General features: G+C 48.8%; 44 protein-coding genes (1 of these 44 running past the window's edge). 35 read left to right on the top strand and 9 right to left on the bottom strand.

Annotated features, from left to right (window positions below; all coding sequences use genetic code 11):
- A protein-coding gene (locus MMG03_RS04585; protein ID WP_249505740.1) for a pilus assembly PilX N-terminal domain-containing protein crosses the window boundary here: on the top strand, window positions 1-6,199 show its 3' portion. It extends 1,901 nt beyond the left edge of the window; only the last 6,199 of its 8,100 coding nucleotides appear in the window; its start codon lies off the left edge, out of view; its stop codon occupies window positions 6,197-6,199.
- Window positions 6,200-6,316: 117 nt separating this feature from the next.
- On the opposite strand, the gene MMG03_RS04580 is transcribed toward MMG03_RS04585, so the two are convergent.
- A complete protein-coding gene (locus tag MMG03_RS04580; protein ID WP_249505739.1) occupies window positions 6,317-6,670 on the bottom strand; it encodes a hypothetical protein in 354 nt (117 codons plus the stop codon).
- Between MMG03_RS04580 and MMG03_RS04575 the strand changes: the two genes are divergently transcribed.
- The 11 genes from MMG03_RS04575 to MMG03_RS04530 all read left to right on the top strand — a co-directional run bounded on the left by MMG03_RS04575 (window position 6,650) and on the right by MMG03_RS04530 (window position 20,653).
- Window positions 6,650-7,105 (top strand): hypothetical protein, encoded by a 456-nt coding sequence (locus MMG03_RS04575; RefSeq protein WP_249505738.1) that lies wholly within the window; start codon window positions 6,650-6,652, stop codon window positions 7,103-7,105. The two genes, MMG03_RS04580 and MMG03_RS04575, sit on opposite strands and share 21 nt — an antisense overlap.
- Before the next feature lie 95 nt (window positions 7,106-7,200).
- Entirely contained in the window at window positions 7,201-7,254 is a 54-nt protein-coding gene (locus tag MMG03_RS16275) for a prepilin-type N-terminal cleavage/methylation domain-containing protein (protein ID WP_073157404.1), read from the top strand.
- Between the two features lie 211 nt (window positions 7,255-7,465).
- Complete coding sequence (locus MMG03_RS04570; protein ID WP_073235649.1) at window positions 7,466-9,265, top strand: ATP-dependent endonuclease; 1,800 nt, start codon at window positions 7,466-7,468, stop codon at window positions 9,263-9,265.
- A gap of 22 nt (window positions 9,266-9,287) precedes the next feature.
- On the top strand, window positions 9,288-10,994 hold the full coding sequence (locus MMG03_RS04565; RefSeq protein ID WP_249505737.1) for a LamG domain-containing protein: 1,707 nt from the start codon (window positions 9,288-9,290) through the stop codon (window positions 10,992-10,994).
- 209 nt (window positions 10,995-11,203) lie between these two features.
- Window positions 11,204-13,957, top strand: a complete 2,754-nt coding sequence (locus tag MMG03_RS04560) for an outer membrane protein assembly factor (RefSeq protein ID WP_249269292.1) — start codon at window positions 11,204-11,206, stop codon at window positions 13,955-13,957.
- 9 nt (window positions 13,958-13,966) lie between these two features.
- Complete coding sequence (locus MMG03_RS04555; protein ID WP_249505736.1) at window positions 13,967-14,488, top strand: OmpH family outer membrane protein; 522 nt, start codon at window positions 13,967-13,969, stop codon at window positions 14,486-14,488.
- A gap of 96 nt (window positions 14,489-14,584) precedes the next feature.
- Complete coding sequence (locus tag MMG03_RS04550) at window positions 14,585-15,178, top strand: hypothetical protein (protein WP_141100329.1); 594 nt, start codon at window positions 14,585-14,587, stop codon at window positions 15,176-15,178.
- 95 nt (window positions 15,179-15,273) lie between these two features.
- A complete protein-coding gene (gene ettA, locus MMG03_RS04545) occupies window positions 15,274-16,962 on the top strand; it encodes an energy-dependent translational throttle protein EttA (RefSeq protein ID WP_073157073.1) in 1,689 nt (562 codons plus the stop codon).
- Between the two features lie 169 nt (window positions 16,963-17,131).
- A complete protein-coding gene (locus MMG03_RS04540) occupies window positions 17,132-17,710 on the top strand; it encodes a hypothetical protein (RefSeq protein WP_146196227.1) in 579 nt (192 codons plus the stop codon).
- A gap of 13 nt (window positions 17,711-17,723) precedes the next feature.
- Window positions 17,724-18,374 carry an ABC transporter permease gene (locus MMG03_RS04535; RefSeq protein WP_249505735.1) on the top strand — a complete coding sequence of 217 codons (651 nt, stop codon included), beginning with the start codon at window positions 17,724-17,726 and terminating at the stop codon, window positions 18,372-18,374.
- 20 nt (window positions 18,375-18,394) lie between these two features.
- Window positions 18,395-20,653, top strand: a complete 2,259-nt coding sequence (locus MMG03_RS04530) for a hypothetical protein (RefSeq protein ID WP_249505734.1) — start codon at window positions 18,395-18,397, stop codon at window positions 20,651-20,653.
- Between the two features lie 25 nt (window positions 20,654-20,678).
- On the opposite strand, the gene MMG03_RS04525 is transcribed toward MMG03_RS04530, so the two are convergent.
- Both MMG03_RS04525 and fliB read right to left on the bottom strand, forming a co-directional pair.
- Entirely contained in the window at window positions 20,679-21,659 is a 981-nt protein-coding gene (locus MMG03_RS04525) for a DUF1848 domain-containing protein (RefSeq protein ID WP_073283802.1), read from the bottom strand.
- Window positions 21,656-22,864 (bottom strand): flagellin lysine-N-methylase, encoded by a 1,209-nt coding sequence (gene fliB, locus MMG03_RS04520; protein ID WP_249505733.1) that lies wholly within the window; start codon window positions 22,862-22,864, stop codon window positions 21,656-21,658. Before fliB ends, MMG03_RS04525 begins: the two co-directional genes overlap by 4 nt.
- A gap of 313 nt (window positions 22,865-23,177) precedes the next feature.
- Here fliB and MMG03_RS04515 point away from each other — a divergent pair, with 313 nt between their 5' ends.
- From MMG03_RS04515 to purT, 14 genes are all read left to right on the top strand, one after another.
- Window positions 23,178-23,657 (top strand): division/cell wall cluster transcriptional repressor MraZ, encoded by a 480-nt coding sequence (locus MMG03_RS04515; protein ID WP_073157061.1) that lies wholly within the window; start codon window positions 23,178-23,180, stop codon window positions 23,655-23,657.
- A complete protein-coding gene (gene rsmH, locus MMG03_RS04510; RefSeq protein ID WP_088665371.1) occupies window positions 23,644-24,690 on the top strand; it encodes a 16S rRNA (cytosine(1402)-N(4))-methyltransferase RsmH in 1,047 nt (348 codons plus the stop codon). Before MMG03_RS04515 ends, rsmH begins: the two co-directional genes overlap by 14 nt.
- The gene (locus tag MMG03_RS04505; protein WP_073157055.1) at window positions 24,687-24,998 is read left to right on the top strand and encodes a hypothetical protein; all 312 of its coding nucleotides are present in this window, start codon (window positions 24,687-24,689) and stop codon (window positions 24,996-24,998) included. Before rsmH ends, MMG03_RS04505 begins: the two co-directional genes overlap by 4 nt.
- A complete protein-coding gene (locus MMG03_RS04500) occupies window positions 24,995-26,911 on the top strand; it encodes a penicillin-binding protein (RefSeq protein WP_249505732.1) in 1,917 nt (638 codons plus the stop codon). The genes MMG03_RS04505 and MMG03_RS04500 overlap by 4 nt, the downstream gene beginning before the upstream one ends.
- Window positions 26,911-28,347: a UDP-N-acetylmuramoyl-L-alanyl-D-glutamate--2,6-diaminopimelate ligase gene (locus MMG03_RS04495; protein ID WP_112131820.1), complete on the top strand. Its 1,437-nt coding sequence runs from the start codon at window positions 26,911-26,913 to the stop codon at window positions 28,345-28,347. The genes MMG03_RS04500 and MMG03_RS04495 overlap by 1 nt, the downstream gene beginning before the upstream one ends.
- A complete protein-coding gene (gene murF / locus MMG03_RS04490; RefSeq protein ID WP_073157050.1) occupies window positions 28,340-29,722 on the top strand; it encodes a UDP-N-acetylmuramoyl-tripeptide--D-alanyl-D-alanine ligase in 1,383 nt (460 codons plus the stop codon). Before MMG03_RS04495 ends, murF begins: the two co-directional genes overlap by 8 nt.
- 15 nt (window positions 29,723-29,737) lie before the next feature.
- Window positions 29,738-30,916 (top strand): FtsW/RodA/SpoVE family cell cycle protein, encoded by a 1,179-nt coding sequence (locus MMG03_RS04485; protein WP_073235676.1) that lies wholly within the window; start codon window positions 29,738-29,740, stop codon window positions 30,914-30,916.
- On the top strand, window positions 30,913-31,983 hold the full coding sequence (murG, locus tag MMG03_RS04480) for an undecaprenyldiphospho-muramoylpentapeptide beta-N-acetylglucosaminyltransferase (protein WP_073235679.1): 1,071 nt from the start codon (window positions 30,913-30,915) through the stop codon (window positions 31,981-31,983). The genes MMG03_RS04485 and murG overlap by 4 nt, the downstream gene beginning before the upstream one ends.
- Window positions 31,983-33,365, top strand: a complete 1,383-nt coding sequence (murC, locus tag MMG03_RS04475; RefSeq protein ID WP_073157041.1) for a UDP-N-acetylmuramate--L-alanine ligase — start codon at window positions 31,983-31,985, stop codon at window positions 33,363-33,365. Before murG ends, murC begins: the two co-directional genes overlap by 1 nt.
- Window positions 33,366-33,374: 9 nt before the next feature.
- The gene (locus MMG03_RS04470; RefSeq protein WP_073157038.1) at window positions 33,375-34,217 is read left to right on the top strand and encodes a cell division protein FtsQ/DivIB; all 843 of its coding nucleotides are present in this window, start codon (window positions 33,375-33,377) and stop codon (window positions 34,215-34,217) included.
- Window positions 34,210-35,454: a cell division protein FtsA gene (gene ftsA / locus MMG03_RS04465; protein ID WP_073157035.1), complete on the top strand. Its 1,245-nt coding sequence runs from the start codon at window positions 34,210-34,212 to the stop codon at window positions 35,452-35,454. The genes MMG03_RS04470 and ftsA overlap by 8 nt, the downstream gene beginning before the upstream one ends.
- Before the next feature lie 39 nt (window positions 35,455-35,493).
- Window positions 35,494-37,197, top strand: coding sequence for a cell division protein FtsZ (gene ftsZ, locus MMG03_RS04460; RefSeq protein ID WP_249505731.1), 1,704 nt, complete (start codon window positions 35,494-35,496; stop codon window positions 37,195-37,197).
- A gap of 206 nt (window positions 37,198-37,403) precedes the next feature.
- On the top strand, window positions 37,404-38,975 hold the full coding sequence (locus MMG03_RS04455) for a hypothetical protein (protein ID WP_249505730.1): 1,572 nt from the start codon (window positions 37,404-37,406) through the stop codon (window positions 38,973-38,975).
- Window positions 38,976-39,119: 144 nt separating this feature from the next.
- On the top strand, window positions 39,120-40,304 hold the full coding sequence (gene purT, locus MMG03_RS04450; protein ID WP_073283796.1) for a formate-dependent phosphoribosylglycinamide formyltransferase: 1,185 nt from the start codon (window positions 39,120-39,122) through the stop codon (window positions 40,302-40,304).
- 75 nt (window positions 40,305-40,379) lie between these two features.
- On the opposite strand, the gene MMG03_RS04445 is transcribed toward purT, so the two are convergent.
- Complete coding sequence (locus MMG03_RS04445; RefSeq protein ID WP_249505729.1) at window positions 40,380-42,074, bottom strand: HD domain-containing phosphohydrolase; 1,695 nt, start codon at window positions 42,072-42,074, stop codon at window positions 40,380-40,382.
- A 70-nt stretch (window positions 42,075-42,144) separates the two neighbouring features.
- Window positions 42,145-42,855: a 16S rRNA (uracil(1498)-N(3))-methyltransferase gene (locus MMG03_RS04440; protein WP_073157391.1), complete on the bottom strand. Its 711-nt coding sequence runs from the start codon at window positions 42,853-42,855 to the stop codon at window positions 42,145-42,147.
- A gap of 68 nt (window positions 42,856-42,923) precedes the next feature.
- Between MMG03_RS04440 and MMG03_RS04435 the strand changes: the two genes are divergently transcribed.
- From MMG03_RS04435 to MMG03_RS04420, 4 genes are read left to right on the top strand one after another with little or no spacing between them, the layout of a single operon-like run.
- The gene (locus MMG03_RS04435; RefSeq protein ID WP_073157023.1) at window positions 42,924-43,721 is read left to right on the top strand and encodes an HAD-IIA family hydrolase; all 798 of its coding nucleotides are present in this window, start codon (window positions 42,924-42,926) and stop codon (window positions 43,719-43,721) included.
- On the top strand, window positions 43,721-44,602 hold the full coding sequence (locus MMG03_RS04430) for a metal ABC transporter solute-binding protein, Zn/Mn family (RefSeq protein ID WP_249505728.1): 882 nt from the start codon (window positions 43,721-43,723) through the stop codon (window positions 44,600-44,602). Before MMG03_RS04435 ends, MMG03_RS04430 begins: the two co-directional genes overlap by 1 nt.
- Before the next feature lie 17 nt (window positions 44,603-44,619).
- A complete protein-coding gene (locus MMG03_RS04425) occupies window positions 44,620-45,426 on the top strand; it encodes a metal ABC transporter ATP-binding protein (protein WP_249505727.1) in 807 nt (268 codons plus the stop codon).
- Window positions 45,427-45,462: 36 nt separating this feature from the next.
- Window positions 45,463-46,446 carry a hypothetical protein gene (locus tag MMG03_RS04420; protein ID WP_249505726.1) on the top strand — a complete coding sequence of 328 codons (984 nt, stop codon included), beginning with the start codon at window positions 45,463-45,465 and terminating at the stop codon, window positions 46,444-46,446.
- A gap of 111 nt (window positions 46,447-46,557) precedes the next feature.
- Here the strand turns inward: MMG03_RS04420 and MMG03_RS04415 are convergent, their stop codons facing one another.
- Together MMG03_RS04415 and MMG03_RS04410 are read right to left on the bottom strand one after the other, a co-directional pair.
- On the bottom strand, window positions 46,558-47,256 hold the full coding sequence (locus tag MMG03_RS04415) for an FISUMP domain-containing protein (RefSeq protein WP_073157012.1): 699 nt from the start codon (window positions 47,254-47,256) through the stop codon (window positions 46,558-46,560).
- 116 nt (window positions 47,257-47,372) lie between these two features.
- Window positions 47,373-48,203 (bottom strand): phosphatase PAP2 family protein, encoded by an 831-nt coding sequence (locus MMG03_RS04410; protein ID WP_249505725.1) that lies wholly within the window; start codon window positions 48,201-48,203, stop codon window positions 47,373-47,375.
- Between the two features lie 360 nt (window positions 48,204-48,563).
- Between MMG03_RS04410 and MMG03_RS04405 the strand changes: the two genes are divergently transcribed.
- Both MMG03_RS04405 and MMG03_RS04400 read left to right on the top strand, forming a co-directional pair.
- Complete coding sequence (locus tag MMG03_RS04405; RefSeq protein ID WP_249505724.1) at window positions 48,564-51,341, top strand: hypothetical protein; 2,778 nt, start codon at window positions 48,564-48,566, stop codon at window positions 51,339-51,341.
- Between the two features lie 13 nt (window positions 51,342-51,354).
- The gene (locus MMG03_RS04400; RefSeq protein ID WP_249505723.1) at window positions 51,355-52,347 is read left to right on the top strand and encodes a GSCFA domain-containing protein; all 993 of its coding nucleotides are present in this window, start codon (window positions 51,355-51,357) and stop codon (window positions 52,345-52,347) included.
- An 82-nt stretch (window positions 52,348-52,429) separates the two neighbouring features.
- Here MMG03_RS04400 and MMG03_RS04395 read toward each other — a convergent pair whose 3' ends face one another.
- Window positions 52,430-52,633: a hypothetical protein gene (locus tag MMG03_RS04395; RefSeq protein ID WP_073157004.1), complete on the bottom strand. Its 204-nt coding sequence runs from the start codon at window positions 52,631-52,633 to the stop codon at window positions 52,430-52,432.
- A gap of 196 nt (window positions 52,634-52,829) precedes the next feature.
- Here MMG03_RS04395 and MMG03_RS04390 point away from each other — a divergent pair, with 196 nt between their 5' ends.
- Window positions 52,830-54,221, top strand: coding sequence for a lipopolysaccharide assembly protein LapB (locus tag MMG03_RS04390; RefSeq protein WP_249505722.1), 1,392 nt, complete (start codon window positions 52,830-52,832; stop codon window positions 54,219-54,221).
- Between the two features lie 149 nt (window positions 54,222-54,370).
- The gene (locus MMG03_RS04385; protein ID WP_249505721.1) at window positions 54,371-55,828 is read left to right on the top strand and encodes a family 16 glycosylhydrolase; all 1,458 of its coding nucleotides are present in this window, start codon (window positions 54,371-54,373) and stop codon (window positions 55,826-55,828) included.
- A gap of 51 nt (window positions 55,829-55,879) precedes the next feature.
- On the opposite strand, the gene MMG03_RS04380 is transcribed toward MMG03_RS04385, so the two are convergent.
- Window positions 55,880-57,073, bottom strand: a complete 1,194-nt coding sequence (locus MMG03_RS04380) for a class I SAM-dependent rRNA methyltransferase (protein ID WP_073156995.1) — start codon at window positions 57,071-57,073, stop codon at window positions 55,880-55,882.
- 110 nt (window positions 57,074-57,183) lie between these two features.
- On the opposite strand from MMG03_RS04380, the gene MMG03_RS04375 reads away from it, so the two are divergent.
- The gene (locus MMG03_RS04375; protein ID WP_249505720.1) at window positions 57,184-57,468 is read left to right on the top strand and encodes a hypothetical protein; all 285 of its coding nucleotides are present in this window, start codon (window positions 57,184-57,186) and stop codon (window positions 57,466-57,468) included.
- The last annotated feature ends 203 nt before the right edge of the window (window positions 57,469-57,671 follow it).

Raw genomic sequence — 57,671 nt, 5'->3', positions numbered from 1 at the left:
GTACTGGATGAAGGGCGGCACCATGATGTTGTTGTCTAATGCTCCTTATAGAAATTATTTCATCTACAGCGCTGGAGATATTGAGTATAATGGCGGTGCTGGCAAGCCGATTACTGGTTCTATTTACATGGCTGACTGCCATAAGATTCGTGCGGTTAACACTATCGTGGCTGAATTTAACCAGACGGTTGTTTCTGAATTGTCTACTGCTGCGGCCCTGTGTGCTTATGATGGTACCAAGAAATGCGTGAAAAAATCCAGCGCAGGAGAAGGTAGCGGAACGGGTTCCTATGATGCCTTTACGGATGCTGATTATGACCCTTACATTATTGCTGTGTCTCCTCAGTTGTTGCTCACGACGAAGTCGGAATATAAGGCAAATGAACGAGATTTGGGCACGTTGCAAGGAACTCCGGAACCTTCTATCCTTGTGATGCCTAGAATTTTGTATCTGTCTAGAAAACCGTCCGGAAAGTTGTCCGATTACATTGAAGTGCTGAATCTCAATGGCGCTACGGAAGTCAAGAATACGAGTAATGTTACCTGTAATCCCGCGGGCCTTCCCACAACGGAACGATTCTCTTCCTATGCAGACTCCCTGGATAAGGGAGTTTATACCTGTAACTACATGAGTTCCACTTATGGTGACGCTCTGTTCTATGTAATGGTGGATGGAAGCGTTGAAGATTTAAAAGTCAATTTCGAAAAGGATTTTGTTGAGGTCGCTTCTGGGGCTCCTGGCGAAGTGTATGTTGAAATTCCGAAAAGCGAATCAAACGGTAAGAATATAACAATGGATATATATATGTCCCCCTTACCTCAGGGATGGACTGTTACTGGTTTGACTCCAACTGCTACAAATAGCGATGGATCCGCTGTATATACGTTGACGGCTACTCCTTTGTCAACGGAGCAGAAAGTTCTTGCGTTTACAGTGGATATGCCGGAGAATGGTGTTCCGAGTTCCTTGATTTTCCAGTTCATTCCTCCTTATTCCGGAGCTAAGCCGGGACCTCGCAGTCTTGTTCGCGTAGGTACTGCCGGTACGGTTACTGTAGAACGTCATGAAGTTCGAGAATATTGTGGTAACCATTTTGATATTTGTAATGAAAATGGAGTGTCTAACAAGTATTACGCTGCATCAAATGCTCCTGATTGTAATAACTTCTTGAAAAAGAACGACAACTCTACGGATATTTGGGTTTATGCAAGGGGTTCTGGCTGTGTTGCTAACGCTACGGATCCCAACAAGTACTGGCAGTGCAGTATGCATGAATCCATTACTCTGAGACCTCAGAGTGGGGTTAATGCAAATGTGCAGAAATACTGTGATGTGGTTATCCCTGATGTAGACAATAAGTTTGACCCTCAGTCTGATAATGAAGTTGGTATTTTGTACGGCTCTCTTGTTCGTAAATCCAAAACATTGACAGTGACTGTTTCAGAAACAAATAGTCCTGAAACCAAGATTTTGATTAAGCAAAATTCTGACTCGGAGCAAAATGATCCTGATCCTTCTGCAGAAGTCTATGAATGTAAGGGCGGCCAGGTTTGCCAAATTCTCGTATTCCCGGGATATAAGTACTTCTTGATTCCTGAAGAAAAGGGCTCTGATAAGTTCTCGTATTTCAGTTGTGAAGGTGTTGACTGCGTTGAAGCATCCATTAGTACAGACAAACTTCCGATTCTTGTTTCTGCAAACAATTCTGTTTTCGCTACATTCAATGAAAAGGATAGTCACTGCTTCTATGAAGATTTCTCTCCTGCAGATGATAAGGAAAATTTTGTTTCCTTCTGCGGAAACGGGAAGACGAGATGTATTGATACTTGTGCGGTGACACAGGCGTCTGGACAATCTTGCGAAGTGACCAAGGGTGCTCAGACAGAAATGCAAAATGAAACTCCGGACTGGGTTATGGTTTATAATAACCGTGAAGCTGGGTGTAATCGTTGGAAACTTTCCGATATTTGCGATGAATACTACGCTGGCGGCAATATTTGTAAAACTCATAGACGTCTTTGTACTGATTCCTACAAGAAATCAGGAACGAGTCAGCTCGCTCCAAAAATATCCAACAATTACTTGCATGCCAATAATTCTAGTGATGCTGATGCCATGACGGCAAACTCTGTGCAGGCTGTGGTCCTTAATACAAGAGATGCTGGCTACAATGGCTCAATGACATCCTATTTCAAGACAAATGCTGATCCGATTCACAATTCTGGATTTATCTTCCGTTCCAATGATGATGCTTCTGAGTATTATGAGTTGAATATCTACGGAAATGCGTCATTCCTTGGATCCTTGGTTGGAGCTTCCAATAGAATATATGCAGAACTTTGTCTTTTGCATGGTCAGGGTAATGGCGACAATTCTAAGGATATTTGCGTAGAAAAACAACTTGCTACAAGTTCCTACGCTTTGGGTAGTAGTCTCACCATTTCAGAAAATACGACGCTGACGCTGGTGCTTAACATTAGCGGCCCCAAGGTAGATGTTTCTATTGGTCTTGACCGAGTATTCCTGAAGGATGGTGAAAAGGGCATTTCCTTTGACTTGATGACTGAATTTAACGGCCAGGTACTTGCAGATAACAAGCATAACCGAGTTGGCTTGAAGCTATCCAATAGTAACTTTAGAGTGTATGATATTTCTTGGACTAGCGAAACCTTCTCCAAGTCCTGCTATGCACCTCCTAAGCTGTTGTGCTCCTTTAAGGCGAACTACTTGGGCGGTAATATCCCTGTTAATTCGGATGTAACTCCGTGGGTGGCTTATTCCTCTTGGAGCGATAATAACAAGTATAATTCCTGTCATTTGGATTACTACTACAATGGTTGTGACCTCGCTTCTGGCTATACCAGCTTTACCTGGAATGACTGGAGTGGATGGTATCAGTACTTCTCCTGTGGAACCGGAGGTAATAAGGATGGTTCTTATTGGGATCGCGGTTCTACCATGAAGGACCAGTACTATAATTTTGTGGATGAAGGTCCTCATGGCTTTGCTTATACGCCTGCTGCGACAAACCTCATCACAAATCCGTATTCTGGCATTAAGAAGGATGCTAAGGTGAAGATTAATTGTGATGGTAGCGATGTGGAACCGCCCAGTACCATGATGAATCCCAAGACTTGTGGTGAATTCTTGGTGGGTGAACTGAAGTTCTGTTCTGAAAATTATGATTTCATGAAAACGCAGTCTATGCCTATACAGTGTGAAGCGAATAAGGATTGCGATATCCCTGCAAGTTGGGCATTTACCAATGTTTATAAGGACACTTCCGTGAATTTGAGAGATGGATCTGTGGCTCTTGAATTCCAGAATGATTTCGCAGCGGACATTTCGATTATGCTCGTTGACAAGGCAGGAAAGACAAGTAGTGTGCGCCATACAGAAGGAGATGGCTATACTGTTGACGTGAATACGGTTGCCAATACGGACTTGTTCGATCCTCAGTCTATTGTAGCTATTCGTTTGAAGGGTACGGATGCGTTCTCTGTGACTAGCGCTATTAGCGGATGCCCTTACGCATTGGGTATTTCTGGGTGTAGTGTGGCTTATAATGGAACGTCTTGGGAAGTGAAGGTCTCTGCTACGAATGCTTTAAATTGCGATATCAAGCCTTCTTCCGATTTGTCTCATTTGAGCGATGCTGCTAAGGAACAGGTGATTTGTGACGAGGAAGGAACTACTTATACCTTTACAGATCCGTCCTTCTACAATCGTCTTGAAAATGCAGGAACCTTTAGCTTTGAAGTGACTGCAAGGAGTGATAATGGTGAAGTGACCAAGACCTGTTCCTCTGAGGAATTGGTTCCCTTGACTGTGGAAGATTGTTCCATTGATGCTGCTTCTGTAATGCCTGGTATGGGTGTTCCCGCCTTTGGTTTCAAATTGGCTAATTGTAGTCAGCTTTCATCTGGAAAGTGCCCCTATGTGGTGACTTTGGATGGAATGACCTTGCAGGGTTCTACAGATTATGAAGGCGCTGCAACAGGAAGTGTTGCTCCGTTTAATGATTTGAATCAGCCTGGCAGCAAGTATGCCGTTGATGGAACTCATACTTGGAAGGTCACTACGGCTAAGTCAAGTTGTGAAAAGACATTTACTGTAGAAGCCATTGGGGATGCTTCTGCGGTTTGTGCCCTGGATAAGGATAGTAAGGTCTTCTCGGCTGCAATTTCTCCGAGTGGAGTCTGGTCCGCCTATGTAAACGTTTACGATGCTCAGGGACATGATGTTGTTATCGGTGCAGGCCGTGTCAATAATCAGCCTAAGACTGACGAAAGCTTTAGCGTTGATTTGAGCGAATATGTGAGTGAAGGCTACATTGTGACATTCGTCCTGAATGGTACACGTCAGGATAACTGTATGTTCACTTATAGCACTGCTGCATCTTCCTCTAGTGCTGCTCCGGCTTCTAGTGAAACTCCTGCTTCTAGCGCTACACCTGCATCTAGTGAATCGTCGAAAACAGGCAAAATTTGTATGGTCAAAACGGTGTATTCTTGGGAGCATCATCCGAAGGTAGAGAATATCACTGCAGGAACTTATACACTTGAACATACATGTGGCGATACAAAGGAATGGTATGTTTATTGTACTTCGGGCATGTCCATAACCTTGGATAATATCACCTATGCATGTCAGGGAGAAGGTGCCTCCATTTTAGGCTATAATGTCAATAAAATACCTCCGTCAGGTAGCAAGTTTGTTGTTCCGGAAGGAATGAAAATAAAGAGCATGAGTTGTATCAACAGAAACACTATAATACCGGTTGCTCCTCCGGGCTGCCCTGATAATGGTGTCGTTGATGGTCCTGTTCCTGTTACACCTTCTAGCTCAAGTACAAGTGGATCCACTACCTGTAACTTCGCTAATAGCTCTCACAACTGGGGTGATAACGGTCAGATTAAGATTAAGTCTACCTGTACGAATTGCTCCTATGTGGTAAAATCTCCTTCTGGTGAGGTGAAGGCTAGTGGAACGACGCCGAATAACGCTAACCAGGAAGAAAATGTTAATATCTCTACCATTGCAGAAAACGGCAATTACTCTGTTTATGTGAATGGAGCTGCTGCAGCATCTTGTACGGCAAATCCCAACTTGCCGGAGATGAAGACTTCCTATTGCACGACTGAAAAGTCGAACTTGGCTCCTGGAGCGTCAACTAAGTTCAAGGCCAATATTACTTCCTGCAATAACTATGCTTGTAATTGGTACCTGAAGAAAAATGGAACGAAGGTGAATAATGGTACCTACGGCAATTACATTGAACCGTATATTACCGGTCCTGGAACCTATACTTTGCACCTGCTTTCTGAAAGTGCTGATGCGACTTGTTCCGTTACTATTGACGGGGCTTCTCCTGCTGAAAATTGCAAGATGGCTGACAATAGCAGATCTTATGGTGAAAAGACTAAGTTCCAGGTTCAGAACATGAGCATTGGCCGCAATTCCTCTTGGGAACTGCTCGATCCTGCAGGATCAAGTGTCTTGAGTGGAACTTTCAATGGTGATTATAATAGCAGCTGGTTTGAAACTGGTGAATTTATCGCCAAGGTTGACGGCTCCTATAAACTGAAGGTGGATGGCGCCGATGCTTGTTCTGCAAACTTGAGCGTTACACAGCCTTCTGTATCCAACTGCGCCGTTGATCAGTCAACGCTGACTGTTGGACAGAATACAACCTTCAAGTTTAACTTGAACAACTGTAAGAATAACCAGTGCTCTTACGAAGTAAAGATTGGCGATGAAGTTGTTGAGTCTAAGGAAAATGAATCTGATGGATACAAGTCATTTAATGTAACAGCAGATGAATCCGGCACTTATAAGGTTTGGTTGAACGGTGTTGAAACTACCTGTTCTGCTGACGTCACTGTAACTGGAGAATACGCCTCTCCGGGTACTTATGATTACTGTATTGATCAGTATAACAGTAATAAGAATATTAGCGGAAAATTCAAGAATGGTAAGTTCACGTTTAATTTGTGTAAGTCTTGCGAACATATTCAAATTAATGCAAGCCGTACTACGAATTACAATGGTTTGGGAACGGATTTCTTCTTGAATGGTATCGTGAGCGACTGTAAGTACATTGGAGATTATCACTTTGCTCAGCCTAGAAAAACTCTTGAATTTAATATTGAGTCAAAGTGTGTCATCACAAATATTTATGTCTGGGATTGTAAGTAAACCTCTCTAAAATCATTTAAAGGCCTCTTCCGACGGGAAGGGGCCTTTTCTGTACATGAAAAAAAGTCCCGCATCTGCGGGACCTTCCTGTACATCATTTAAAATAGAAAACTGCGGTTAGCCTTTTTGCGCCAACAGCGCTTCCAGTTCACGAATGCGAGCCTCAAACTTCGCGGCCATTTCCTCCTTCTCGGCTTCGTACTTCGCGCGTTCTTCCTCGCGGCCTTCCTTGCGGGCGATATATGCGGCTACTTCGACATCGTCTTTCATGTGTTCTCCTGCCTTGACAAAAAGCTCTGGAGCAAATGTACTTACTTCCGCGTACTTTTGCAAGCACTGAAAATGCCTGTCGTTTACGAAGGTCGAAAAGTCATCGTTGTTGTTCAACGCGTCAATGGCCCGTAGCCACTGGGCAAGGCGACTGTCATCCTGGGCGTAGTCCGTATCCGCATGCGTGAGGAACTTGTTCACCTCGACGATGGTGAGGGACTGCTGGTTGCTGAACGTGTGGTATTCGTCATCCAGGAGGCGGACATTGTGGACGTTACAGTGATTGATGTTCCTGACTCGGCTTGCCTCATTACCAAGGCTCAGGTCTATGTTTCCAACAGCTTCGCCAACAGAAATATCGTGAATTCTGAATTTACCGCTACCACGATGTACGAAGTTCGCTGGTATACAGCAAAGAAAAATATCCCTACTTTGCTGGATACTATGCCTGAAAATCGTCTGGCCATTGATTATGCTGATGCAAATGGGGCGTTGGATCCTGAAGATGGTCCGGAAAACTTCTCTCTGAACGACCTCTATGTTCAGGTGCGTATGATTTGGACTGACAAGAATGGCGTTTCTGACTACAGTGAATGGTCTAATCCGTTGCTGTTGTCTAAGTGCAGCGCCCAATAGTTGTTGGTTTGAATTAAAAAGGCTTTCCGCAATTTCGCGGGGAGCCCTTTTTCGTTCTTATATTATTTTTGTGGAATCCTAGGAAGGAATGTATTATGCGTCAAGGTTTTACACTTATTGAGTTGATGATCGTGGTAGTGGCTGGTTGAATGGCGGAAAGAATGGCTGGGAAAAAGATCCTGCAAGGAGTGATTGCCTTTCCTTGCGTAGAGTCTAAATAACTGTCATTAGGGCTCTGCGAATCTTTTAAAAGTATGCGTTTCAAAAGTTCAGTTTCCTTGGAAACTGGACTTTTTTCATAAAATCTTATAAAAATGTATATGTTGCCCCACATCCCGAATTTTTATATACATTGCGAGTATGCAACCCCAGGCTTTAAGACTTTCTGAGATTACCATTTCTAATCTGCGTTCTATCCAGAAGCAGAGGTTTCCTCTTAGTGGTTTCACGGCTCTGATTGGCTATAATAATGCGGGTAAGACCAACATCCTGATGGGGATTCGTTGGCTGTTGGCCCATTTTTCTTTGGATATTTCTTACTTTGACGACCCGAATATTCCTGTAGAGGTGGAGGGTGTCTTTGATGGTATTTCTGAACAGGTGCTGGCCCGCCTTGGTGAAGATCTTTCTGCGGAAATCAAGCCGTTCCTGGTGAATGCTGGCCCCAATATGGGACAGTTGCGGGTAAAAAAGGTGCAGCGGGTTCCTGGTGGCAATTCAGAATCCATGGAATTTTTCGCATTTGTGCCTTCTAACAAGCGGAATGGAGCCTATAAGCGGGAATGGACCCGAGTAAATGATAGTTTTATGGCGGCCTTTAGCCGTATGTTCCCGGAATCCATCGCCATTTGGGATTTTGAAGGCAACCAGGCCTTCGTGAAGTTGCTCCACGAAATTTTTAGACCGCTGGAACGTCGATTCGGTGGCGAAATCAACATGCTGCTGAACAAGTTTAACGACTTGCTTTCTCCCGATAGCGAGAATCGGGCCGAAGAAATCGGCGCTTTCGATCGCGATGTCAATGAAAAGCTCCGTCCGTTGTTCCCCAGCGTGAAGGTGGAACTGGATATTCCTGTGCCGACCATGGAAACCTTCCTGAAGAGGGCTAGCCTGAAGGTCATGGATGAGGATGACGGTTTCGAGCGAGATATAAGCCGCATGGGGGCGGGGTCCCAGCGCGCTATCCAGATGGCCCTGATCCGCTATCTGGCTGATATCAAGAAGCATCATAACAACCATTATCTGAGTCGTACCTTACTGCTGATTGACTCTCCGGAATTGTATCTGCACCCTCAGGCGGTGGAACTTGTCCGCGTGGCCCTCAAGAATCTTTCTAACGAGGGGTACCAGGTGGTTTTTGCCACCCACAGCGCCCAGATGGTGACCAGCGAAGATGTAAGCACGTCCCTTTTGATTCGCAAGAACAAGGAACGTGGCACCTTTATGCGTAAACGCATGGAAGATGCGGTACACCAGGTGGTTCAGGATGCGCCCAGCCAGCTGCAGATGTTGTTCAGTCTTTCTAATAGTAATGAACTTTTGTTCGCTGACTATGTACTGCTAACCGAAGGTAAGACAGAACTGAGGGTTCTGCCCGCCTTGTTTGAACGTATTACGGGGCAGAGCTTTGCCTTAATCAAGTGCGCCCTGGTTCGTCAGGGTGGAGTTAGCAATACCCGCAAGAGTATGCAGGTCCTCGGGGCCATGGATATGCCTGTTCGCGCTATTGTGGACTTGGATTACGCCTTTACTACGGCTACCCATGATGGCTTCCTGGATTACAACGATCCTGATATCAAGTATTGTCAGAACTTGTTCCGAGAGCTGGCCTTCCAGCACCATTTACGCTTGGTGAATGGTTTGCCGGTGAGCAAGCATAGCAATACCACGGCGGCTCAGGCTTACGCCATGATGGCGGCCATGCCCGAGGCCGAAATGGCAATCCGCAGCATTCATGCCAAGCTTCGCAGTCAGGGAATCTGGGTGTGGACCCGCGGTGCCATCGAAGAACATTTAGGACTTGAAGCCAAGAGCGAAACCGCCTGGAGCAAGTTCATTGAACGGAGTAAATCACAGAATTTTGTAAAAACCCTGCCAGATTATGCCAGTATCGAGGAACTTTGCCGCTGGATTATCGCAGGAAGTCATGGACAATACTAATAGTTTGGTATATTTATATCGGATGATGAGTGTGGGTTTTGCAAGATCGTATTTTGCGACGTTTGGTGTCGCGCTGGCTGGATTCCTGGCCGGAGTGGTGGGGTGTTCTAACGATACCTCTGTGGCGGGAAACAGCGCTGAAACGGGTTCGCCGGAGTTGGCTTCTATCGAGGGCCGACTTTACCTGGGCGAGGGCGTGGCTTCTATGGCCCGCGTCAGTATCGTTCCTAAAGATTTCAATGTGTTTGACGATTCAGTCGGTATCTTTGGCGAAACCGACGAAAGAGGCTCCTATCGTTTGACCGGAGTTGCTGCTGGTACTTATTCCCTTGAAGCGGTTGCGGTGTCTGGCGAACGTTTGCTGGTCCAGGATGTTGTGGTCTCGGATCATGATTCCGTGGTCATTCAGGACGATACCCTTAAGGTTCCGGGCTATGCGATGCTGAAGTCGGAAATGGCTGATGGGGCCGAGGGCGTGATAACCGCAGTGGGAACCACGATTTATCGTGAAGTTTCTGTTTCTGGTGGAATGATCCTTGTGGACTCCCTGCCGGCAGGTGAACTTGATTTGAGATTGTCGCTGGGCGGGAACGTGGAACTGTATAAGAACCTTAAGGTTACTCCCCAGGATACAGCAAAGGTGGGCTTTGATGCGGAGCCGGTTGCTACGGTGGATACCGTGGTGATGCGTTTTGTGGCCCCGTTGGCGGCCCCTAAGGGGAGTGTGGATTCCCTGATGGGCTTTGTCAGCGATATTCCGCTGGCCTTACGCCTGACTCCTGAAAACTGCAACTTTGATACTCTTGCGGGAATGGATGGCCGCTGGGAAGTTCGCCGTATTAATGCCGGTGGGGCGGCCAGTAAGAAACTGCCCATTACCTCGGGCTATTTCGATTCCCTGGCCCAGGAGGCGGTATTCTGGGTGAACGTGGATTCCCTGAATCTGGAAGATTCCCTGGAACTGGTCTTTAATAATGCCCTGACTTCCGGCTTTGCGCTGGATGTGTTCCCCACCAATAGGGCCTATAACATGGTATGGCATTTTGATGATGGTATCGCTCCCATAACGGACTGGGCAGAAAAGCAGAACTTCCCCGGTACTGCCTTTAAGGTTTCTTTGGTGGACGGGGTTGTGGGTAGCGGTGTCAAGATGTCAGCGACAAGCGCCCTGGTAGCGGATCATTCTGCAGAGGCGGATTCCTCTTTGCATGGGGACCTGGTGTTCGGTACCGAAGATGTCTTCAGTTTCTCTCTCTGGATTCGATTGGATAATCTGGGCGAAGAACAGCTGATTTTTGAAAAGGCTGGCGAATATGAACTGCGTTACGTTCCGGATTCCGGATTCGTGGTGAATTTTTACCACTTGGCCTCTGGGGTGGTTTCGGATGATGTTGCGGATACCGCCAGCTATAAATTGAGCTGGACGTCGGGTTCCGAAGGGCTGAAGGCGGCTTCGTGGGTCTATGTGGCTTTTAGCAAGCTTTCTATGGATGGGTTGGGCAATGGAAACAGCTGCCTGTTTGTGAATTCTTCAAAGGTCGAAAAGCCGGTCTTGTCTGATTGGGATGGCGTTCGTGGCGAGGCTGCTGATTTTAGGATTGGCGGTTTTGCCGGTGCCATAGACGAAGTTTTCGTTGGCGGGAGTTATCGTGAGAATTCCTGGACTTACATGACTTACCTGAATCAGAAACCTTCTGATTACTGGCCGGTTTTAGTGGCGAAATTCTAATTTTCTTTAAAAATTTGCGTTTTAGGGCGGAACTTTTCCGCCCTTTTTGCGTACACAAATAAATTAACGATTCTTTTGTGGTGTAAATAGGGTGAAAAATGGTCTTTTGGGTGGGCTCCCCAGCTCCAAGTTTTGTATTTTTGGACGGAAAAATTTGAAAATTCTATTTAGGTAGGTTCATTCTGCGTACCCGTTTGCTGTTTTTAGTGATGTTTGTTGTGGGTCTGGCTCAGGCCCAGCTGTTGGACATGTCCGAAATGTCCGAGAGCTATATGGTGGAAAATAAGATCCACAAGGTGAAGGTGGAAGGTACCGTCCATATGGACGAACGTTCCGTGCTGAGTCGAATTGGTATTCGTGATGGCCAGAGTTATTCTCCTACGGGTCTTACCGAAAAGGTGCAGTCCTCGGTGACTTCTCTGTACGAGTCTGGTCTTTTTGACGATGTGACTGCCTGGATTGACTATGTGGGTGATGGTTCCGATGTGGACTTGATTTTCAAGATTAAGGAACTTCCTGCCTTGGATACCGCTGTTCTGGACGGCTGTGATGAAGTTTCCGAAGAAGATCTGCGCCTGAAGATTCGTCTGATTCCGGGCCAGGTTTATAGCAAGAGCCAGCTGGAACGTGACCGCCAGGCTATTTTGGAATACTACCGTTCCGAAGGTTATTTGCTGGCCGAAGTGGGCTATCGTGAAACTCCTGTAGATGAGAACAAGAATTTGGTGACCTTCATTGTCCGTGAAGGCGGCAAGGTGAAGGTTCGTGATTTCGATATCCAGGGTAACGACAATGTGCCCCGCGAAGATATTCTGGAACATATGCTGACCAAGCAGGACCAGTGGTGGGGCGGCGGCGAATTCAAGGAAAACGTGTTCGAAGCCGACCGCGATACGGTGTTGAACGCCATCCGCCATTTCGGTTTCCTGGATGCTGAACTGACTGAATATAGCGCTGAATATCTGCCGGACTCCTCCTGCCTGTTCTATCTGGGACGTATGGTTCCCCTGGGAGACAAGCTGGAACCGCTGTACAATCAGCTGAATCTGGCTCTTGGTGATACCGCCACCGCTTTCTACAAGATGGCTGGCAAGCCCACTATGCAGGTAACTCACCTGTTCCGCAATCATCGTGCCGTGGGCGAGATGCCCTGGGTGACTAGACCGATGCCCAAGGTCAAGTCTGAAGAAGACGCCTGGAAGTACCTGAACGACATTATCCGCTACGAAGATGCCCGCAAGGAATGGCTTGATATTGTAAAGGGCCGTAAGTGGAACAACCCGAAGATTGACTCCCTGTTGAAGATCAAGAAGATGAGTGCTTACGAGCAGAAGCTTGTGGTGCGCTATATGATCGAAGACATGTTCTCTGCCTTGAACAAGTATGATAACATCAAGACTTCCAGCTCGATCCTCATTCACATTCATATGATCGAAGGTCGTCGCTACTACATGGGTGGCCTCCACTTCTCCGGTAACGAAGTGCTGAACGACAATATGCTGAAGTATGCTTATCGTCTTGATAGTGGCGAAGTCTTTGACCAGTACAAGTATGACGCTTCCCGCAAGGCTCTGCTTGATGCCTACCGTGAAGACGGCTACCTGTTTGCAACTTACGAAGAAGAACGTACTTTCACTAACGATTCCATTGTGAACCTGTCTTACAAGATGACCGAAGGTCTGCCTGCCCAGATCCACAAGGTGCACATCCATGGCAATACCAAGACTAATGAAAAGGTGATTCGTCGTGAAGTTCGCCTGTATCCGGGCGATACTTACCGCCAGTCCCTGCTGGAACGTTCCTTCCGTGAAATCATGCAGCTGAACTACTTCGACATGGTTCTGCCCGACATTAAGGTGGTGGGCGACCAGGAAGTGGATCTTGACTTTACCGTTCAGGAAAAGGAAGCGGGTACCGGTCAGTTCAGCCTGGGTGTTTCCTATAGCGAAAGCGATGGTCTTGTGGGTACTGCCAGCGTGTCTATTCCCAACTGCTGTATGGGTGATGGTCAGGCCGCTAGCTTCAGCGTTGAATATGGTGCCGACAAGAAGAGTGCTTCTATCAGCTTCCAGGAACCTTGGTTCCTTGATAAGCCCATTACCCTGGGTGCCAGCTTGAGCTACTCCTGGTGGAATATGGAAGATTATGACGACCCGGACATTACCCGTTATGGCGGAAGCGTCTATGTGGGTAAGCGTCTGAAGTGGCCCGATGACTACTTCTATGGTCAGATTGGTTATAGCTGGCTCATGAACAAGCAGGGCCGAAATATCGATGACAGCTATGTGGTTTACTCCGGTGTTGAATCTGCAATCAACTTCCGCCTGCTCCGCGACGACAAGAACCTGCCGCAGTTCCCCACAGACGGCTCTCGCTATGTGCTGGATGTGCAGTGGGCTGATGGCGCTATCTTCAGTGACTTCGACTTCGTGAAGACCGAGCTGACTATTAAGTGGTGGTTCCCGCTGTTCCGCGATCGCTTGAGCATTGCTCTCACGAACCAGTATGGTGTGATTTTCGGTGACCAGTTGCAGTATCGCACTCTGTACTCCATGGGTGGCGTGATGGGCTACGAAGGATGCATGCGCGGTTATAGTTCCGGTTCTCTTGGCTACCGCCGTCTGGGCCGCAGCTACCAGTATGTTGGTGCGGAACTTCAGTTGGGCCTTGTGCCTCAGACCTTCTACCTGTTGCCCTTCTTCTTTGATGCCGGTAACGTATTCGGTGAGCGTTATAATCCCAAGACCAAGGTTGAAAAGCCCAGCCACAACCCGCTTAGCGAATGGGATCCCACTAGCTTGAAGAAGGATATCGGCTTTGGTTTCCGCGTTGTTGTGCCTATGCTTGGTATTATCGGCTTCGACTTCGCATGGCCTCTGGATGTGGGTGAAACCTACAGCGGTTTCCAGCGTAGTGCTGTTGGCGACATGGAATTCAACTTCGTGATTGGCCAGGGCTTCTAAGGAGGAATTATGGTTAAGAAACTTCTGATCGTTTTGATGATTGCCTTGTTCGGTGCGACCTCCGGTTTCGCCGAAGATGGTCTGCGTATTGCTCATGTGGATTCCAAGCTGATTTTTGACGGTTATAAGGGCACGAAGAAGGCTCAGGAAGAATATGACCGCCAGGTGGCAAAATGGGAACAGCAGGGTAACCTGCTCCAGAAGGAACTTTCTGCCATTAAGGAAAAACTGGACAAGCAGGTTCTGATGCTTTCTGATGAAAAGAAGCGCGAACTGGAAGCGGAATACGCCAAGAAGGATTCGGAACTGAAGAACTTCATGGACCGCGTCTATGGCCGTAAGGGAGAACTGATTTCTGAAAACGAAAAAATCAGCGGCCCCATTATTCAGCTGATCCGTAAGGCCGTCACTGAAATTGCCTTGCAGGAAGGTTACGACATGGTGGTGGATCGTGCTACCGGCGCCGTGCTTTTCTGGAAGAAGGAAAACGACCTGACCAATAAGGTACTGGACTATTTGAACAATAGATAATTGATCATCACAAGTCGGGCTGAACTTGTTTTGGTGCCGATTAAAAGTTATCTTAATGCCGCGGGGTTGCCTGCGGTATTTTTATTTGGAGCGAATATGAAACGTAGAGTTTGGATGTTGATTGCAATGCTTTTCACGGCAATGAATTTTGTTGCCTGCGGAGACGATAGCAGTTCACCTAGTGAATCTTCTGGAACGGATCAGGGAAATCCTGTGCCGGGCACTGACACTCTGGTGTTGCCGGATACGGTAATGACGCTGGATTCCCTGGCAAATGAATACAAGTGTCGTGTATCGTACAAGTGCGCCCATGTTTATCTTGTAGAAATGGATCATGTGATGGAATGCGATGGGGAAGATTGGGTTTATCTCAGCGACTATCAGCCTTCTGTTTGTGAAGATTCTGCAGAGCCGTCTTCGAGTTCCGATGCTTTGGCAGAAAGCTCCAGTGATGTCATTGATGAAAGCCCGTCTTCTTCTAGCGAGAGCTCGGAGTCTATTTTTGAACCTGCGACAGATTGCTATGAAGGTGGTGCGCAGATTACCATCAGCAATATTGAAAACCTGAATATGCAGTGTGCTAGTTCTACGGAAGGCTGGACGGTCTATGATAAAGACCATTGGACGCTTTACACATGTACTGCCGGCAACTGGGTTGAAGAAGAAGCGATTCCCTGCGTAATGGACTAGATGAATTTTTTATATTTAAGTAGTAAATAAAAACGCTCATACCTCAAAGGGAGCGTAGCGACCGACCTTACACCTCAAAGCGAAGCGAGCTCATTATGGCCGAAAATAAAGCAGAAAAGTTTGTATTCTACATGTACAAGATGTGCAAGTCTTACCCCAACAAGGAAGTCTTGAAGGACATCTCCCTTAGCTTCTACTATGGCGCTAAGATTGGTATTATCGGTCAGAATGGTGCCGGTAAGTCTACGCTTCTGCGTATTATGGCTGGTATCGATAAGGAATTCCAGGGCGAAGCTTGGATTGAACCGGGTCGTACCGCTGGCTACCTGCCTCAGGAACCTCAGCTGGATCCGAACCTGACCGTCAAGGAAAACGTGATGCAGGCTGTGGCCAAGAAACAGGCTATTCTTGACCGATTCAACGAAATCTCCATGAAGTTTGCAGAACCCATGGAAGATGATGAAATGAACAAGCTCCTGGACGAACAGGCCAAGCTTCAGGACATCATTGACGCTCAGGATTTGTGGAGCCTGGACCGCAATATTGAAATTGCTATGGACGCCCTCCGTTGCCCGCCGGGTGACTGGCCGGTGACCAACCTTTCCGGTGGTGAAAAGCGCCGCGTGGCTCTGTGCCGCCTGCTCTTGGAAGAACCGGACCTGTTGCTCTTGGATGAACCTACCAACCACTTGGATGCAGAAACTGTTGCATGGTTGGAACGTCACCTTCGTGAATACAAGGGATCCGTCATTCTCGTGACCCATGACCGTTACTTCCTGGATAACGTGACCAACTGGATTCTTGAAATCGACCGCGGTCGCGGCATTCCTTGGGAAGGCAATTACGCACAGTGGCTGGACCAGAAACTGGAACGTATGCGCGGTGAAGAAAAGGGCGAATCTGACCGTCAGAAGCGCCTGGCTCGCGAACAGGAATGGGTCAAGCAGAGTCCCAAGGCTCGCCAGGCCAAGAACAAGGCTCGTCTTAAGGCTTACGAAGAACTCCTGGCTGAAGATTCCAGAGAGAAGATCAACGTGGCTCAGATTCACATTGCCAACGGCAACCGTCTGGGTGACATCGTTATTCAGGCCGAACATTTGCAGAAGGCCTTTGGCGAAAAGGTGCTTTTCGACGATATGAACTTCAGCCTGCCCCGCTCCGGTATTGTGGGCATTATCGGCCCCAACGGTGCTGGTAAGACCACGCTCTTCAAGATGATCACCGGAACCGAAAAGCCGGATGCTGGTACCTTGAAGATTGGCGAGACCGTGCAGATCATCAGTATGGAGCAGGGCCGCGATTCCCTGGACGATTCCAAGACTGTGTGGGAAACCATTACGGGCGGTAACGACGAAATTATGGTGGGCGACCGCAAGATGAATGGCCGCGCCTACTGTGGTTTGTTCAACTTCACTGGCGCTGCCCAGCAGAAGAAGCTTTCCACCCTTTCCGGTGGTGAACGTAACCGCGTGCTTATGGCCAAGAACCTGCAGCAGCCCGGTAACCTGTTGTTCCTGGACGAACCGACCAACGACTTGGATATCGAAACCCTCCAGGCTCTGGAACAGGCAATCCTCAAGTTCGCAGGCTGCGCCGTGATCATCTCCCATGACCGCTGGTTCCTGGACCGTATTGCGACCCATATCCTTGCTTACGAAGGTGATTCCAATGTGGTCTGGTTCGAAGGTAACTGGAGCGAATACGAAGCCGATCGCCGCAAGCGTCTTGGCGAAGATGCAGAAAATCCCAAGCCCATCAAGTACAAGACTCTGACACGAAACTAAGTTGCGCTAGGGCGCGAAAGTTCGCTGCGCGACCTTTTGCTTTGAGGTGTGAGGTCGCTGCAGTTCACTTAGTGAACTTACGCTTTGAGGTATGAGGTCGGCGACGGCGTTGCCTTTGATGTGTAAAATAATGGCGCCCTTAGGGGCGCCTTTTTATATATTTCAATATATGAAGTCGTTGATTCAAATCCTTTTTCTTTCTGCATCATTGTTGTTGGCTCAAAACATTGATGAAAGTGTAATTGGAGGAAGTAAGAATTTGACGCTTGATGATGCTTTGTGTAAGGGTTGCGAAATTCTTCGATACGATTCAACGGACTCGACAAGTTGTGAATCCTGTGCAGATTATGTGAGCTGTAATCAAGATGGCGATATAGTTACCTATTCTTCTGGTCCAATGGGAAGTTGGACGAATGTTGAATCTGTAGTAGTTTCTAAGGGTGATGCAAGAAGTCTTCCCAAGTGTAAGCTTCGTTTTTCTTCAAATCTAAAGCTTCGGCTAGGTATGACAAAAAGCGAAGTTCTAAAAACTGGGTTATATTTTAGGCGAACTTCTGATAAAACCTGGGAATGGATGAGTTGGAGCAGGTTAGAAGGATCTCCTGATGAAGCTGGAAATGATTGGCATGAATGGCAAGGACGAACGCTTGAATTTTGTAATGAGAAACTGTGTAGCTTTGGGTATTGGTGTAGTGTGTTCGATTCCGGTCCGAGTGATGCGGAAATAAAAGAATTTTCTAAACCGTAGATGACGATTTCTCATGATCCTTCACGTTCTAAAACATGAACTGCGGTTGATTTTCCGGGAGCCTCGCTTCTGGATTCCTTTCGTCATTCCGCCGGTGATTTTGGCGGCGTCCCAGGGGATTGCTGTTTCTCGCTATGGCGGGCAGATTATGCAGGGCATGGACGGCTACATGATGCTGTTGCTTGGTTGCCTCATGGCGCCTATGGGTGCGCCTCTTGCTGCCGATAGCTTTGCTGGCGAACGTGAAAGAAACTCCCTGGAACTGTTGCAACTTTCTCCAGTGAAGCCTGCGGAATTGTTTTGGGGTAAGCTGCTCGCCGTGCTGCCGTTCCCGTTGATGTTTTCGTTGATTTGTCAGCTAGTGTATTGGGGCGCGCACTCTGATGTTGTGAACGGTGAGGTGGCGGTTGCTGCGATTCTTGGTTCTATGTCAGCTTGTCTTTTAGTGAATGCCTTTTCCTTGTTGCTTTCTCTTAAGGCGAAAACTGTTCGCGCAGCCACTCAGGGGACGCTGTTCTTTATTATTCCGCTTTTGCTTTTGGTGCAGCTCGGTTATCAGACTTTCTTGCGGGATGTGATGATGCCTGTGGTGGCGCTTGGTTTCTCGTTAGCGGTTTGTGTTGCCGCTACTGTTGTGGGAATGCGGAAGTTCATTAGTTTGTAAAAGGTAGAAAAAAGTTGCGAATGAAATTTTGGATCGTATTCGTTTTGCTCATGATTGTGTCTATGGCCTATGCCGAAGATAGCGAAAAGAAGGATGGGACCGACGAAAATGGCACCGTGATGCTTGTCCAGAGAAAAGTCAAGAACGGTGGGGCAACCTATAGGGTGTCTACAGAGGATGGTACGATTCTCGCCGATAGCGCCAGGGTGAAACCGGGGACGGTTCTTTATGTGGATGTAGACGTTAAGCGAGATGATGAAGGTGTATTTATGCTTGACGCCGCCTATCTTGCCGTGAATGCCTATCACACGCCGAAGTACTACATAAACGGTCGCATGACTGAAATTGAGAAGGGTAAGCGTTATAAATTTACCATGAGTGAATGGAATGCTGATGTAAATTTAAGCATTTTCCCGCTTTATACCATTAAGGTCTATGTAGAGGGCAACGGCTCTGTAACGATTAAGAATACCGTACGAGATACCTATAAAGGTGAAAACTATTATGTTTCTGCCAATGTCGTTTTCTTGGTGGATGCGGATGAAGGCTACTACCTGTCGTCTGTAAATATGAGAAACTGGAATAAGAAACCTTATTCTACATCAATTAATCAGGCTAACGAAATTACCGAATTTAGTTATGATGGACAGGGGCATGCCTATGAAGTGGATGCCGTGTTTAAGAAAATCGACACCTCCCTTAGCGAAGATCTTGGCGAACATTGCAAAACCAGTGGTCTTCCGGCTACGGCAGAATCTGCAGACCGTGTGAAGTTTACTGTTCATTGCGATGAAGGATATTTCTTGAGCAAGGTTTATCAGGAATGTGGAGACAAAAACGATAAATCCTGCTATAAGGATATTTCTGCAGATAAGAATGGCATTTATTCGATGACGAAGGGCAACTCCGCATCTGTCGTAAAGGGTAAACTTCAATATAAAGTAACATTTGAAGATGAGGGGGAATCCTATGTGGATTATTATACTTCCAACGAAGGGTTCTATGACTCGGGAATTAATTATACCATAAAGGCTAAACACCTTTCTTCGGAAGTTATCAAGTCTATCAGTTATAGTTATTATGACGGCGCTGACTCTGTTAAGGGTGAGTTGAAACTTCTTTCCTGTTCTGCCAATAAGGATTGCACTAGCGGTACTTTCAATATGCCGGCGGCACCTGTTGTATTTAAGGTGACTCGTGGTCTGGTCAATTATGGTGTTGGCAATGAACTTGATGGAATTTGCGTGGCCAAGGGATTGCCTGATTCTGCCAATGCTGGCGATAAGGTTAAGTTTAATGTCGTGTGCGAAGCCGGTTATGCTTTAGCGGAATTGCCTGTGTTCGGTGAAGAGGGTTCTTCTGATCTTTCGTCCGTTGATTCTGCTGGCGGTGAGTATAGCTTTACCATGCCTGCTTCTAATGTGGTTTTGTCTGGGGGACAGTTAAAGTATGCGGTGATTCTGGAGGATACTAGTTCCTCTTTCGTGGTGTTCCCAGATGCTGATATGGACGGGGATTCCGTTTATGCGGATTATGCCTTGCCTGGAGACGCCGTTCGAATTTATGTAGGAGAGGAAGTGGGCTCCGATATAGGTGAAGTTATGTTCAGCTATAAAAATGGAGATGAAAATCAGGAGATGAAACTCAAACTATTGGGTTGTGATGATGATGGCTGCTGGTCTGAAATTTTCTTGATGCCGTCGGTTCCTGTTTCTGTTAGCGTTGAACGTAAGAAACGTGAATATGCCGTGGCTAAAAACAACGATGAACACTGCTCTGTGGAAGGTCTGTCTGCAAAGCTTTTCTATGGAGGTGCCGCGGAATTTACGGTAACCTGTGATGAAGGTTTCGAGGCTGCCGTGTCTTTGGTGTGTGAAGATGGAAAGACTTGTCCGGTTCTTTCTGAAAAGGATGGGGTGTACAGCTTTGTACAGTCTTTAGAGACGGTGCTCATTTCTGTTGAGTCTTCTGAAATTCCTGCAAAGGATCCTGTGAAGGACCCGGCGGACGATCCCGAGGATGATGATTCTGGGAATGGTGATTCCGAAACGACGGTTGTGAAAAATCATTTGCAAAATGCATTGCGAATTTCCGTTGTTGATCGATCTGTTATGATTAGCGGTTTGAAGCCCGGTTCTTCTGTTGCCGTTTTAGATATGCAGGGTAGGGTTATCAGAAATGTTACCGCCGACAGAAATGCGATGCTGCTGGATCTGCCCCGATCTGGTCGCTATTTGCTGAAGTCAGGGACTGCACATAAGGTGATTAATGTGCGCTAAGTAGCCTATATGGCTCTTTAGAACTCTAGATGTTTTCGAACAAGTCCGGCTGAATGTCGGGCTTTTTCTTTATCCAGCTGATTTGTTTTGCCGGGTGGACGATTTCGCCGGGCTTAACGTTACCGATAATCAGCGGTGAATTCGGATCGTGCATGTTGTGCTTGCTTAGCACTTGATCCTTGCCGTAGTTGGCGTAACAATATTTGCAAAGGTGCGGGCAGTTGCTGTAATTGCCGATGTCTCCGCCTACCACGCAGGCGGAACATTCCTCGCGGGCAAATTTCTTCTTTGGCGGCATGAAGGTAAGACCTTTTTCTTTAAGGCCTAAGGCTTTCTCAAAAAAATCTGGAGTGGAACATCCGCTGCAATCTGCTCCGAATTCTGCCAGGGCGGAACTTTCCACGCATGTCTTTATGTTTATGCCGTGCAGGCGACCGATTTCCACAAAGGCTTTGGTGAGGGTAATTTGATCTTCCCAGGAAACTTCTTTAAGGTCAGGGAAGTTCCTGGTGACGCAATTGAAAATGTCCACGAAGCTGATGATGCAGGTGTGGGTGTAGCCTTCTAGCAGAGCGGCCATCACCTCGAAGGATTTGATGTGCTGCTCCACGGTGTAACGTCCTGTAATGCAGATGGGGTCATAACGCCACTGTACTGCATCCTGGCCGCCATTATGGGTGTTAACCAAGTCCGACAACTTCTTGAATTGTTCCACGATCAATCGCTTGTCGGGAACGTTGGGCTCGATGTCCTTGCCGTAGGGTGTGAGGGTGATATGCCATGCCCAGCGGAAATCTTTGATTTCGTCAAGATGGGGAAGGAGCGGGGTTGGATTCTTGGTGCAGAAGAAAATACAGTCAACTACACTTGGGTCCAGCTGGTATCGGGTAATGTAATCCTGATTGTAAGGGTTGCGTACCAGGACGAAACCTTCTCGAATCCGATTCAGAAACCATTTGGAGTAAAAGGCGGGAAGATCCGTGCGGATGCTGGCTGAAATGATCATGGGGATAGAATGCTGCGGAACTGTTCCGTACAGAAAGCCTCGTTCTGGTAGAAGTTATCTGCCAGGATGTCCATGATTTCTTCGGAGTATTCTGTCTGCTTGCTCAAAAGCTTTACCGCATTGATTTTGCGGGTAAGATCTGCGGCGCCTTCAGGAACTTCGGCGGAAAGTTCCATTCCGAAATGTTGCAGGATGATCCAGAAGAAGATAGCGAACTGTACCTTGGTGATGGCGTCACCGTCAAAGAGGCTCTTGGCGTAATAGCGGAAAATCAGGTAGGCTACGATTTTTTCGCCGTCTTCTTCAGAAAATAAATCTTGAGACTGGTCCCAGCCTTTGCGGATCATTCGTTCAAAGGCTTTATCCCAGGCGGGTCCGAAACTTTCCCCTTCGCCAAGGATTTCGATCCAGGTTTGCTTGGTAGCGGCATCACTTAAGAGATCGGAATTTTCTTTATCGTTTGCGTTTGTATTTTCGACGTAATCCAAAATCTCTATGAGCCTCTGGTTCAGAGGCTTGCTTTTATTTGCCAGCAATTCAAAAATGTGTTCCCGTTCTGCGAAGATTGCGTCTCGGGCTTCTTCGGCGCCTTCGGGCATTTCGTCGGGTTCTTCGTCAATTTCACTTTTGACGAGATTTAGAACGTTGCTAGATTCTTCGACTTCGCACTTCGTGCTTCTACCCAAAGGGCATAACTCAACTTGAGAACTAAAGTTCTTAGTTTCGTATAGCTCAGAATGACAGATGGTGGAGTCGTCTTGTGAATCGCTGGTGAGTAATAGTCTAACGGTTTCTTCGCAGCAAAGGCCGACGCCCTTTTCCATGATGTCCCCGTAAACTTCCACAAAGCGGGGGTGCTCGCGGCAGATGTCGCAGAGAACGCTTTCGCCGGATTCATCTAAGTCGGATCCGTTGCACCCCAGTTTGCAGATCATTTCGCAAAGGCCGTTTTTCATAAGGAAGGGACAGCGGTCGCCGGGCTTTAAGATGAAATGCCCGTCCTGGATGTTTTCCATCAAAATTTTGGCGAAGGCGATTTTCTTTTCGTCCCTTTCGCATTTCGGGGATGTGTTTTCGGCGAGGTCCCTGTACTTGGAAAGGCTGATTTCGTCGACGTCGATTTCCCAGCCGACGCAGCAGGTGTCGGTGCATTTGTCGGCAAGGCAGCAAAACTTGTTGTAGAAAGACGGTACGCGCAGCAGCATATCCTGTGAAAACTCCCGAAAGAAAAACGTTTTTGTGGGGTGTAGTGGGGTGGTTTGTGGGTGGAAATATAGAAAAGTAGTGCTCTTGTGTGCATTTGTTTCTGGGCGGACCTGCTGCGGCGGTATGATTTCTGTAATAAAATCAGAGTGATTGAGATGGAGAGGTCGGACCTCGTGGGGAAGTGTGGTGAAGTCGGGGGTGTAAATGGTGTGTTTTTCCACTGAAATGGGGAAGTGTGGGGAGAAGTAAGCTATATTTGAAATGTGTGTTAATAATTCCATGTGTTGTGTAATTGTGTGATGGAATAAAAAAATGAGCTTAGAGAACTATTTCATAGGTCAGGCCAAATCGGCCATCGACGGAAAGGGTAGGTGCGCCTTCCCTCGGGAATTCCGTCGTCAACTGACCCCTGAGGATGGTTCTGAATTCGTGCTCACGAACTGGATGAAGGACAGACTTCGTTTGTTTGTAAGAGCCGAATATGATAAGTTCAAAGCTGAGGTTGACCGTTGGTCCGACCGCAATGCTGCCCAAAAATTCCGTCTGCGTCTAAGAGCCATCCCTGTTGAGCTCGACGGCCAGAATCGCATATTACTCCCTAAGGATAAGCTCCTGTTTGCAGGCCTTACGAACAGCGTAATGTTCGTGGACTCTGTTGGCGGTAAGTCGTTGGAATTGTGGAATACAGAAAAGTATGAAGCTCAGTTCGCTATGGATTCCGAAGAGGATCTGGCTGAGTTCGAAAGACTCTGTATGGCAGATTTTGCGGGAGGATCTGATGAGCAAAAATGACCCTCAGGTAAAGTCTCTACGTACAAACGAAATTTCTGAAGCAGCTGTCGCCGGAGTTGAAGGCGGCGTGTTCTACCATGATCCTGTAATGCTGAAGGAATGCCTTGAAGGTCTCCGCCTTGAAGGTGCTGAAATCCTAGCCGGTGGAACTTTTGCTGACTGTACCTTGGGCGGTGGCGGCCACTCCTATGCTATTGCGACCCGCCTTTCTGCCGAAGGAACCTTGCATTCCTTTGACCGCGATGATGATGCGGTAAAGTTTGCGACTAAGCGCCTTTCTGCCGTTAGCAACGGTGAAGGTCTTCCCAAGTTTGTGGTGCATCCGGTTCCCTTTGCCATGCTGGGCGAAGAGATTCCGGCTGATTCCTTGGACGGCGTTCTCTATGATCTGGGAATTAGTAGCCATCAGGTAGACGATTCTACCCGTGGTTTTACTTTCGTTGGCAATAATCCGTTAGACCTGCGTATGGATCGTCGTGAAGAAGTTTCTGCCCAGGAATGGTTGCGTAGTGTAAGCGCCGATGACTTGGCTGAAGCCCTGCGTAAGAACGCTGATATGGATCGCGCCTTTAAGCTGGCAACTCGCATTATTGAAGTTGCTACAGAAACTGGTCGCGAGGGCCGCGATATCCTGCCTAGCGATATCAAGTCCGTTGTGGAATCCGTATTCCCGGACAAGCGCCGTGACGCCAACAGCCTGCTGGCTCGCGTGTTCCAGGCTGTTCGTATGGAAGTGAATGGCGAACTGCGCCAGATTGAAACCAGTATCCGTTCTGCAGTGGATTGCCTGAAGGTGGGCGGTCGTCTGGTGGTCATGAGCTACCACTCTGTAGAAGACCGCTGCGTGAAGGATACTTGTGCTGAATTTGAAAAGGCTTGCATTTGCCCGGAACATTTGCCGGTGTGCATGTGCGGCGGAAATCACCAGCGTCTGAAGAAGGTGAATCGCAAGCCGATTCTTCCTTCCAATGATGAAATTGCAAAGAACAGTAGGGCTCGCTCTGCAAAGCTGAGAGTGTACGAGAGGGTATGAACGAAGAAACCAAAAATTTCGTGAATTACTCTAACCGCTTTATTGTGCGGTGTTTCCTCTGCCTTGTGCTGGTGGCAGGGCTCTTGCTGATTTTGCCCTTGTACATGCAGAATCGAATGACTCGTCTTTATGCGAAGTCCCATGAACTTTCTGAAACGGTGAATATGCTTCGCCGCGAGATTCTGCTGCAGGAACTGGAAATCAACAGACTGTCTTCTCTTGAAAAGTTGAATGACTTTGCTGAAACAGCTGAACTTGGCCTCAATCAGGTTCCCACCAAGGTCCGTGTGGTAGGGGGTTCCAAGTGAAGTTTGTGAATCTTGAAGCATTGAAGGTGATTAACCTGGACGCAATTTCCATCTGGAAAATGCTGGTTCTTGGTTTTATCCTTGTTTTGACATGGCAGACTTTCAATATTCAAGTTCTGAACCGAGAAATCTACCAGGCTGAAACCAAGAGCATGGTGACTCATACCAAGAACATCTATGCCGAACGTGGTCAGATTATGGATCGTAACGGTGTGGTGTTTGCCGAAAATCTTCGCGATACCGGCAAGTCTGAAGATTATAGCCGCATTTTCTTGCAGGGCAAGCTGGCTTCCCAGATTGTTGGGAAGGTGAACCGCAGTGGTGAAGGAAGCCTTGGTGTAGAACGTATGTTCGATTCCCGCCTGCGCGGCAATGAAGGTTTCCGCGTGAGCATTCAGGACGCTCGCAAACGTGAAATTTATGGACGTTCCGAAAATGTGGCCGAGGCTGAACCGGGTAAGAACCTGGTGCTGACTATTGACCGCAATATGCAGGAACTCGTCGAAAAGGAATTGAAGGATGGCGTGTCCCGCTATATTGCCAAGAGCGCAAGCGCTGTGGTTGTGGACCCGTATACGGGTGAAATTCTCGCCATGGCTAGCTATCCGACCTTTGATCCCAATTCCAAGAATCAGGGTGTGGGCAGCATGGCCAAGAATGATATCGTGGCTATGGCATACGAACCGGGTTCTACTTTCAAGTTGATTACCGCTGCTGCTGCTCTCGAAAGCGGTGCTGTGGATACCAATCAGGTGTTCCCCAACGAAGGTCGTTGCTGGACATGGAATCCCAAGTCTGCTCCCATTTGCGACACCCATGTGTACGGCGATATGAATATGCCCGAAGCCATGGTGCAGTCTTCCAATGTGGTGTTCGCGAAGATTGCCACCGAAGTGGGGGCTAAGAATCTTTACATTACCGCAAAGCATTTTGGCCTTGGCGAAAAGACTTCTGAATATTTCTATGGCGAGGAATCTGGCGCCTTGAAGGATCACGTGACCTTGGCCAGCAATAGCGGCAGTGACCTTAAGTCTATGGGCTTTGGCCATTCTGTGCTGGTGACTCCCATTCAGATGGTGATGGCCTATGCTGCAATTGCAAACGGTGGCAAGCTGATGAAGCCTATGCTCGTTAAGGAATGGCGTGATTCCAAGGGTAAGCTTGTTGAAAAGAACGAACCTACGGAACTTCGTCGAGTTGTTTCTGAAAAAACTTCGTCCATGATTCGCGCCATGCTTTCTCGCGTGGTGAATAACGGTACCGCAAAGCAGGTCATGAGCAAGAAGATTCCCGATGTGGTCTTTGGCGGCAAGACGGGTACTGCAGAAAAGTATAATCCGGAAATCCGTAAGTACGATAGAGAACATCAGGTTGCTTCCTTTATTGGACTTGCTCCGGTTGAAAACGCCCGTTATGTTTGCCTGGTTCTGGTAGATGATCCTCAGACGGCTCAGCATCACGGTGGTAACTCGGCTGGCCCGATTTTCCGCCGCATTATGGAAGGCATCTACTATCATCCGGAACTGTCTCCTGCGTCTCACAGTCTGGAACTGGTGAGTGCGAAGTCCAAGTGTAACGACGATTATGTGGGAATGCTCGCTACTGCGGCAAAGTCCCTGGCTGCTTCCAAGGGTTGCAATGTCAAGTTTGAAGGTGAAGGGCTTCGCGTTGTGTCTGAACGTCGCGATGTGAATGATTCTGTTGGAGTCACCCTGATTCTCGAAAATATGGATGGCGGCAAGATGCCCAATTTGAAAGGCCTCTCCTTGAAGGATGCTCTTGAAATTGCAGGTAACTTCCGCATGAATGTTGAATATACAGGCAAGGGTCGCGTAGTTGCCCAATCCCCGAAGGCCGATGAAGTGTTACGTAAAGGGCAAGTATGCAAACTCACGTTGAAGGAGAGAAGCTAATGCTTTCTGAAACTTTGATGAAGAACTTGAATGTTCGTGGTTTGTGCGACGACTCCCGCCGTGTTAAGGCTGGCGACCTTTTCTTCTCGCTGCCGACTGAAGGTTATGAAGTTTTCGCACGTAATGCGGTGGCTGCCGGTGCAGTTGCTGTCGTTGGTGAAAATGTGGCCCCTGAAGGTTTGACTTCCAAGTGGATCCAGGTGTCTAACGTGAAGGCTGCCCGTCTGGAAGCGGCAAGGATTTTTTACAAGGATCCGTTTGCGAAGTTGACTTGCCATGCTGTTACTGGTACTAACGGCAAGACTACAAGCGCTTTCTTGATGGATGCTATGTTGACTGCTGCGGGCAAGAAGGTTGCCCTGTTGGGAACCATCAAGAACAAGGTGGGTAATATCTCTGTTCCCGCAAACCTGACGACTCCGGGTCAGTTGGACTTGTTTGCCTTTGCGGCAAAGGCTGTTGATGCAGGCTGTACCGACCTGGTTATGGAAACGTCTTCTCATGCGTTGCATCAGGGCCGTGTCGCTGGCATTAGCTATCGCAGCGGATTGTTCAGTAACCTGACCCAGGATCATCTGGATTACCACAAGACTATGGAAGCCTACTTCGATGCAAAGAAGTTGCTGTTTACCAAGTATCTGGCTTCTGATGGTGTTGCCGTAATCAATGTGGATGATGCTCATGGCGCCCTGCTTTGTGATGAACTCAAGTCTACTGGACTAAAAACCGTTGGCGTTTCGCGCCTGGGTTCTGAAAAGGCTGACGTAAAGCCCTGCGGTACGGTCCTCAATACCGAAGACGGTTTAAAGTTTGATTTGAATGGCTTTGGTTGCGCTGCTTCTGACGCTCATTTTGAAACTGCCCTTTGTGGCGATTTCAATGTGGACAACGTGATGTTGGTTCTGTCCTGGGCCAATGCCGTTGGAATTTCCAAGGCTGCTATGGATAAGGCTCTTGCCGAAGTTCGTGTTCCGGGACGTTTCGAAAAGGTCTGGAACAAGAACGGAATTCATGTGATTGTGGATTACGCCCACACTCCCGATGCTCTTGAACGTGTGCTGATGACTGCCCGTAGCCTGTGTCGCGGTAAGCTCAGCTGCATCTTTGGTTGCGGCGGCGATCGCGATAAGACTAAGCGTCCCATTATGGGCGAAATTGCAGAACGTCTCTCCGATAAGGCCTGGCTCACTTCTGACAATCCCCGTACCGAAAATCCGGCTGACATCATTAACGATGTGAAGGCAGGAATGAAGACTGACAAGTTCGAAGTTGTGGAACTTCGTGACGAAGCCATCAAGCGCGCCTGCGCTGAACTGAAGGATGGCGACTGGCTTGTGGTTGCCGGTAAGGGCCATGAAGATTACCAGATCATTGGCAAGACTAAGCATCATTTTGACGACCACGAAGAAGTGGTGAAGGCGATGGAAAATGTTTAAGCTGGACCTGAAAATTAAGGAAATGCTTGAAATCCTGGAAACCCAGGCTTTCGGCGTTAACGCCCGTACACAGAATCGCAAGGTGAACCTTTGCATGGATTCTCGTGAACCTGCCAAGGGTGTGGTTTTTTGGCCGATTAAGGGCGAACGTTTTGATGCCCACAAGTTTGTTACCGAAATGGAAAAGAATGGAGCTCTGATGAGTGTTGTGAACCAGGATGCTGAAGGTATTGAAAACTTCAAGATGTATGCCCCCGTGGACGATACCACCAAGGCTTTGCTGAAGCTCGCCAAGGGCTACCAGAAGAATTTCAAGGTGAAGAAGGTGGCCATTACTGGATCTAACGGCAAGACTACCACCAAGGAAATGACTAAGGCTGTACTTTCTATGAAGTACAACACCCACGCTACTGCCGGTAACTTCAACAACCACATTGGCGTTCCCATGACCTTGTTCCAGCTGAAGCATTCCCATGAAGCGGCTGTGATTGAAATGGGTACCAGCGGTCCCGATGAAATTCGTCCGCTGTCTATGGCTACTGAACCGGATGTAGCTGTGATTACCAATATCGGTGCCAGCCATCTGGAAAAGCTGATTGACTTTGACGGCGTATTTGCCGAAAAGCGTACCATTACTGCAGGCCTCAAGAAGAACGGCCTCCTGATCGTGAATGCCGATGACGAACGTCTGTGCAAGTTGCGTTCCAACACCAGCTACAAGGTAGTGACTTTCGGTATCAAGCGTGGTATCTATAAGCCCGAAAAGCTGTCTTACAATGAAGACAACTGTGCTACCTTCTACATCGGCCGCACCAAGTTTGAATTGTCTGTTCCGGGCATCCATAACGTTTATAATGCCCTGGCCGCCATTGCAATTGGCGAGGCTTTCAAAGTCTCCAAGACGGACATCGCCAAGGCTCTGGCTGGTTTCCATTCTACCAACATGCGTATGGAACTGAAGAAGGCCAACGGTTTCTCCATCGTGTCTGACTGCTACAATGCCAATCCGTCTTCTACCAAGATGGCCCTGCAGACTATCGGAAACATGAAGGTTGCCCGTCGCATTGCCGTTCTCGGCGATATGCTGGAACTGGGTGACAAGACCGACGCCCTCCATCTGGAAATGGGTGCCATGGTTCCCGAAATGAATTTTGACATGCTGTTCACCGTAGGTGAAAAGGCTAAGCTCTATGTGAAGGGCGCAAAGTCCAAGGGTATGAAGTCCGCCTATCATTTCGATTCCGTGCAGGAATTGAATGCGGAACTGTCTGAAGTTGTTGCCGAAGGTGATGTGCTTCTGGTGAAGGGCTCTCGTGGCATGCACATGGAACAGGTTGTTGAAGCGATGTTAAAGCTTACCAAGGTTAAGGCATAAGGATAGTTAGAGTCAATGGATAATTCTGTTCAAAATACGACCGGCATGAATAAGCTGCTTCTAGCAGTGGTTTTGGTGCTAATCTGCTTTGGCGTGGCTGTGGTGTATTCCGCATCCGCTCCCTATGCGCAGGCCAATGGTCGTCCGGCAGAATTTTACATGATGTCTCACTTGCCCAAGGCTATTGGTGGCGTTGTACTGATGTTGTTCCTGGCCCGTTTCTGGGATTATGGCCATTGGAAATGGGCTGGACGTATTGCCTTTATAGCTTTCTTCGTTCTATCTGCAGTTGCTCTGGTAAAGGGCGGCAGCGTCAAGGGCGCAAACCGTTGGATTTTTGGAATTCAGCCCTCTGAATTTATGAAGCTCGGCTTGATTATCTGGGTAAGTGCCAAACTTTCTGAAGCGGGGGACAATATCAAGAGCGTTGCCTGTACTTTGGTGCAACCCGGAATTCCCTATTGTCTGTGTGCCTTGATTCTTGTGCTGCAACCGAATTACTCCATGCTGATTATGGTGACTGCCATTGTGGTCTGCATTATGCTCACTGCTGGCGTAAATGCCAAGTATCTGGGGTATGTTGCCCTGGCGGGAATCCCGCTGGCATTGGTTCGCCTGATGACTTCTACTCATTCCAGGGCTCGAATTCTGGCCTTCTTTGCCGATGAAGGTGAAATGGCCGCTTCTAACTGGCAGGGCGATCATGCCTTGCAGGCCCTTGGAAACGGAGGACTTTTTGGAACTGGTTTTGGTCAGGGTGTCCAGAAGTTGGGTTACCTTCCTGAAGCTCATAAGGATGTGGTGTACGCCGTGATTGGTGAAGAATTTGGCTTTGTGGGTACTTTTGTAATCTTGATCCTGTTTGCGATTTTGTTTGCCCAGGGTTTTAAGATTGCAAGAAACTCTGCTACCCGTTTTGGAAAGTATCTGGCTTTGGGTTTGACTCTTTCCCTGTTCTCCAATTTTGTGGTTCACGTCTGCGTGTGTGTCGGACTATTCCCCATGACGGGTCAGCCGCTGCCGTTCTTCAGTTTTGGCGGAACCAATTTGCTTTATACCTCGATCGCTATTGGAATCTTGCTGAATATTTCTCGCCCGGCATCGGGTAGGAATATCAAGGAACCGTATACCAGTGGTTCTTCGCTTGAAAGTAGCGCGTTTAGAAATTTTGATTATACAAGGAGTGGCGTATGAAAAAGTTCCTTTTCGTATGTGGCGGTACCGGTGGCCATATTTTCCCGGCCGTTGCCATTGCAGATAGTTTGAAGAAGATGGGCGTTACCGACATTACTTTTGCCGGTCGTAAGGATTCTATGGAAGAACGCCTAGTTGCTAAGAATTGGCCCTATGAATACATTTCTGCAGTACCTCTGCATCGTGGACCGTTCCTTAAGAATTTGGCCTTGCCTTTCAATTTGACCAAGGCCCTGGTCCGCGCCAAGAGCGTCGTTCGCAAGGTGAAGCCTGATGTCGTTGTGGCTACTGGTGGATATGTTTCCTTGCCGATCGTGCTGGCCGCAGGTTCCATGGGTATTCCCGTGTATTTGCAGGAACAGAATGCTGTGGCCGGTGTTGCCAATAAGGTTGGCTCCCGCTATGCAAAGACCATCTTCGTAACCTCTGAAGATGCCGCCAAGGGTTTCCCTGCAGAAAAGTGCATGGTCTTTGGTAATCCTGTTCGTGAATTGCCGACTGAAGATTCTTTGGCTCGCCCTGCAGAATTTGCAGAAGGCAAGAAAGCCGTCTTTATTGTTGGCGGTTCCCAGGGTGCTGTAGGCATCAATAACAAGATTGAAGAAAGCATCAAGAGCATTACTGCCCGTGACGATGTTTCTGTGGTCTGGCAGGTTGGCGTAAAGAACGTGGCTACGATTAATGATCGCCTTGGCGAAATGCCCAACGTGGCTGTCCGTGGCTTCCTGGATGGAATTTATGCCTATATGAAGCATGCTGACCTGATTATTAGCCGCGCAGGTGCTTCTGCCCTGGCTGAAATTCTCGCCTTTGGTAAGCCCTCTATTTTGCTGCCGTTCCCCCATGCAACTGCAAATCATCAGGAACACAATGCCCGCGTCGTTGAAAAGGCTGGCGCTGCTCTTGTTGAACTGGATGCAGAAGAAAATCACCTGTGGGAAAAGGTCGAAACCCTTTTGGCTGATGAAAGCCGCCTGGCCAATATGGCTGCCGCCGCAAAGGGCCTCGGAATGCCCGATGCCGCAGACCAGATTGCAATGGTTATCCTGGAAAAGGAGAATGCATAATGCAGATTAATGACTGTAAGCGCGTACGTCGCCTTCATTTCGTCGGTATTGGCGGTGCAGGCATGTCCGGTATTGCTGAAGTCCTTCATGCCAATGGCTTTGCGGTCAGCGGCTCCGATATGAGTGAAAGTGCTGTGGTGGATTACCTCAGAAACCTGGGTATCCGCGTTGATCCCAAGCACGATGCCAAGAATGTGGAAGACGCCGACCTGGTTGTCTATTCTTCCGCTGTGCCCCATGATAATCCGGAACTGGTCGAAGCCCGTAACCGCCGAATTCCCGTCATCAAGCGCGCAGAAATGCTGGGCGAACTGATGCGTATGAAGTACACCCTGTCTATTGCCGGTACTCACGGCAAGACCACTACTACTTCCATCGTTGGCCAGATTTGGGAAGAAGCTGGTTTGGATCCCACCATTATCGTTGGCGGTGTGGTGAAGGGCCATGGCAGTGGCGCCAAGGTGGGTAAGGGTAACTACCTGATTGCCGAATCTGATGAATTCGACCGTAGCTTCCTTTCTATGATGCCCTCTTCTGCTATCATTACCAACATTGATGCAGACCACCTGGATACCTACAAGGATATTGAAGACATTAAGGACGCCTTTGTCCAGTTTGCAAACAAGATTCCTTTCTATGGTCAGATTATCCTCTGCCTGGATGATCCCAATGCCCAGCAGATCCTGGCCCGTCTGAAGAAGCCTGTGATTACTTATGGTTTTACTCGTCAGGCTAAGTATCGCGTAGACAATCTGCGTTTTGAAAAGGGATTCCCTGTATTTGAAATTTTGAATGATGGTAAGAGTCTGGGTGAGTTCCGCTTGCAGATTCCTGGTCGTCACAACGTGCTGAACGCAACGGCTGCAGTAGCCTTGGCTATTGAAGAAGGTATTGATGCCGATGTGGCCCGTAAGGCTGTTGCTGCCTTCGGTGGCGTAAAGCGTCGTTTTGAATTCATTGGTGAAAAGAATGGCGTGATGGTCTTTGATGACTATGCTCATCATCCCACCGAAGCTACCGCAACCCTCCTGGGCTTCCGCGATGCCTTCCCGGATAAGCGTATTATCGTCGCTTTCCAACCCCATCTCTTTACCCGTACCCGCGACCAGCACGAAGCTTTTGGCAGCGCCTTTGCCAATTGCGACGTCCTGCTTGCCACCGATATTTATCCCGCTCGTGAACGCCCCATCGAAGGTGTGACCGGTGCTCTTGTTTCTGAAAGTGCAACTGCACGTGGCCATCGCGATGCCCGCTTTATTGGCGATCAGATGAACTTGCTTCCCATCTTGAAGAAGGAACTTCGTGAAGGTGATGTGGTTGTCTTGATGGGTGCTGGCAGCATCTACAAGCTGGGCGAAACCATTTTGAAGGAATGTCTGTAGGAGTTTTAGTTGGCTGTAGATAAGACGACATGGTCAGGCCGTAGAATCGGCTTTAACGAACGCAAGCAGAAGGACGCGCGTAACCAGAAAGTGAAATCTGGTGTTGCCAGTGCATTCCACTGGTTTAAGCATCGCGGCTGGATTATTCTGGTTGCTGTTGTGGCCTTGTCTGCGGTTGTCTGGAACCAGCGTTTCTATCTGCAGCGATTCAATCCCCTGGAACTGCGCCATTTGCAGTATGTGGACATCGAAGGGAATAGAATGCTGTCCTGGGAAGATGTCATGCAGAATGCTCAGATTGAAACGGGTATGCTGATGTCTGAATTGGACGCTGACTCTGTGGCTGAAGCTCTTTCACAGATTCCCCTAATTCATTCGGTGACCGTAGAGAAGAAGTTCCCCTCTTCCTTGTACATCAAGTTGCAGGAAGCTTCTCCGATGCTCTCTGTGCTGGATGGCGGTAAGGCAACGATTTATTCGGAGAAAGGAGCTGCACTTCCGTTTTCTGTGGCTACGGCAATGCGACTTCCTGTTTTGGAAACGGCCTCTGTTGGGCATGTCAAGATTGTTGCGGAGTTTCTTGATGCTATGAAAAATGTGAACAGTGACTTGTATGAAAAGGTGTCTCAGGTTTCATGGTCAGAAGAAGATCGAGGGATTGAAGTTTATTTCAAGGATGTTGGGTTCCGTACGATTTTTCCGGCATCGGATTGGACAAAGGATGTTTTTGTGTTGTACGAATCTTTAGGAAATGGATTCACGAAGGATTTGCGGTGTGCCGGAGTTGTGGACATGAGATTCCATGGCTTTGCATACGTAAGGAATTATGACAAGAGGTGTGTCAATGGATGATAATAAGCAGGCAATAAAGAAAGAAGATTATATCTTCGGTCTCGATATTGGGGCCTCGAAGGTAAATCTGTTTGTTGGCATTTCCGAAGGGGACTCTGTTCGCGTTGTCGAATGCGGTGATTTTCCGCTGGCAAACGCTGACGAGTATGACCTCGTCGTCGAAACCTTGCAACAGGCTGTTCAGCAGCTGGAACGTTCCGCTGGTGTGGATGTGCGTGATGTCTATGTAGGCATCGCCGGAAAGCATGTGCTTTCTTTCAGCTACAAGGGTATTATCACACTCCCCACAGGCGAAGTTCGTGAGCAAGATATTGAAAATGTGAAGAAGCAGGCTAGCACCTTGCCTAATGGCGCTGGTAGCTTGATTCACGCATTCCCGGGTGAATATACCCTGGATGACGAAAAGGGTATCCGCAATCCCAAGGGCCGTACAGGCCGTCGCCTGGAAGTGGATGTGCAGCTGGTGACCTCTCGCCAGAACGCCCTGCAGAATTTGACCAAGTGCATTAACCGTGCTGGCTTGAATGTGGCTGGCTATGTGCTGGAACCTTTGGCTGCTGCCTGCGCAGTCCTTACCGATGATGAAAGGGAACTTGGTGTTGCCCTTGTTGACATTGGTGCCGGTTCTGCAGATATTGCCGTGTTCCTGAAGGATTCCGTTCGCTATACCAATTCTCTGGACCTGGCCGGTAATGTAATCACTAGCGATATCAGTAAATGTCTGAATGTTCCTATTTCGCTGTCCAAGGCAGAAGAAATTAAGAAGAAGTATGGAACTTGCGTTATTAGCAATCTGATTGAAGATGAAACATTCCCGGTTCCCGCTGTTGGTGACCGCGGTGATGTTCCCTGCTCTCGAAAGTTGCTGGCCAAGGTCATTACGGCCCGTGTCAGTGAAATTTTCCAGTTGCTGGCAAAGGACTTGCAGAAGCAACAGCTGGAATCTTTGATCAATGGCGGCATCGTCCTTACGGGTGGCTGCTGTGAATTGGAAGGCATTGAAAATGTGGCGTCCAAGGCATTCTTTGGTAAACCGGTCCGTATTGGTCATCCCAAGGGGATGAGCGGTATTCAGGATGCTTTCCAGAGACCGTCTTATGCAACTGGTGTAGGCCTTTTGCATTACGCCAACAAGGAACATAATAACAAGAAGAAGAATGATACCGGCGCACAGCTGAAGGTTTCCGTTGGAGACGGATTTAGAAAGGTTGTCGGTTTCATCAAGAAGTATTTCTAACAACAAACCAAAACACTCAATAAATCAGGGAGATTAAACATGAGTGAAATGAATGATATGTACTTTGAGGCCCAGTCCCGTATTATGGGTGAAGACCTCTCCAGCCGTAATGCAAAAGTCAAGGTCTTCGGTGTCGGTGGTGCCGGTGGAAACACCGTAAACCGTATGAAGCAGATGAGCATTGAAGGTGTTGAATACTATGCTGTCAATACCGATTCTATGGCTCTTGACTTGAGCTTGGCTGATCACAAGATTCTCATTGGTGAAAAGTCCACCAAGAATCTTGGTGCCGGTATGGATCCGGAAAAGGGCCGTAAGGCTGTTGAAGAAAACATTGAAGAACTGCGTGAATCCATGAAGGGTGCCGACATGGTGTTCGTTACTGCCGGTATGGGCGGTGGCACTGGTACTGGCGCGGCTCCGGTCGTGGCCGCAGTTGCTCGCGAAATGGGCATCCTGACTGTTGGTGTTGTGACCAAGCCGTTCCGTTTTGAAGGTAATGCTCGTGCTCGCGTTGCTCAGCAGGGTATTGCAGAACTTCGTGCTGCTGTTGACACCATCATCGTTGTTGAAAATAAGAAGCTCCTCGCCATGCTCCAGACTTCTAATCAGAAGGCTACCATGGATGAAGCTTTCAAGATGGCTGACGAAATTTTGGGCAATGCTGTTCAGAGTATCTGCGGCATCATGTTCCATCATGGTCTTGTTCACGTTGACTTTGCTGATATCCGCAAGGTGATGCAGAACGGTGGCAGCGCTCTCATGGGTACCGGCTGTGCTCAGGGTGAAAAGCGTGGCATTGCCGCTGCTGACCTGGCTCTGGCTTCTCCGCTTCTGGAAGACATTAGCATCGAAGGTGCTACCGGCGTTCTTATCAACGTTGCCCACGGTGAAAACTATTCCCTCCTCGAACATAGCGAAGCTATGGAACACATCTATGAAAAGGTGGGTGAAGAAGGTGATCCCAACATCATCATTGGTGACATCACTATTCCGGAACTGGGTGACAAGGTTTCCATTACCATTATTGCAACTGGTTGCGGTACCGCACAGGCTGCTCAGCAGCCCGCTGTCGCTCGCCCCACTCAGGTGTTTGCTAATCCGTTTGCAAATCAGCAGACTGTCCAGATGCCTGCCGCTCAGATGCCTGTTTCCCAGCAGCCCGCTGTAGCTCCGGTGGCTCCTGTTGCTGCTCTTGCCCAGCCCGCAGTTCAGCAGTCTACTCCGCGTCCCACTAGCGTGAATTTCTTCGCTATGGCACAGCAGGCTCAGCCCGCTGCCGCTCAGCCCGCTCCTGAAATGTATGCTCACCAGGCTCCTGTTCAGCAGATGCCCGCTGCACCCGCAGCTCCCGCAACTGTAGAAATGGTTGCTCCTGTGTTGACTACTCCGAGCCTCTCTGATTCTCAGTCTTTCCCGGCAATTGATGCCGGTCGTTTCGGCGCCATGGATTTTAATGCCCAGCAGCCTGCTGAAGAATCCATGACCGTTAAGTCGGAAACTTCTGAAATCGAAGCTGTTTCCGACGAAGACGTCTACAACCGTGGCTTGGATTCTCGTAGTGCTACCAGTGCTTTCAGCGTCCCCGCTTACATGCGTCAGCAGGAACCTGCTGCTGAACCTGCAGTGAAAACTCGTACTGTATCCCGTCAGGATGTTGCCGAATGTGCAATGAAGGCTGACGGTGTGGACTACAATATGCCTGCCTATCTCCGTATGGGCGTCGACATGGAGAATTTCTAGTCCCCAAAGTCGAGTGTTCTCGATGAAACGAAATTAGGCTTGCGCTCCCTATAGGCGATACTGTTGCAGATTTCTGTAACAGGATTGCTGGGTGTTGCCTAGCCACAAGGAACACACACACACAGAACGTGCGAGTGCACGTTCACACAACACAAAGGAATCGCCTGGGTCTCCCTGCCTGGGCGATTCTTTTTACATTTGGTATTATGAAAATCCGAAACATACTCTTTTCTCTTGGGTTACTGTCTGCCATTTCTTTTGCCGGTATGAATGCCGGTGATATTCCCCAGTGGTCTTCAGATAGTTCCTACAAGGGCTATGTTCAAATTGGAACTGATTTCAATTTTGGATTGAATGGGGGACCGACCGATCCTGAATTTGCTGCAGATACGGTTGAACGGTATGGCGGAAACTGGCGCGGTCTGAGAGTTCCCCTGGAAACGGCTCGCAGTTACGAAGATCATATTGATCCTTTCTTCATGATTAGTTTCCGTGCGGGCTATAAAAACTTCCATTTCTTGATGGAAGCTCCTCTTCGCAAGGATATTGAAGCCTGGTACGATTCAGACCTGAAAACGAACTTTACCTATAAGCCTAGTGAGTTGGACATTGCTGTCCCTATTAATGGTTATGCCCTTTGGCAAAATCCCGTGGGCTATGTCCAGTTGGGCCGTTTTAGCCCTGAAGATCTGAAGGTCTCTCCCAACGATTTGATCATTGGTGGAACGCCTTACCACGACGGTCTCCTTTGGAAATTCGAACCGGGTATTTTCCGTTATGCCTTCATGGTCAGTTCCCTGAATGCCTGGCTGTTCAATGATATAATTGACCCGACAACAGGATGCCCTCCCGAAGGTTCCGAGGCCGCCGAACAGAAATGTCCTGAAAAAAATAAGCAGGCTAGCAATCAGCGCGATCGCGTTTATGATGAAAATGTAAAGAATCTGGTTTACCACCGCATCGGAATCGAGATGAACCATTTCTGGATTTCCATCATTGAAGAAAGTATGGTGGGCGGTAAGGATCTGGAATTCCGTTCCATGAATCCCTTTATGTTCCTGCACAATAACTTTGCTGGTGGATACACCAAGGCTGTGACTACGGCAGAAATTGGATTTAAGCCGATTTCTGGCGCTCGTTTTTATGGTCAGCTGAACATGGAAGACATCAATAGTCCCGTTGGTGAAGATAGTGATAAGGGGACAAACCGCAGTATGTTAAGCTACCTGGTTGGATACTCTCAGGAAATTCCCACACAGCGCTACGGTGATTTCTTTTTCCGCTTCGATGTTGTCCGCACAGACCCTCTTCATAACAACGGCCGTCTCCCGCTTCTTGAATATTCTAGCCGTCGCCTTTATCGTAGTAACTACCGTGACCAGGATGATCCGGATTTTGCAGATATGTTCTTTGTGGATTATCCCATCGGTTACCGTCGCGGTTCTGACGCCTTGGATCTTTGGCTGGACCTGTCCTGGAAATATGGACGTCATACAGTAAAGGCGACCCTTGCCTGGTTGCAGCAGGGCGATAACGAATTGTACACCGACTATGACGAAGCGATTCATGATGAGTATGCTCCTTCTAATCGGGTAGAAACCCAGTATGTTGTGGATGCACTTTATTCCATGCAGTACAATAGCTGGTTTGGCTTTTACCTGGGTGGTGGTTTCCGCATTTACGAAAATCTGGCCCACGAAGTTGGAAACGATGGTGCCGATGGCTGGATCCGTGCCGGAGTGAAGTTCATCTTCAACCCCGTGGACTACAGATTCTAATTATGAATTATGAAGTATGAATTATGAGAATAAGTAAGGCGGCGAAGCCGCGATTTTAGCTCTCGTACTTAATAATTCGTAATTCGTACTTGGCCCATCCATCATTATTATCTATCTTTATAGGGCCTTTAACAGGAGTAAGTTATGTCTGAAATCGGTACCCCGCTAAGCTCTAGTGCAACTAAGGTTCTCTTCTGCGGTGCAGGAGAACTGGGTAAGGAAGTTATCATCGAAATGATGCGTCTCGGCGTCGAAGTGGTTGCCGTAGACCGTTATGCCAACGCCCCGGGCATGCAGGTGGCTCACCGTTCCCATGTGATCAACATGCTGGACGGTGCTGAACTCCGCCGCGTTATCGAGCTGGAAAAACCCGACTACATTGTGCCGGAAGTGGAAGCTATTGCTACCGATACTCTGGTCCAGATGGAATCCGAAGGCTATACCGTGATTCCTACCGCCAAGGCTACCAAGCTGACCATGAACCGCGAAGGCATCCGTCGCCTTGCTGCCGAAGAACTTGGTATCAAGACCAGCCCCTACAAGTTCGCAGACAACTTCGAAGACTTCAAGGCAGCCGTCAAGGAAATCGGTATTCCTTGCGTCATCAAGCCCGTGATGAGCTCCTCCGGCCATGGCCAGAGCGTCATCAAGACTGAAGCCGATATCGAAAACTCCTGGAACATTTCCCAGAACGAAGGCCGCACCGGTAAGGCTAGCCGCGTGATCATCGAAGGCTTCGTTCCCTTTGACTACGAAATTACTTTGCTCACCGTCCGTCACGTTGCAGGTACTGCATTCCTGGAACCCATCGGACATCATCAGGTGGGTGGCGACTATCAGGAATCCTGGCAGCCCCAGCCCATGAAGCCTGAACTTCTGGAACAGGCTAAGGTCATTGCCAAGAAGGTGACCGATGCTCTGGGTGGCCGCGGTATCTTCGGCGTTGAACTGTTCGTCTGCAAGGACGAGGTCCTGTTCAGCGAAGTGAGCCCCAGACCTCATGACACCGGCATGGTGACCTTGATTTCCCAGGACCTTTCTGAATTCGCACTCCATGCTCGTGCTATTCTCGGCCTGCCCATTCCCAACATTGCTTTCCATGGCCCCAGTGCTTCCAAGGCAATTGTTTGCGATGGCAACTCCACCCAGGTGAAGTTCAGCGGTCTTGAAGAAGTTCTTGCAGAACCCGACACTGGCCTCCGCCTGTTCGGTAAGCCGGAACTGAAGGGCCACCGCCGTATGGGCGTTCTTCTTGCCCGTCGCGAATCTGTGGACGAAGCTCTCAAGACTGTTATGGCCATGAGAGAAAAGGTGAAGGTTTCCCTTTAATAAACGAATTTCGTTTTAACGAAAAAGCACCGCAACTTATTTGCGGTGCTTTTTCTTGTATACGTTAATTTGCTTTTATCGCTTCATGCTGTTGTAGTAAGCTTCCAGCTCTCTGTGGCAGTTGATGAAGTACTTCTTCAGTTGCGGGTCGAAGTGGGTTCCCATAGATTCTACAATCACTTCGTATGCTTCTGCGTAAGACATCTTTTCCTTGTAGCAGCGCTGGCTGACAAGTGCGTCGTACACGTCTGCAACGGCCATGATGCGTGCTTCCAGGGGGATGTCCTTGCCCTTGAGGCGGTTGGGGTAGCCGGTTCCGTCAAAACGTTCGTGATGGTAATGGGCAACGTTTCTGGCTACGGCCACAAACTGCTCGGACTCAACGCCCTTGAGCAAATTCTCTACGATTGCGGCTCCCTTTTCGGCGTGGGTCTTCATGATTTCGAATTCTTCTTCGGTGAATCGGCCCGGCTTTCTCAGGATGGCGTCGTCCACGGCGATTTTACCAAGGTCATGCATCGGGGCGGCCTTTATCAAAGCGCTAAAGAAGTTGTTCATGGGTCTGTAGGTGTCGTCCTTACGCATTTCGTTGACGATAATCTTTACCGCTTCGCTGGTTCGCTTGATGTGGCCGCCAGTGTTATTGTCACGGCTTTCTACCATGTTGGCCATGCCCAGGATCATCTGTTCCTGAATAGCCTGGATCTGGCTGTCTCTGTTCTGGACATCGGTAACGAGGTTGTTGTTGTAGTTGTCCAACAATTTGATGTAACGCTGGATCTTGGTGTCGTCTTCGATGCGGAACATATAACCGCAAATCTTGTTTCCGTGCATCAGGTTTTTCAAGGTGCTCTTGTAATGCATCTTGCCGTATTGGAAACTAGAGGTGTAAGAGAAATCGTTGGGGTTGAATTTGCTGATCTGGTCCAGCAGAATTTTTCCCAGTTCATCACTTTCCTGTACTTTAAAGTCTACGCGGAACTGCTTTAATGTGGGGAAGTGGTGCAGGGCGATGTCGTTACAGCCGATGTAGCGCAAATCTTCGGAGAACGAAATGTATGCACTTTCGTTCTGGAATTCCAGCGTGTCAAGAATGGTGCTCTGGATGTCGTATTTACCAATGCGGTGGATCATGAACAATATGGTATACTGGAGCAGCAGGAATACAGCGGGTGTCAATACCATGTCGCAGTTGAGTCTACGCATAACAAAGAAGGAACCGATCATGATGAAGCCAAGTACGGCCAAGGTGAACAGGTTCTTGTAGGAAATGTTTCTCTTTTTGTAGAAGGAAGTGAAGAAAATGACTAGACCCGAAATAAGGTACAGCCCCATTATGATGTTATAGAGGTTGTGTGCCGGACCATATTCCGCTACAAAATCGGTAACGCCGAAATTTTCAACAAGGGTAATGCTCTTGTAAAAAATGTCGCTCTGACCAGTTGTCAGTGCAAGGCAGAGGATGATGGCGCTAATGCTGAACAGCAAAATGTGCAATTTCTTGGAAACCTTGATGTTGCAGAGTGCCAGTTCTCCAAGAAAGAATAGCATCGGAACAAAGGAGGCTCCTACGTAGGCAATCTTATTTGCGAGAAGGGCTTCTTGTTCGTTGGTGGAATAAGCCAGGAACAGATGTCCGCCTATCTGTACAGTCATCACATGGAACATGGTTGTGTAATAGGGAATGTTGCGCTTGGAGTTGATTGCCATCAGGATGGCAATGTTCGCAAGTGACAAAATTAACGTGGCGATTAGATAATAATGAACCATAAATCCTCAAAAACACAAATCTTAACGATTTGTTACGTATACCAACAAGATAAATAAAATTTTACGAGTGTCAGCAGACAATCTTGCCTAGGGCGATGATTGCGGCTGTTCTTGCGCGAAGTCTGGTGGGGCCCAGCTTCATTAAGTGGACCTTTCCGTTAGAAAAATCCTTGATGGCCTGGATTTCTGCAGGGGAGAAGCCGCCTTCGGGGCCGACCAGCAGTGTGGTGGGGGAGGCTAGACTTTCGGTGGCGGGAGCGTTTTCGCCGTCCATATCGCACAGGACCAGGTCGCCCGAGTAGCTTTTTAACCAGTCCTTGAATTCGATGGGGCCTTCAATTTTTGTGAGCCATGGCTTCTTGGACTGCTTCAGGCTGACAAGGCTTTTCAGTTCGGCGCGTCGTACAGTCTTTTTCAGGTCAGAGTTCTTTGGCTCCTGGGAGTAGTCTGTCCGCAGAAATACGATGCTGTCAATTTCTGTCTGTGCGGCGTGGAACACCACCTCTTCCAGGGCGTCGTCCTTGAGGCAGGCAATGCCAAGAGAAACCTTGGGACGATTGCTGCTAGCCGTTTCCACTACATCGACGCGGACTTCGCAAGCCTTGGCGTCAGCTTTCGTGATTGTCCCATCGGCGTAATGACCTAGGCCATCGGAAAGTTGCAGCACATCGCCAACGGCGGCACGGCAGACTCGTACTGCGTGGGTGCTTTCGTTTTCGTCAAGAGTGATTGTGCCTTCGGTAATCAGCGGACAGTAAAAACGGCTATCAGGAGTTTTCATGGCCATAAAGTAGCAATTATCTTTGCCCATTGTTCCTTGAGCATTGCTCATTTTCTAATTTGTGGAGTATGACTCGTAAGCCGGTTAAAGCTGTTGTATTTGATTTGGATGGTACGCTGTACCTGAGCGGCCGCCCCTATCCCAAGGCTGTCAAGACGGTGAACAATGTGGCAAAGCATGTTCCCGTATATTACCTGAGTAATAACACCAGCAAGTCTCCGGTGTTTTATGAGAACCGTTTAAAAGTGATGGGCTTGCCCCTTCGCGATGACGCCATTATTTCTGCATTGACTCTTTCCCTCAAGGCCATTCACGAAGAAGGCGTCAAGAACGTTTTCTTCTTCGCGAACCCCGAAGTTACCGAATGGTTTGCGGCTCAGGACCCGACTTTAAATCTTCGCCCCAGCGTGGCTGATACGGAACTGGTTCTGATTGCCTACCACAATTCCTTCGACTATAGGGAACTTTGTGAACTTTCTTTCCGCGTCCAGCGCAAGATACCCTTCTGGGTGACCCACACGGATTTTGTGTGTCCCGACGCTAATGGCCCCGTTCCAGATATCGGCAGCTTCATGGCTCTCCTTAAGACCGCCTACGGTGTGGAACCGGAGCGCAGTTTCGGTAAGCCCAATCCGGCCATGCTGTCTGAACTTCTGAAGGTTTATGCCCCCGAAGAAATTCTTTTTGTGGGCGACCGTCTCTACACAGACTTTGAATTGGCAAAGCGTAGCGGTTGCCGTTTTGTTCTGCCGCTCTGTGGAGAAACAAAACTCGCCGACCTGGAAAAACTGGATGTAAAGCCCGAAGTGGTTGTGGACATGGTCAGCGATATTGACTTTGACGCATTTTTCGAGGGTCGTCTTTAATGCGAAGAATTCTGTTGGCCCTTTTGTTGGCGATTCCTGCTTTTGCCACCAAACTGACGGTTGCCGTGTCTCTGCAGCCTTACTCCAGCGTGGTTCATGAGATTGGTGGCGACCAGGTGAATGTGGTGACTATGGTTCCCGCAGGTGCAGATCCGCATACCTTTGAACCCAAGCCTGCGGCTCTCAAGGACTTCGCCAAGGCCACGGTCTATTTCAGCGACGGTTCCGGTATGGATGCCGCCTGGCTGCCCCGCTTCAAGGGTGTCAATAAAAACGTAAATGTCGTTTCCCTTTCCAAGGGAATCGCCTGGATGGAAGAGGATGAACATCACCATCACGAAGGTGCTGAAGACCATCACGACGAACATCATGATGACGGCGGGGAAGAGCTGGATCCTCATCTGTGGACATCTCCTGTCCAGATGATGCAAATCGCAGAAAACCTCTGCGAGTCGCTAATGAATCTGGACGCTTCCAATAAGGACCTTTACCGCAAGCGTACAAACGATTTGGTCGCCCGCCTGAAAACGTTAGACCAGGAACTTCGCCAATCCGTTAACGGACTCCCTGCCGATGGTCGAACCTTTATCGTGTTCCATCCGGCTTATGGTTACTTCGCCCGTGATTACGGCATGAAACAGCTTACCGTAGAGGTGAACGGCAAGGAACCGAAACCCAGGGATCTGGCAAACCTTGTTAAGACCGGCAAACAAAACAACGTCCACATCGTATTCGTCCAGCCCCAGTTCAGTAAGCGGGCCGCAACGACTATTGCCAAGGAACTGGATGCTACCATTCTGGAAACAGACCCTCTTGCCCTTGACTACGAAAAGAACATCAGGGCCCTGCTGAATGCTATCCGTGAAAAGTCCGCAAAATAACTCTCCCAGGGAATTCCATGAACGCCATTGAAATCAAGAATCTTTCTTTCGCTTACGGCAAGACTCCGGTTCTCACAGATGTGAACCTGGAAATCGAGGAAAATGATTTCGTTGCCATTATTGGTCCTAACGGGGGCGGAAAGTCCACCTTGATGAAGTTGATTGTGGGTCTTTTAAAACCGTCAAAAGGTGAAGTCAAACTTTTTGGCGAGAAGGTCCCGACGAAAAAGCTATCTGTGGGCTATGTCCCGCAGAACACCAACCGCAACGTAGAATTCCCCATTACCGTGGGGGAGTGTGTCGCCCTTGGAAAAATCGGACTGAAGACGAATTCAGAAGAAGTCGTGGCCGCCCTGTCCAAGGTTCATCTGGATGGATTCCTCGATCGACGTCTTGGAGAGCTGAGTGGCGGTGAACGCCAGCGTGTGCTGATTGCCCGTTCCCTGGTTTGCAATCCCCGCATTCTCTTTCTTGACGAACCCAGCAATAACATCGATGCCGCAGGCCAGGAAAACCTTTACAACATGCTGGCCGAATTCAGCCAGAAGATGACCATCGTTGTGGTGACCCACGATTTGATGGCCCTGTCTCACAAGGTGAAGAGCATTGTCTGCGTCAACCGAAACGTCCATTATCACGAAGGTTCCGGTCTGACTCAGCAGATGATTTCCGATACCTACGGATGCGAAGTAGACTTGATTGCTCACGGAATTCCTCACCGTGTGCTGGGTTCCCACGACCACGCTCATGGTGGCTGCTGTACCCATACCCATTTCCAGTTGCAGAACCCGTCGCAAAAGACGAATGTCCCGTTTATCCGATAAGTTTCAAGTATTGAATATAAATTAAGAAGGATTTATATGAAGAATTTTAAAAAGTTTAATTTAGTCCCGATGATTGGGGCCCTGGGCCTCGCCGGTCTATTTCTGGTTGCCTGTGGCGACGATAGCAGCAGCACAGGATCTTTTTCCATGGACGAATCTTTCGAAGTGATCCTTTCGAAAGTCAACTATGATTATAAATCCAAGGATTCCCTGTTTATCCTGAAAAAGCCGGAATGTAAGGAAAGTTCCCTGGGCTATCTGGTCTGGAATCAAGAAGCCGATAAGAGGGATACCCTTGAAGCTAGCCTGAAAAATACAACGCTCCGCCTTCGTGATTATGGGGATAAAGGCTGGTACGAGTATAGGTTTGAAGGGAAGGATTTCCCCAAGGGCCTGTTTTATGAAGGTAGCCTTGCCAACGAAAAATTCCGTTATGCCACCCGTATCGATGGCAAGCAGTTCAAGGAAGTCTACCAGTTTAATGGCAGTTGCTTCATGAAGAACTATTATAAGGTCCTGTTTGAAAATAACGAAGCCATGGCCGAAGCTGATAACGCCCTGACTAAATTCTACCAGAAATTCACTAAGGATGGCAACGCGAAGGAACGTCAGATTAGTGACGATGTAAAGGCTCCGACCTGCAATGAATTGAGTCTGTTTGATGGTGACGTGATTATCAAGGTGGATTATCTGAAGGAATCCTCTGGCCAGATTTCCCTGAAGTACAGCAAGTCTGACGACTGTCCCATTTCCTTTACGATCCGTTATGCCAATAATGAATCGGATTGCTCTGCCGCCTACGACGACTTCTCTAAGGAAAAGTACGAAGACGAAAAGTTTGATTTCTCTAAATATTCCATGTCGGTGGATTACAGCACCTACTGCATCGAAAGACTGGTTCTGGAATTCAAGAAGGAAACGGGAATTCTGACTAAGCAGGCTGCGGATGATGAATCCGTTTCTACCGATGCCATTGCCCGCGCTGCGGTCAACGTGATTTTGGATGGTTTGAAAAAGTAATCAGAACATCTAACCGAAATAAAAAACACCGCCGATTGCTCGACGGTGTTTCTTGGTTTTGATTTGGAAATTGGAAGTTCTTTTGATCGTTTTTGAAGAACGTCGAAAATATTAGCGAAGGTCGGCGACACAGCGGACGTACAAGCCCTTGCTGGCGCTTTCGTCGGTGCGGTTGATGCTGTGTGCTACACTGCGGAATTCCCAGGAACGACCGGTGTTCTTCTGCACAGAGGATTCAGACCAGTAGTGACCGGTGGAGGAACTTTCGCAGTAGCCGTCCCAGTTCTTGCAGCCGCCCTTGCCCAGGTTGTTCCAGTCCAGCTTGGACTGATCCTTCTGGTAATCACGCCATTCGCCGTCGTTGGGCAGGTGCCAGCCGGCGGGGCAAGCCATCTTGGCTTCGGTATGGCTGTAGAAACGGCCGTACTTCTTGCAGTTGGATTCTTCTTCCATGAGGCACTGACGGGGAGTAGAAAGGCTGAAGGCCAGATTGTTCTTCATCCATGCCTTGTCGCCACGGATTTCGACACTATACTTTTTTCCGTCACGCTTGTCGGTAAGAGTCTTGCCGTCTGCGGAAATATTCTTGCTTTGGAGAGCTGCCTGGAAGATTTCTTCTTCAGACATGGTAGCTTGAGGGGCTTCCATCTTCTTGGCCTTCTTGACCATGCCGACCTTGGCGGGTTTTGCAATCTTGCTCTTGACGGAGCCTGCGCCCATGGGGGCTGCAAATGCTGCGGTCGCGAACATTGCGGTGATAGCCAAAGTCGTGACAACACGACCAGTGAATTTGAAGAAAGAACCCTGCATAACAGCCTACCTTACAATCTTAAGAACGCACATTCGTGGGTGGACATTTGCCGCCCTGCGTCTACGGGATTGAAATATATACCAAGATGGACTAAACAGGTTGTTATAAAAAGTTTTCAAATTCTATAAGAGATGCCTACTGCTCCGGGAGCGACCCATAAGGAATAGGAATTGCAGCCCTTTTTATGCATCTCGAGAATGCCGTAACTGACGCCTGTGCCGATCAGCGCACCGACTAGAATGTCGGTAGGGTAATGCTTGCCTGCTGCTACCCGAAGAACGCTTTCGAATGCGGCCGTCGAAAAAGCCAATGCCCGAACAACCCTTGTGGCGCCTGGGTTCCCGTAGGTTTGGTCAAACCATTCCGTGGTAAAGACTGCAACCGTAAAGGCGGCTGAAGCGTGCCCCGAAAAGAAGGATCCGTAGGCTTCGGCCTTGGCGGTTTTTGCCTTTACAGCCCCTTCACCTTCGGTAGCGAACGTGTATGGCCGCGGCCACAGTTCCAGGGATCTGAAAGCCAGGTTTATTCCATGTTGGAATAATACGGATTGGATGAACATGACTGAAAAAGTGAGGAATTCCTCTCTGCTGGAATGGCCTGAATACCAGGCGGAACCCCCTATGGCGAATGGCGCAACGGCTAGCAGACTTCCAACGTCACTCATAAGGTCTGCGGTACTGCTGTACCTGCCGGCGAATTTGCGATCCCAGGGTAAAAGATCTTCCCTATTGACCTTGTCTTGCTCGTTGGGAATTTCCATCTGGTTATATAGATAGGTTCCTCCGCCTGTGACCAGGAGTGCCGTTACAGATAGTGAAATGTCGATGGAGGGGGATAGAGTGTATTCTGTCTTGGCTGCGGAATGGCCGAAAAAAATCAGGAGCAGGCTCAGGATCAGTCGGTTTAGCCTTTTTCTGGGGTGATTTTTTACGGGGGACGGAATCATACGGGCCTAAGCTAAAAAAATATAGGATGCCATAATGGTGTAATGGGACTTTTTAGGGGTTGTTTTTGACAATGCCACTTGATTTTCTCAAAAAAACAAGTATCTTATACACGTTAATGGATTGAAAGTCCGATCGTCAAAACTTTTCTCGAAGGAGTTACTATGGCAAAGCTCATTAAGTTGGCTGCAATCGCCGCTGCTTGCATCATTTCCGCATTTGGTGTTTACTGTCTGATCAAGAATACTGCGACCGACGAAAACACTGTCGACTAATTTTTTTTAACATTTTTATCTAAAATGTGTTCCCGGCGATCTAGCTGGGATTTTTTTATGGGTTTGCTTCTTACTAAATTGTAAGCCATGAATTTCCTACAGAAGAAGCCCGTATTTTTCCTGGCAGCATCTGCTGTCTTCTTTGCAATTCTATTGATCGTTTTCCGCGATTTTGCGTTTGACTCGACGCAGCTGATGCTGAATAGCGACCAGCTGAACGGTATCGGTAGCCGCATTCTGCGTACCTTCGATGTCATCGTGACTGAATGGGACGATTCCCGCCTGGGCGGTGTGCCCACGATCGACGCTCTTTTTGCCGATGTCTACCATCCGCTGGTCTGGTTCCAGTTCCTGATGGATCCGGCCAGGGCTGTGGGCTTCAAGTTCATCCTCACTTTGCTGGTGGCTTTTATGAGCGCCTTTGGCCTGGGCTGGCACCTGACCGAAAATAAGTGGTGGGGTGTTCTGCTGGGCGGCCTCTATGCCTTCTCTCCGGAATTCTTCACTTACCTCTACGGCGGTCATGACGGTAAGATGATGGTGTTTGCCATTGCCCCGCTGGCCTTGCTTGCAATTCGTAAGGTAGTCCGTTGCGGAAGCTTGCCCTATATGGTTGTGCTGGCCTTGTCTGTGGCCTGGATGATTCTTGGTTCTCACCTGCAGTTGACTTACCTGTTCCTGTGGGGCGCAGGCCTTTATACTCTTTACGAAGTGGCTTTCCATTGTGATGCTCTGAAAACTCGCGGTAAGCGTCTGGGGCTTGCCGCTATCGGTTTGGCTTTTGGTCTTGCCATTTCCTGCTTCCAGATTGTTCCCCCTTATCTCTATACCACCACCCAGTCTGTCCGTGGCGATGAAGGCCATACCAATTACGGTCACGCTGTAAGCTGGTCCTTGCATCAGGAAGAAATGGCCCAGATTCTGTTGCCGGGTTTTGTTGGTGTTGACGTTTACGAACAGAACGAAAAGACTGGCGATATTGAAGGCAGTTCCTTCATTGGTTTTACCATGGACGAGTACCGCAAACTGGCTGGAGGCTCTCCGTTCTATTGGGGTCATAACGCATTTAAGCTGGACCATAATAATGCCGGTGCCTTGCTGACCTTCCTTGGATTCCTCTGCCTGTTCCTGCCGGGTAAGCGCCGCTATGCCGCTTTCTGGGGTATGGGTGCCGTTGTGGCCCTGAGCTACGGTATGGGCGACCATTCTCCGCTGTTCAAGTTGTGGTATAGCGTTCTGCCGGGTGTAAAGAACTTCCGTGCTCCGGGTATGGCCCTGTTCTGGTTGCCCCTCTTGCTGGTGATGATGGCTGGCCCTGTTCTTAAGTCCTTGACTGCTGGTTCTGCTGCCGAAACTCCCGAAGACCAGGCTGCCGCTGCAGACGATCGCCGCGCCCTGCTTCACGGTACGGCCATGTATGTGATTCTGTTGGTGCTGGCTGTGGTTGCCCGTTTTGCCTGGACCACCTTCATTGGCCCTGTAGGCCTTGTGGTGATGATCCTCTTTGCGCTGGCATGCCTCGGTGTCATGAGCCTGGATGATCAGAAGAAGTCCTTTAGCATTGCCAATTTTGTGGACTCCTTTAAGGCTGGCCTGCCGGGAACCCATCGCGGTGTGCAGGCTTGTGTCCTCTTCGGTTTCGTTTTCCTGGGTGTGATGCTCATGAGCGGCCAGAAACTGTTGAACGATCCTATTACCGCTCCGTATTTTAAGCCGCTGAACGAAATCGTCATGAATGCCACCGCCGGCAAGGTAATCCCTGGTTTCGTGCTGGTCCTTGTGGTGATTGGCGTTGCCCTGTTTGTGGCCCGCTGGAAGGCTAGTGTTGGCGCCAAGGCTGGTGTGCTGGCTCTGGCTGCCGCTCTGGACCTGTTCATGATCAATGCCGCCTTTATCCAGAACGTTCCCGCTTCTGAATACCTGCAGCCCAACAATGGTGTTATCGCTGCAGTAAAGGCTCCCTTCAAGGCTGATTCCCTGAATACGCCTCGCGTTCTTTCTCTTTCCCGTAACAAGGCTCTCAGCGGAAATGTGTTCCCCCAGTACCACATGCGTAATGCCGATGGTATTCACGATAACGAACTGGCTAGCTACCGTGCATTCCGCGGCGGTCAGCAGGACGCTAACTATCTGATGAACGTTAACGACCCTCAGGCTGCTCACCCCTTCCTGGATTTGATGAATGTGGGCGCCATTATTTTCGACAGCCGTCAGGGTACAACTTACATGCCTATTCCTACGGCCATGGGCGAAGCCTACATCTTTGGCGAAGCTGTGGTGATGGATGATGCGGCTGCCATTAAGACTTTGCAGGAACAGGCTGCAATCAGACAGCCGGAAGTTTCCGTGTCTCCTGTTGCAGAAACAGCTCCCATGGAAGGCTCTGTTATGGATAGCGCTGCCGTGGATTCCGCTCTTGCTGCCGAGCCCCGTCAGGAAACTGCCGCTCCCAAGTATGCCGATGTATCTGGTAAGTTCTTCTATCGCGAAAAGGTGATTCTTTCCGAAGCTCCTGCTAATGACTATAAGGGTAGCGTCGCCGCTAGCGGCCCCATCCAGGGTTCTGCAAAGGTTGTGGCTTCTCCCAAGATGGATACCCAGGTGTTCGCCGTAGAAGCTGACCGCCCCGGCTTCATGGTGGTGGCTGGTAACTACCATCCGTACTGGAAGGCTTACGTGAACGGTGCTGAAGCCAAGGTCTACAAGGCATTCGGAACCCTCCGCGCTGTAGAAATTCCTGCAGGCAAGTCTGAAGTCCGCATGGAATATCGAAGCACTCCTTTCCACGCCGCTGTAAAGGTTAGCCTTGCTGCCCTGATTCTGCTGGTGGCTGTTGGCGTATTTGCCGCCATCAAGAAGCGTTAATGGTAACGGGCCTATGGAACTGCAAACTCGGGTAGAAATTCCTCCGTCGACGGTACGGATTGATTACTCCAGGAAGCTTGCTTTCATAGGCTCTTGTTTTGCCCAGAACATTTCTGAAAAATTCACCCGTCTGAAATTCAGGACTCTGGTGAATCCCTTCGGGATCATCTACAATCCCCTTTCCATCGAATATATGGTGGAGCGCATTGTCAACGGCGAAACCTATTCGGCCCGGGATGTGCAGGAAGGGAATGTTTTCCTGGATGGTGAAAATTGGAACTGCTGGGACTTTCATGGTTCCTTTTCTGCGAAGGATGAAAATTCCTGTATCGAGGGGTTGAATGCTGCTGTTCTTGGTGCCCGCGAGTACCTGAAGTCTGCAGACGTGGTGTTTATAACTTTAGGCACCGCCTTTGTGTATTTCTTGAAGCAGACCGGGAACGTGGTTTCCAATTGCCATCGCCGAAACGCAGATCTGTTTGACCGTCAGTTGATTTCTGTAGAACGGGCTGCTGACGCGCTTAATTCTGTTGTCTGTAATTTGAGACGGTTGAATCCCGACGTGAAGGAGGTGTTTACCGTATCCCCCTTGAGGCACCTGAAGGATGGCGCTCACGGGAACAATCTTTCGAAGTCCTCCTTGCTGCTGGCCGTGGATCAGGTGGTGAAGGCGAATCCGCAGGTTGAATATTTCCCCAGTTACGAGATTGTGCTGGATGAATTGCGTGACTACCGCTTTTACGATTCCGACATGATCCACCTTTCCGAGGTGGCGGAAGATTACATCTTTGAACGCCTGCAGGAAACGTATTTTGACGAGGCTGTTCGGGAAAATGTCAAGCGGGTTGAAAAGTTTTTGAAGTCCGCCAATCACAGAATCGTCGATGCGGCTTCTTCCATGAACAAGGCGTTTGCATTGAAACATCTGGACATTGCCCGGGATCTTGAAAAACGGATTCCCGGGCTGGACCTAAGTGCCGAAAAGACGTACTTCCTTTCGCTATAAAAAAAGACGGACGCTTATGCGTTCGCCTATTTCTTTTTTAGGTCTGCATTGTTAATTTGCGGACCCCACAAATATTAAAGTCCTAGGGCTGGGCGCCTCGTCCGGGGGGCGTCTTTACAAAGTAGATGACGCAGGGCACAATGAGGCTGATCAGGCACAGGATGGCCATCAAATTGTTGAACCAGTCTGCCTTATGGAGCGTGGCCGGGACCAAGGTCTCGTTGACCAGTACCAGGAGTGCCGCAAAGGCGATTCCCGGGATTAAGTAAGAAAGTAATTTGCTCATAAGTGTTCTCCTATTTTTCCACGTTCATAAAACTAACATGATTTTGCCTGGGGTAATGTAAATTTTGGGAAAATTTTAGGGGTGGGTAAACGCAGGAGGGATTGTCTAACTGGGAAAATGTAAAATGCCTGTAAAATTACGTAACTTGTTGACTGTCAATGAGTTGAGATGTTTTGAAAATGTTATTTTTGACAGTATGAATATGAAATTTTCTGCATTTGCACTTGCTTGCCTAGTCGGATTTTCCTTTGCCGCTGATCCCCGAATGGAACAGGGCGCCCGCTTTGAAGCCCAGGGAAACTTCGAGATGGCTCTGGGTGAATACCGTTCTATTTTGGCTGAACAGCCCAAGAACGCCGAAGCCTATTTTGCCGCAGCAGAAGTCCGTGTTAAGATGAAGGACTATAGCGGTGCTTTGGCTAACTATCGACTGGCCTACAAGTTTGATCCCGCCATGAGTGCCGCCTATGAAGGTGCCGCCAAGGTTTATGAATCGTTGGGTCAGAAGGCTAAGGCCGAAGCCGAACGCGCCAAGGATCCCAAGAATAATCCCGCTCCTGCAGAAGAGGTTGCCGCTCCTGTTGAACCCGCTCCTGCCGCTGAACCGGTCAAGGTTGCCGAACCGGCACCTGTCGCTGTTGAAGCTCCCAAGGCAGAACCGGTGGCCGAAGCTAAGCCCGAACCGAAGGTTGAACCTAAGCCTGAAGCCAAGGCTGAACCGGTCAAGGTTGCCGCTGAACCTGCCAAGGAAGAAACTGCTCAGGCACTTCCTTCCGATCCTTTTGAAAAGGGTAAGGCTCTGTATGCCGAAGGTAATTATGCCGATGCCGCCAAGGCTTGGCGCGAAGTGCTGAAGAAGACTCCTGGCCACGCCGGTGCTTATTTCTACGCTGGCTTGACCCGCTTCCAGCTGGGCGAATACGAAAAGGCCGAATTCAACTTGAAGAAGGGTCTGGAATATAAGGAAGAAGGCAATGATGCCAATTACTTCCTGGCTTGTGTCTATCAGAAGATGAACAAGTCTGACCTAGAAGTGAAGTTCCTGGCTAACTACATGAAGAAGGCTGCTCCTAACGGCAAGTACCGCAAGGCTGCCGAGGAACGTCTGGCTGAAATCAAGGCTGCAAAGGCTGAAGCTTCCAAGACCGAAGAAAAGATTGCAACTGCCGAAGCAGTAAAGCAGGATGTGAAGGCCGAAAAGATGGACAAGTCTGAAAAGGCTGTCGAGGCTTCTGCCCCTAAGGCTGCTGAAGAAACGGAAGAGTCCGATGTGGCTGCCGCACCTTCTGCTGTTCCGACCATTGCCAATGCCAACTTGCTCTTTGGCGCCGGCAGCTATGAAATGGCCCTGCAGATGTACAAGGCTTTGCTGGAAACGGAACAGAATCCTGAAGAACGCTACTTTACTATGCTCCAGCTTGGCAATGTCTACCGCGAACTCAGAGATTTCCACAGCGCTGTCACCCGCTACCGTGAAGTAGTCCAGCAGTTCCCGGATTCCGATTGGGCTACCGAAGCCGAACGTGCCTTGGAAGATGCCGTGTGGCTGGAAAAGCACGCCAAGGAATTGCCCCGCCGCGTTCGTTAAGTTTGTTGTTTAGACCATAGAAAAGTCCCCGCTTTGCGGGGGCTTTTTCGTTTGTGAAAATCTTTTCGCTTTGAATGTAGACGGTTTGACATTATATTTGGGGTGTGCCTGCGGGATTGGTGTTTTGGGTGTCGCAGGCGAGGATGGGTATGAAGTATTCTGGAGTGAACTTGAAGGCGCTGGCTTGCGTTGCCTGTGCTATGACTGTTGTAGCGGTGGCTGATCCCCCTGCAAATTTTAGCGGTTGGGAACTGGTCTTCGAAGACAACTTTGACGGCAACACTCTTGACACCAGCAAGTGGAATCCCACGTACAACTGGGGACACACTCACAATCACCGGGCCTATTGTGACGAGGCGAACGTTATCGTCAAGGATGGCAAGCTGATGCTTAAGGCCGAGGCGAAAAAACATCCCAAGGCTCCCGCATCCGCAAAGTTTGATGGCAAGGAGATTCCCGTAGACTATACTTCGGCGGCCATTGATACCCGCGGCCATTTCGAGGTGAAGTACGGCTACATCGAAGGCCGCTTCAAGGCACCCAAGCACAAGGGAACCTGGCCTGCCTTCTGGACTTTGCAGGACGGCTGGCCTCCCGAAATCGATATCCTTGAAATTCCTGCATCCCGAAAGCAGCATCATTACTATTTGCATTATACAAACCCTAGCTGGTACAATGACCATGGTTCCGCCTGGGATCACGAGGCTTCTTTTGGCGGACACAAGGATGATAACGTAGACCGTTCCGCAGACTTCCACACCTATGCGGTGGAATGGGATGAGTCAAACTTGAACTTCTACTTTGATGACAAGAAGTTTGCCAGTTATAACCGCCCCACAGAAATCAAGCAGTTGTCGGCTCAGTACATTATTGTGAACCTGGCTGTGGGCGGATGGGCCGGAAACGACATCGAGGTGACCGCGAATAATCCGGCCTACTTTGAGGCGGACTGGGTTCGTGTGTGGAAGGCTAAGCCGGCAAAGCCTGATACGGTGATTTTCTACAATGAAGCCTTCAAGACTTGCATGCAGCCTAGCGACGAAAAGAAGTTGGTTCTAGGGGACTGCGCCGATGAAAAGTCTGTGGCCATTATCAAGCCGCTGGGTTCTGCCAATACCTTCCGTGTGGACTTTGGTGACATGACTTTGGAAATGCCTAACGAAACTACGGATCCTGGCGTTACTGCCGGTGTGTACGCCTGGAACGGCAAGAATCACCAGAAGGTTGTCTTTGAAAATCAGTACAGCAATCAGTACCGTCTGAAGATGCTCCATAGCAATCATTACCTGCGTTCAACCTCTGACGGTGCCCGCGTGGTGCAAGACTGGAACGATAGCTGGGAATGGAATCAGAAATGGCGCATCATGAAGCCTAGCGAATATGTGGCTCCCGGTGCCGACACAACGGCCAAGGATACAGTAACGCAGGATACCACGAAACAGGACTCCACGTTGTCTATCAGCGTTAGGAATCTTCGGGTAGCAGGTCGCGAAATTGGCAACGCGTATGGAAGCCGGATTTTCCGCAAGAACGGAATGCTTTACGTGGAATTTGGAAACGGAACCGGGGAATCGAAAATTTTCGATTTGAGAGGCCGCAAACAGTAATAAAAAAAGTCCAAGGTTTTAACCTTGGACTTCTTGTTTTTATATGATTTTTTAAATCACCTGGACCAGCAGACCTTTAAGGTATTGTCCTTCGGGGAAGGCTGTATTTACCGGATGGTCCATGGGCTGGCCGAAACGTTCGATAATTTGTACGCGACGGTGGGCATCGGCTGCGGCATCGGCGATAATCTTCTGGAACAGGTCCATTTCCATAAGGCCGGAACAACTGAAGGTTGCCAGCATACCGCCTTCGGCCAGAAGCTTCATGGCCAACAGGTTGATGTCCTTGTACCCGCGGCAACCCTTTTGCAAGTTGTCCTTGGATTCCACGAACTTGGGCGGGTCCAGCACGATAAAGTCAAAGGTCTCGGCGCGGTCACGGCACTTACGCAGATACTGGAATACGTCTGCTTCTACGTGGGTAGCGTGGGCGGTAGAAAGCTTGTTGCGCATGATGCCTTCCTTGGCCAGAGCCAGAGCGTCCTTGGAAACGTCTACCTGATAAACCTTTTCGCAGCCACCGCGAAGGGCGTAAAGGCCGAAGCCTCCTGTATAACAGAAGCAGTTCAGCACCTTTTTTCCCTTGGCCAGTTCGCCAACACGACGGCGGGCGTCACGCTGATCCAGATAGTATCCGGTCTTGTGGCCGTTCTTCACGTCGATGGGGAAGAGAATTCCGTTTTCGTTAATGACTACAGGTTCATCGGGAACTTCGCCGTAGACCACGCCAGTGCGGAGGGGAAGACCTTCCTTCTTGCGGACGTCGGAATCGCAGCGTTCATAGATGCCGCGGCAGCCAGTCTTTTCGGCCAACAGCTCGTAAATAATCTTGCGGTTCACTTCGGCGCCGGCTGCCAGAATTTCTACGGAGTAGATGTCGGCGTACTTGTCGATAATGCAACCGGGAATGCCGTCGTTTTCGGCGTTAATCAGACGGAATGCCACGTCCTTGTCGGCGATGTCGAAGCCGCGGCTCTTGCGTGCGGCAATGGCTCGATCCAGAATGTCGCTGAAGAAGTCTCGGTCGATGTTCTGCTTTTCGCCAAAGGTCCAGAAACGACCACGAATCTGGGACTTGGGGGAATAGGCGGCAAGGCCCAAAAAATCGCTATGGTAGCTGTAGACTTCTACGACGTCGCCCAACTGGGGATCGCCTGTCACTTCGTCGATAGCTCCGCTAAAAATCCAGGGATGGTAACGGAGGGCGGACTTTTCGCGTCCGGCTTTCAAGGTAATTGCTTTCATGCTTTAAAATATAGAAATTGAATAAAATGTATCTTTGTCGCGAAAATTTGGAAGTTGTTAAATGGATAGGAAAAACATTGTGGGGCTGATGGTCCTGACTGGGCTCTTGCATGCTATTTGTGGTTGCTCCGATAGTGGAACGTCTGCGACTGGATCGACGGCCTTTTTTTTACGATGGAGAATTTAGTGGCGTGCCTACCCGTGATATGGAAAGCCTGTGCAGCAGGCTTCAGAAAGAAGTAGATGCTCTTGGAGAGGATTCTGTTTTCTGTGGAGAACACTCTGCTGACTATATTGTCTATATTCCCAGGAGGGAAGCCGCATCTCTTGACGAAGTCCTACTGAAAAAGACTGAAGAATGTGCTGAAGCTTTGGATGAATGGCGCAGACGCTAAAAAAAATGATTTTTATTGAGGCATCATCAACATGTGTGGAAGCATTTAGGCAGCCTTGCTAGATGATTCTCTCGATTCCGATTCCCATTCGTAGGCTATCTTTACATCTACATAGGAACAGCTCAACATTATCAGCGACAGCATGTTGTTCATGTTCCTGAAGCCATAGGCAGTCCGTATCAGTAGCTTTATCTTGTTGTTCG

This window comes from Fibrobacter sp. HC4 (assembly GCF_023373925.1).
Lineage (GTDB): Bacteria > Fibrobacterota > Fibrobacteria > Fibrobacterales > Fibrobacteraceae > Fibrobacter.
The sequence above is the reverse complement of the archived record's forward strand: the minus strand, read 5'-3'. Positions and strand labels throughout refer to the sequence as shown.

Bases quoted from the DNA above. Each gene is read 5' to 3' on its own strand.
- MMG03_RS04565 (WP_249505737.1), top strand. From the start codon at position 9,288: ATGATGAGTGTGGGTTTTGCAAGATCGTATTTTGCGACGTTTGGTGTC.
- MMG03_RS04405 (WP_249505724.1), top strand. From the start codon at position 48,564: ATGAATTTCCTACAGAAGAAGCCCGTATTTTTCCTGGCAGCATCTGCT.
- murC (WP_073157041.1), top strand. From the start codon at position 31,983: ATGCAGATTAATGACTGTAAGCGCGTACGTCGCCTTCATTTCGTCGGT.
- ftsA (WP_073157035.1), top strand. From the start codon at position 34,210: ATGGATGATAATAAGCAGGCAATAAAGAAAGAAGATTATATCTTCGGT.
- MMG03_RS04555 (WP_249505736.1), top strand. From the start codon at position 13,967: ATGGTTAAGAAACTTCTGATCGTTTTGATGATTGCCTTGTTCGGTGCG.
- purT (WP_073283796.1), top strand. From the start codon at position 39,120: ATGTCTGAAATCGGTACCCCGCTAAGCTCTAGTGCAACTAAGGTTCTC.
- MMG03_RS04375 (WP_249505720.1), top strand. From the start codon at position 57,184: ATGCTATTTGTGGTTGCTCCGATAGTGGAACGTCTGCGACTGGATCGA.
- MMG03_RS04560 (WP_249269292.1), top strand. From the start codon at position 11,204: ATGTTTGTTGTGGGTCTGGCTCAGGCCCAGCTGTTGGACATGTCCGAA.
- murG (WP_073235679.1), top strand. From the start codon at position 30,913: ATGAAAAAGTTCCTTTTCGTATGTGGCGGTACCGGTGGCCATATTTTC.
- MMG03_RS04390 (WP_249505722.1), top strand. From the start codon at position 52,830: ATGAATATGAAATTTTCTGCATTTGCACTTGCTTGCCTAGTCGGATTT.
- MMG03_RS04575 (WP_249505738.1), top strand. From the start codon at position 6,650: ATGCGTGAGGAACTTGTTCACCTCGACGATGGTGAGGGACTGCTGGTT.
- MMG03_RS04495 (WP_112131820.1), top strand. From the start codon at position 26,911: ATGCTTTCTGAAACTTTGATGAAGAACTTGAATGTTCGTGGTTTGTGC.
- rsmH (WP_088665371.1), top strand. From the start codon at position 23,644: ATGAGCAAAAATGACCCTCAGGTAAAGTCTCTACGTACAAACGAAATT.
- MMG03_RS04425 (WP_249505727.1), top strand. From the start codon at position 44,620: ATGAACGCCATTGAAATCAAGAATCTTTCTTTCGCTTACGGCAAGACT.
- ftsZ (WP_249505731.1), top strand. From the start codon at position 35,494: ATGAGTGAAATGAATGATATGTACTTTGAGGCCCAGTCCCGTATTATG.
- MMG03_RS04400 (WP_249505723.1), top strand. From the start codon at position 51,355: ATGGAACTGCAAACTCGGGTAGAAATTCCTCCGTCGACGGTACGGATT.
- MMG03_RS04505 (WP_073157055.1), top strand. From the start codon at position 24,687: ATGAACGAAGAAACCAAAAATTTCGTGAATTACTCTAACCGCTTTATT.
- MMG03_RS04530 (WP_249505734.1), top strand. From the start codon at position 18,395: ATGAAATTTTGGATCGTATTCGTTTTGCTCATGATTGTGTCTATGGCC.
- ettA (WP_073157073.1), top strand. From the start codon at position 15,274: ATGGCCGAAAATAAAGCAGAAAAGTTTGTATTCTACATGTACAAGATG.
- MMG03_RS04415 (WP_073157012.1), bottom strand. From the start codon at position 47,256: ATGCAGGGTTCTTTCTTCAAATTCACTGGTCGTGTTGTCACGACTTTG.
- MMG03_RS04380 (WP_073156995.1), bottom strand. From the start codon at position 57,073: ATGAAAGCAATTACCTTGAAAGCCGGACGCGAAAAGTCCGCCCTCCGT.
- MMG03_RS04535 (WP_249505735.1), top strand. From the start codon at position 17,724: ATGATCCTTCACGTTCTAAAACATGAACTGCGGTTGATTTTCCGGGAG.
- MMG03_RS04410 (WP_249505725.1), bottom strand. From the start codon at position 48,203: ATGATTCCGTCCCCCGTAAAAAATCACCCCAGAAAAAGGCTAAACCGA.
- MMG03_RS04455 (WP_249505730.1), top strand. From the start codon at position 37,404: ATGAAAATCCGAAACATACTCTTTTCTCTTGGGTTACTGTCTGCCATT.
- murF (WP_073157050.1), top strand. From the start codon at position 28,340: ATGTTTAAGCTGGACCTGAAAATTAAGGAAATGCTTGAAATCCTGGAA.
- MMG03_RS04445 (WP_249505729.1), bottom strand. From the start codon at position 42,074: ATGGTTCATTATTATCTAATCGCCACGTTAATTTTGTCACTTGCGAAC.
- MMG03_RS04485 (WP_073235676.1), top strand. From the start codon at position 29,738: ATGGATAATTCTGTTCAAAATACGACCGGCATGAATAAGCTGCTTCTA.
- MMG03_RS04440 (WP_073157391.1), bottom strand. From the start codon at position 42,855: ATGAAAACTCCTGATAGCCGTTTTTACTGTCCGCTGATTACCGAAGGC.
- MMG03_RS04395 (WP_073157004.1), bottom strand. From the start codon at position 52,633: ATGAGCAAATTACTTTCTTACTTAATCCCGGGAATCGCCTTTGCGGCA.
- MMG03_RS04570 (WP_073235649.1), top strand. From the start codon at position 7,466: ATGCAACCCCAGGCTTTAAGACTTTCTGAGATTACCATTTCTAATCTG.
- MMG03_RS04385 (WP_249505721.1), top strand. From the start codon at position 54,371: ATGAAGTATTCTGGAGTGAACTTGAAGGCGCTGGCTTGCGTTGCCTGT.
- MMG03_RS04550 (WP_141100329.1), top strand. From the start codon at position 14,585: ATGAAACGTAGAGTTTGGATGTTGATTGCAATGCTTTTCACGGCAATG.
- fliB (WP_249505733.1), bottom strand. From the start codon at position 22,864: ATGCTGCTGCGCGTACCGTCTTTCTACAACAAGTTTTGCTGCCTTGCC.
- MMG03_RS04540 (WP_146196227.1), top strand. From the start codon at position 17,132: ATGAAGTCGTTGATTCAAATCCTTTTTCTTTCTGCATCATTGTTGTTG.
- MMG03_RS04525 (WP_073283802.1), bottom strand. From the start codon at position 21,659: ATGATCATTTCAGCCAGCATCCGCACGGATCTTCCCGCCTTTTACTCC.
- MMG03_RS04430 (WP_249505728.1), top strand. From the start codon at position 43,721: ATGCGAAGAATTCTGTTGGCCCTTTTGTTGGCGATTCCTGCTTTTGCC.
- MMG03_RS04515 (WP_073157061.1), top strand. From the start codon at position 23,178: ATGAGCTTAGAGAACTATTTCATAGGTCAGGCCAAATCGGCCATCGAC.
- MMG03_RS04420 (WP_249505726.1), top strand. From the start codon at position 45,463: ATGAAGAATTTTAAAAAGTTTAATTTAGTCCCGATGATTGGGGCCCTG.
- MMG03_RS04435 (WP_073157023.1), top strand. From the start codon at position 42,924: ATGACTCGTAAGCCGGTTAAAGCTGTTGTATTTGATTTGGATGGTACG.